This window comes from Cytobacillus sp. Hz8 (assembly GCF_042263505.1).
Classification (GTDB): Bacteria; Bacillota; Bacilli; order Bacillales; family Cytobacillaceae; genus Bacillus_BE.
The window spans coordinates 1-51,275 of the sequence record NZ_JBHKFI010000028.1 but is presented as its reverse complement, the minus strand read 5'-3'; the positions used below and the strand labels follow the sequence as shown (position 1 = coordinate 51,275).

Annotated in this window: 55 protein-coding genes; 6 read left to right on the top strand and 49 right to left on the bottom strand. The window is 37.1% G+C overall.

The genetic code is table 11. The features are described from left to right. Window positions 1-181 precede the first annotated feature (181 nt). The 14 genes from ACE38V_RS21990 to gpr all read right to left on the bottom strand — a co-directional run bounded on the left by ACE38V_RS21990 (window position 182) and on the right by gpr (window position 16,010). Window positions 182-625 (bottom strand): GatB/YqeY domain-containing protein, encoded by a 444-nt coding sequence (locus ACE38V_RS21990; RefSeq protein ID WP_375844759.1) that lies wholly within the window; start codon window positions 623-625, stop codon window positions 182-184. 16 nt (window positions 626-641) lie between these two features. After that, a complete protein-coding gene (gene rpsU, locus ACE38V_RS21985; RefSeq protein ID WP_295969481.1) occupies window positions 642-815 on the bottom strand; it encodes a 30S ribosomal protein S21 in 174 nt (57 codons plus the stop codon). Window positions 816-1,212: 397 nt separating this feature from the next. Then, the gene (gene mtaB / locus ACE38V_RS21980; protein ID WP_375844757.1) at window positions 1,213-2,571 is read right to left on the bottom strand and encodes a tRNA (N(6)-L-threonylcarbamoyladenosine(37)-C(2))-methylthiotransferase MtaB; all 1,359 of its coding nucleotides are present in this window, start codon (window positions 2,569-2,571) and stop codon (window positions 1,213-1,215) included. 7 nt (window positions 2,572-2,578) lie between these two features. Beyond that, window positions 2,579-3,325, bottom strand: a complete 747-nt coding sequence (locus tag ACE38V_RS21975; RefSeq protein WP_375844755.1) for a 16S rRNA (uracil(1498)-N(3))-methyltransferase — start codon at window positions 3,323-3,325, stop codon at window positions 2,579-2,581. 81 nt (window positions 3,326-3,406) lie between these two features. Then, window positions 3,407-4,345, bottom strand: a complete 939-nt coding sequence (gene prmA, locus ACE38V_RS21970; protein WP_375844753.1) for a 50S ribosomal protein L11 methyltransferase — start codon at window positions 4,343-4,345, stop codon at window positions 3,407-3,409. Window positions 4,346-4,364: 19 nt separating this feature from the next. Then, on the bottom strand, window positions 4,365-5,495 hold the full coding sequence (gene dnaJ / locus ACE38V_RS21965; RefSeq protein WP_375844751.1) for a molecular chaperone DnaJ: 1,131 nt from the start codon (window positions 5,493-5,495) through the stop codon (window positions 4,365-4,367). Window positions 5,496-5,699: 204 nt separating this feature from the next. Then, window positions 5,700-7,532, bottom strand: coding sequence for a molecular chaperone DnaK (dnaK, locus tag ACE38V_RS21960; protein ID WP_375844749.1), 1,833 nt, complete (start codon window positions 7,530-7,532; stop codon window positions 5,700-5,702). Window positions 7,533-7,565: 33 nt separating this feature from the next. Beyond that, window positions 7,566-8,183, bottom strand: a complete 618-nt coding sequence (gene grpE, locus ACE38V_RS21955; RefSeq protein ID WP_375844748.1) for a nucleotide exchange factor GrpE — start codon at window positions 8,181-8,183, stop codon at window positions 7,566-7,568. A gap of 127 nt (window positions 8,184-8,310) precedes the next feature. Then, window positions 8,311-9,342, bottom strand: coding sequence for a heat-inducible transcriptional repressor HrcA (gene hrcA / locus ACE38V_RS21950; RefSeq protein ID WP_375844746.1), 1,032 nt, complete (start codon window positions 9,340-9,342; stop codon window positions 8,311-8,313). A gap of 137 nt (window positions 9,343-9,479) precedes the next feature. Continuing rightward, window positions 9,480-10,613 (bottom strand): radical SAM family heme chaperone HemW, encoded by a 1,134-nt coding sequence (gene hemW / locus ACE38V_RS21945; RefSeq protein ID WP_375844744.1) that lies wholly within the window; start codon window positions 10,611-10,613, stop codon window positions 9,480-9,482. 92 nt (window positions 10,614-10,705) lie between these two features. Continuing rightward, entirely contained in the window at window positions 10,706-12,541 is a 1,836-nt protein-coding gene (gene lepA / locus ACE38V_RS21940) for a translation elongation factor 4 (RefSeq protein WP_375844742.1), read from the bottom strand. Window positions 12,542-13,197: 656 nt separating this feature from the next. Next, on the bottom strand, window positions 13,198-13,530 hold the full coding sequence (locus ACE38V_RS21935; protein ID WP_375844740.1) for a DUF3679 domain-containing protein: 333 nt from the start codon (window positions 13,528-13,530) through the stop codon (window positions 13,198-13,200). Window positions 13,531-13,568: 38 nt separating this feature from the next. Then, entirely contained in the window at window positions 13,569-14,774 is a 1,206-nt protein-coding gene (gene spoIIP, locus ACE38V_RS21930) for a stage II sporulation protein P (protein WP_375844738.1), read from the bottom strand. 111 nt (window positions 14,775-14,885) lie between these two features. Next, window positions 14,886-16,010, bottom strand: a complete 1,125-nt coding sequence (gpr, locus tag ACE38V_RS21925; RefSeq protein ID WP_375844736.1) for a GPR endopeptidase — start codon at window positions 16,008-16,010, stop codon at window positions 14,886-14,888. A 224-nt stretch (window positions 16,011-16,234) separates the two neighbouring features. Between gpr and rpsT the strand changes: the two genes are divergently transcribed. Then, window positions 16,235-16,501, top strand: a complete 267-nt coding sequence (gene rpsT, locus ACE38V_RS21920; protein ID WP_375844734.1) for a 30S ribosomal protein S20 — start codon at window positions 16,235-16,237, stop codon at window positions 16,499-16,501. Window positions 16,502-16,625: 124 nt separating this feature from the next. On the opposite strand, the gene holA is transcribed toward rpsT, so the two are convergent. Further along, complete coding sequence (gene holA, locus ACE38V_RS21915) at window positions 16,626-17,636, bottom strand: DNA polymerase III subunit delta (protein WP_375844732.1); 1,011 nt, start codon at window positions 17,634-17,636, stop codon at window positions 16,626-16,628. A gap of 355 nt (window positions 17,637-17,991) precedes the next feature. Here holA and ACE38V_RS21910 point away from each other — a divergent pair, with 355 nt between their 5' ends. Further along, entirely contained in the window at window positions 17,992-18,126 is a 135-nt protein-coding gene (locus ACE38V_RS21910) for a YqzM family protein (RefSeq protein WP_375844730.1), read from the top strand. 120 nt (window positions 18,127-18,246) lie between these two features. Here ACE38V_RS21910 and ACE38V_RS21905 read toward each other — a convergent pair whose 3' ends face one another. The 3 genes from ACE38V_RS21905 to ACE38V_RS21895 all read right to left on the bottom strand — a co-directional run bounded on the left by ACE38V_RS21905 (window position 18,247) and on the right by ACE38V_RS21895 (window position 21,944). After that, entirely contained in the window at window positions 18,247-20,574 is a 2,328-nt protein-coding gene (locus tag ACE38V_RS21905) for a DNA internalization-related competence protein ComEC/Rec2 (protein ID WP_375844728.1), read from the bottom strand. 108 nt (window positions 20,575-20,682) lie between these two features. Beyond that, on the bottom strand, window positions 20,683-21,195 hold the full coding sequence (locus tag ACE38V_RS21900) for a deaminase (RefSeq protein ID WP_375844726.1): 513 nt from the start codon (window positions 21,193-21,195) through the stop codon (window positions 20,683-20,685). A gap of 77 nt (window positions 21,196-21,272) precedes the next feature. Then, entirely contained in the window at window positions 21,273-21,944 is a 672-nt protein-coding gene (locus ACE38V_RS21895) for a helix-hairpin-helix domain-containing protein (RefSeq protein WP_375844724.1), read from the bottom strand. Window positions 21,945-22,013: 69 nt separating this feature from the next. Between ACE38V_RS21895 and comER the strand changes: the two genes are divergently transcribed. After that, window positions 22,014-22,838 (top strand): late competence protein ComER, encoded by an 825-nt coding sequence (gene comER, locus ACE38V_RS21890; RefSeq protein WP_375844722.1) that lies wholly within the window; start codon window positions 22,014-22,016, stop codon window positions 22,836-22,838. 88 nt (window positions 22,839-22,926) lie between these two features. Here the strand turns inward: comER and ACE38V_RS21885 are convergent, their stop codons facing one another. From ACE38V_RS21885 to ACE38V_RS21850, 8 genes are read right to left on the bottom strand one after another with little or no spacing between them, the layout of a single operon-like run. After that, complete coding sequence (locus ACE38V_RS21885; RefSeq protein WP_375844720.1) at window positions 22,927-23,667, bottom strand: class I SAM-dependent DNA methyltransferase; 741 nt, start codon at window positions 23,665-23,667, stop codon at window positions 22,927-22,929. After that, the gene (gene rsfS / locus ACE38V_RS21880; RefSeq protein ID WP_375844719.1) at window positions 23,664-24,020 is read right to left on the bottom strand and encodes a ribosome silencing factor; all 357 of its coding nucleotides are present in this window, start codon (window positions 24,018-24,020) and stop codon (window positions 23,664-23,666) included. The genes ACE38V_RS21885 and rsfS overlap by 4 nt, the downstream gene beginning before the upstream one ends. Before the next feature lie 5 nt (window positions 24,021-24,025). Further along, window positions 24,026-24,589 carry a bis(5'-nucleosyl)-tetraphosphatase (symmetrical) YqeK gene (gene yqeK / locus ACE38V_RS21875; RefSeq protein WP_375844717.1) on the bottom strand — a complete coding sequence of 188 codons (564 nt, stop codon included), beginning with the start codon at window positions 24,587-24,589 and terminating at the stop codon, window positions 24,026-24,028. Beyond that, window positions 24,579-25,166 (bottom strand): nicotinate-nucleotide adenylyltransferase, encoded by a 588-nt coding sequence (locus tag ACE38V_RS21870; RefSeq protein WP_375844715.1) that lies wholly within the window; start codon window positions 25,164-25,166, stop codon window positions 24,579-24,581. The genes yqeK and ACE38V_RS21870 overlap by 11 nt, the downstream gene beginning before the upstream one ends. Beyond that, complete coding sequence (yhbY, locus tag ACE38V_RS21865) at window positions 25,166-25,456, bottom strand: ribosome assembly RNA-binding protein YhbY (RefSeq protein WP_375844713.1); 291 nt, start codon at window positions 25,454-25,456, stop codon at window positions 25,166-25,168. Before yhbY ends, ACE38V_RS21870 begins: the two co-directional genes overlap by 1 nt. Continuing rightward, window positions 25,450-26,289 carry a shikimate dehydrogenase gene (gene aroE / locus ACE38V_RS21860; RefSeq protein ID WP_375844711.1) on the bottom strand — a complete coding sequence of 280 codons (840 nt, stop codon included), beginning with the start codon at window positions 26,287-26,289 and terminating at the stop codon, window positions 25,450-25,452. The genes yhbY and aroE overlap by 7 nt, the downstream gene beginning before the upstream one ends. Before the next feature lie 41 nt (window positions 26,290-26,330). After that, window positions 26,331-27,434, bottom strand: a complete 1,104-nt coding sequence (gene yqeH / locus ACE38V_RS21855) for a ribosome biogenesis GTPase YqeH (protein ID WP_375844710.1) — start codon at window positions 27,432-27,434, stop codon at window positions 26,331-26,333. 5 nt (window positions 27,435-27,439) lie between these two features. Further along, complete coding sequence (locus ACE38V_RS21850; RefSeq protein ID WP_375844709.1) at window positions 27,440-27,955, bottom strand: YqeG family HAD IIIA-type phosphatase; 516 nt, start codon at window positions 27,953-27,955, stop codon at window positions 27,440-27,442. A 473-nt stretch (window positions 27,956-28,428) separates the two neighbouring features. Here ACE38V_RS21850 and ACE38V_RS21845 point away from each other — a divergent pair, with 473 nt between their 5' ends. Beyond that, window positions 28,429-28,569, top strand: a complete 141-nt coding sequence (locus tag ACE38V_RS21845; protein WP_375844708.1) for a sporulation histidine kinase inhibitor Sda — start codon at window positions 28,429-28,431, stop codon at window positions 28,567-28,569. Here the strand turns inward: ACE38V_RS21845 and ACE38V_RS21840 are convergent. After that, on the bottom strand, window positions 28,566-29,372 hold the full coding sequence (locus tag ACE38V_RS21840; RefSeq protein ID WP_375844707.1) for a phosphatidylserine decarboxylase: 807 nt from the start codon (window positions 29,370-29,372) through the stop codon (window positions 28,566-28,568). The two genes, ACE38V_RS21845 and ACE38V_RS21840, sit on opposite strands and share 4 nt — an antisense overlap. 158 nt (window positions 29,373-29,530) lie before the next feature. Between ACE38V_RS21840 and pssA the strand changes: the two genes are divergently transcribed. Continuing rightward, on the top strand, window positions 29,531-30,070 hold the full coding sequence (pssA, locus tag ACE38V_RS21835; protein WP_375844705.1) for a CDP-diacylglycerol--serine O-phosphatidyltransferase: 540 nt from the start codon (window positions 29,531-29,533) through the stop codon (window positions 30,068-30,070). A gap of 152 nt (window positions 30,071-30,222) precedes the next feature. On the opposite strand, the gene sigK is transcribed toward pssA, so the two are convergent. The 10 genes from sigK to ACE38V_RS21785 form a co-directional block, all read right to left on the bottom strand. Further along, entirely contained in the window at window positions 30,223-30,939 is a 717-nt protein-coding gene (gene sigK, locus ACE38V_RS21830) for an RNA polymerase sporulation sigma factor SigK (RefSeq protein WP_375844703.1), read from the bottom strand. A gap of 125 nt (window positions 30,940-31,064) precedes the next feature. Next, on the bottom strand, window positions 31,065-31,526 hold the full coding sequence (locus ACE38V_RS21825; RefSeq protein WP_375844701.1) for a GNAT family N-acetyltransferase: 462 nt from the start codon (window positions 31,524-31,526) through the stop codon (window positions 31,065-31,067). A 544-nt stretch (window positions 31,527-32,070) separates the two neighbouring features. Next, window positions 32,071-32,211: a YrzI family small protein gene (locus ACE38V_RS21820; protein ID WP_375844700.1), complete on the bottom strand. Its 141-nt coding sequence runs from the start codon at window positions 32,209-32,211 to the stop codon at window positions 32,071-32,073. A gap of 149 nt (window positions 32,212-32,360) precedes the next feature. Next, on the bottom strand, window positions 32,361-32,483 hold the full coding sequence (locus ACE38V_RS21815) for a hypothetical protein (RefSeq protein ID WP_375844698.1): 123 nt from the start codon (window positions 32,481-32,483) through the stop codon (window positions 32,361-32,363). Between the two features lie 340 nt (window positions 32,484-32,823). Next, window positions 32,824-33,066, bottom strand: coding sequence for a YrhC family protein (locus ACE38V_RS21810; protein ID WP_375844696.1), 243 nt, complete (start codon window positions 33,064-33,066; stop codon window positions 32,824-32,826). 143 nt (window positions 33,067-33,209) lie between these two features. Next, window positions 33,210-34,346: a bifunctional cystathionine gamma-lyase/homocysteine desulfhydrase gene (locus ACE38V_RS21805; protein WP_375844694.1), complete on the bottom strand. Its 1,137-nt coding sequence runs from the start codon at window positions 34,344-34,346 to the stop codon at window positions 33,210-33,212. A 1-nt stretch (window position 34,347) separates the two neighbouring features. Next, the gene (cysK, locus tag ACE38V_RS21800; protein ID WP_375844693.1) at window positions 34,348-35,271 is read right to left on the bottom strand and encodes a cysteine synthase A; all 924 of its coding nucleotides are present in this window, start codon (window positions 35,269-35,271) and stop codon (window positions 34,348-34,350) included. A gap of 75 nt (window positions 35,272-35,346) precedes the next feature. Next, entirely contained in the window at window positions 35,347-36,054 is a 708-nt protein-coding gene (mtnN, locus tag ACE38V_RS21795; RefSeq protein WP_375844691.1) for a 5'-methylthioadenosine/S-adenosylhomocysteine nucleosidase, read from the bottom strand. 33 nt (window positions 36,055-36,087) lie between these two features. Next, window positions 36,088-36,726, bottom strand: coding sequence for a class I SAM-dependent methyltransferase (locus ACE38V_RS21790; RefSeq protein ID WP_375844689.1), 639 nt, complete (start codon window positions 36,724-36,726; stop codon window positions 36,088-36,090). Between the two features lie 136 nt (window positions 36,727-36,862). Further along, entirely contained in the window at window positions 36,863-37,693 is an 831-nt protein-coding gene (locus ACE38V_RS21785) for a uroporphyrinogen-III synthase (RefSeq protein ID WP_375844687.1), read from the bottom strand. Between the two features lie 97 nt (window positions 37,694-37,790). On the opposite strand from ACE38V_RS21785, the gene ACE38V_RS21780 reads away from it, so the two are divergent. Beyond that, window positions 37,791-38,021 carry a YrzA family protein gene (locus tag ACE38V_RS21780; protein WP_375844686.1) on the top strand — a complete coding sequence of 77 codons (231 nt, stop codon included), beginning with the start codon at window positions 37,791-37,793 and terminating at the stop codon, window positions 38,019-38,021. A gap of 405 nt (window positions 38,022-38,426) precedes the next feature. Here the strand turns inward: ACE38V_RS21780 and ACE38V_RS21775 are convergent, their stop codons facing one another. From ACE38V_RS21775 to alaS, 12 genes are all read right to left on the bottom strand, one after another. Further along, on the bottom strand, window positions 38,427-39,050 hold the full coding sequence (locus tag ACE38V_RS21775) for a YrrS family protein (protein ID WP_375844685.1): 624 nt from the start codon (window positions 39,048-39,050) through the stop codon (window positions 38,427-38,429). Between the two features lie 159 nt (window positions 39,051-39,209). Beyond that, window positions 39,210-40,979, bottom strand: coding sequence for a peptidoglycan D,D-transpeptidase FtsI family protein (locus ACE38V_RS21770; protein ID WP_375844684.1), 1,770 nt, complete (start codon window positions 40,977-40,979; stop codon window positions 39,210-39,212). A gap of 94 nt (window positions 40,980-41,073) precedes the next feature. After that, entirely contained in the window at window positions 41,074-41,547 is a 474-nt protein-coding gene (gene greA / locus ACE38V_RS21765) for a transcription elongation factor GreA (protein WP_375844683.1), read from the bottom strand. Window positions 41,548-41,691: 144 nt separating this feature from the next. Next, a complete protein-coding gene (gene udk, locus ACE38V_RS21760) occupies window positions 41,692-42,327 on the bottom strand; it encodes a uridine kinase (protein WP_375844681.1) in 636 nt (211 codons plus the stop codon). Between the two features lie 7 nt (window positions 42,328-42,334). Continuing rightward, window positions 42,335-43,606: a peptidase U32 family protein gene (locus ACE38V_RS21755; RefSeq protein WP_375844679.1), complete on the bottom strand. Its 1,272-nt coding sequence runs from the start codon at window positions 43,604-43,606 to the stop codon at window positions 42,335-42,337. Window positions 43,607-43,644: 38 nt separating this feature from the next. Next, complete coding sequence (locus ACE38V_RS21750) at window positions 43,645-44,574, bottom strand: peptidase U32 family protein (RefSeq protein ID WP_375844677.1); 930 nt, start codon at window positions 44,572-44,574, stop codon at window positions 43,645-43,647. A gap of 5 nt (window positions 44,575-44,579) precedes the next feature. Continuing rightward, window positions 44,580-45,218: an O-methyltransferase gene (locus ACE38V_RS21745; RefSeq protein WP_375844675.1), complete on the bottom strand. Its 639-nt coding sequence runs from the start codon at window positions 45,216-45,218 to the stop codon at window positions 44,580-44,582. 273 nt (window positions 45,219-45,491) lie between these two features. Beyond that, entirely contained in the window at window positions 45,492-46,634 is a 1,143-nt protein-coding gene (mltG, locus tag ACE38V_RS21740; protein ID WP_375844673.1) for an endolytic transglycosylase MltG, read from the bottom strand. Window positions 46,635-46,944: 310 nt separating this feature from the next. After that, window positions 46,945-47,232 (bottom strand): DUF1292 domain-containing protein, encoded by a 288-nt coding sequence (locus ACE38V_RS21735; RefSeq protein ID WP_375844672.1) that lies wholly within the window; start codon window positions 47,230-47,232, stop codon window positions 46,945-46,947. Between the two features lie 66 nt (window positions 47,233-47,298). Further along, complete coding sequence (gene ruvX / locus ACE38V_RS21730; protein WP_375844670.1) at window positions 47,299-47,715, bottom strand: Holliday junction resolvase RuvX; 417 nt, start codon at window positions 47,713-47,715, stop codon at window positions 47,299-47,301. Then, complete coding sequence (locus ACE38V_RS21725) at window positions 47,696-47,986, bottom strand: IreB family regulatory phosphoprotein (protein WP_075982400.1); 291 nt, start codon at window positions 47,984-47,986, stop codon at window positions 47,696-47,698. The genes ruvX and ACE38V_RS21725 overlap by 20 nt, the downstream gene beginning before the upstream one ends. A 117-nt stretch (window positions 47,987-48,103) precedes the next feature. Beyond that, a complete protein-coding gene (alaS, locus tag ACE38V_RS21720) occupies window positions 48,104-50,737 on the bottom strand; it encodes an alanine--tRNA ligase (protein WP_375844667.1) in 2,634 nt (877 codons plus the stop codon). Window positions 50,738-51,275 lie beyond the last annotated feature (538 nt).

Below are 51,275 nucleotides of genomic sequence, written 5' to 3'. Positions count from 1 at the left end.
TGTTTATACTTCATTTGAAGTCCTCCTTGGTCAAATTAAGGGTCCTGTCGACTGGACACCTCGTATCATACCAAGAGGGCTTTTTTTGTTCAAACCTCATTTTGCTTTAATACAGGAATGCTTTCTTTAAGTATAATGAAAAACCGTAAGCATTTCTGCTTACGGCCTGATAAAACATTAATTATGAAAGGTGTTGTTGTACAAGTTTATTAATAAGTGACCCATCTGCTTTCCCTTTTACTTTAGGCATGATAGCAGCCATCACTTTACCCATCTCAGCTTTACTTGAAGCATTTGTTTCAGCAATTGTTTGTTTGACAATATCTGAAATTTCTTCTTCTGTTAACTGTTTAGGCAAATAGAATTCAACATGCTGTAATTCAGTGCGAATTTTATCGGCAAGGTCCTCGCGTCCTGCCTTTTCAAATTCATGGAGGGAGTCCTTGCGTTGTTTTACTTCGCGAGAAAGGACAGTTAGCTCCTCATCTTCAGATAGGTCATGACCATTCTTGATCACTTCGTTTTGAATAGAAGCTTTAACCATCCGAATAACTGAGAGTTTTTCTTTTTCTTTGTTTTTCATCGCTTGTTTCATATCATTATTTAAACGCTCGAGAAGACTCAATTACATACACCCTCTCTTACCACTTACGTTTTCTAGCAGCTTCTGACTTTTTCTTGCGTCTTACACTAGGTTTTTCGTAGAATTCGCGCTTTCTAGCTTCTTGAATCGTACCTGATTTAGATACAGTACGTTTAAAGCGACGAAGAGCATCTTCAAGCGATTCGTTTTTACGAACGACGGTTTTAGACATTCTCTTTCCCTCCCTCCGAACACAACACACTAACACCGAACATGGAAAACCATGTACCTTCAAATTATAATATAACAGTGAAACAAGGTCAACTGTAATTCACCCGAGTATTTGGACTTTTATAAAGTATTAATATAATGAATTGTCTAACCATTTATATTTCGAATTCAAATCAAGCCATTTTTGTTGCCTCAAGGGAAAACCAATTACTGGACATACTTTTAAATCATCACTGCTTAATAATAGTCACTTGCAATCTTCATCAAAGTAAGATTGACACTAAATTGACCATTTTCCCTATTATGATAACCAAAAACCATTTTCATAACAAAAAAACTGTCAGGAATGTCTAACCACTTTCGTAAATTCAGATGCATTCTCGACAGTTATGGAAAAATTAAATGATCGCTTTCTCTTCTTCCACGTCAGCATGATCATCCATTACTCGAACAAATTGTCCTTCATTATGCGGGTAGCCTGCTTTTGTGATTTTCACACGAACAATTTTTCCAATCATATCCTCAGTGCCTTGGAATACAACTTTTAAATAATTATCCGTGTAGCCTTCATATAGACCACTTTTATCATCATTATTATGATGTTCTTCAGGAATGACTTCCAGAACTTCATCTTCAAACTGAGAAGCATATTCCTTCGCCAATTGATTAGAGAGTTCAATTAAACGGTGGACGCGTTCATTTTTGATCTCTTCATCAATTTGGTCTTCCATTCTTGCTGCTGGCGTACCCGTGCGCTTAGAATAAGGGAAAACATGAAGCTCTGAGAATTTATGTTCTTTAATAAAATTATAAGTTTCCATAAACTCTTCCTCTGTTTCACCAGGGAATCCAACAATCACATCAGAAGTAATCGCTAATCCCGGGAGAGCTTTTTTCAGAAGACTTAGACGCTCAGCAAAGAATTCCATTGTATATTTTCTCCTCATTCTCTTTAAGACAGAATTTGAGCCTGATTGAATTGGAATATGCAAATGCCTTACAATAATGTTGGACTGATTGATGACTTCAATCACTTCATCCGTAATTTGGCTTGCTTCAATCGATGAAATTCTTAGGCGTTTTAATCCTTTTACCTTTGCTTCGATATCTTTTAGAAGAGCGGCAAGATTATAATCCTTCATATCTTCGCCATATCCACCTGTATGAATTCCTGTTAGAACAATCTCTTTATAACCTGCATCCACTAAGCTTTGCGTTTGACGTATGACTTCTTCTGGATCTCTTGATCTCATTAGCCCTCTTGCCCAAGGGATAATACAGAAAGTACAGAAGTTATTACAGCCTTCTTGAATCTTTAATGAAGCACGCGTACGATCCGTAAAGGAAGGAACATCTAATTCTTCGTAAACTCGGTTTTTCATGATGTTTCCTACAGCATTAATGGGTTGACGTTCTTTTTTAAATTGCTCAACGTAATCAAGCATTTTCACTCTGTCCTGAGTACCGACGACAACATCAACCCCTGGAATTGCAAGAATTTCAGCTGGTGATGTTTGTGCATAGCATCCAGTCACACATACCACTGCGTCAGGATTTTTTCTTATCGCTCTGCGAATGACCTGACGACTCTTTTTATCACCTGTATTGGTAACCGTACATGTATTGATAATATAAACATCTGAAGTGGCTTCAAAATCTATACGATCATACCCTTGTTCCTTAAATAATTGCCAAATGGCCTCTGTTTCATAATGATTCACTTTACATCCTAATGTATGAAATGCAACTGTTGGCATATTTTACTCACCTCATTAATTCTAAATGGTACGAAATAGCTGAAAGAACATATAACGGAGCCGTTTCTGTTCTTAAAATTCTCGGTCCCAATCCACATGACTGGAATCCATTTTCTTTTAGTTGACTAACTTCTGTAGAAGTTAATCCTCCCTCTGGTCCAAATACAACAAGAAGGGATTGTCCCTCCTGCATTTGCTGAAAAACATTTGCAAGAACGGATGCCTCTCCGTGTTTCGCATCCTCTTCATAGGCAATCAATTTATAGTCATAACTTTTAGAAGCTTGAATCAGTAATGGAAAAGAAATAGGACTTTCAACTGTGGGAATACGGCTGCGATGCGATTGCTCTGCTGCTTCCTTTGCAATTTTTTGCCATCTCTCCACCTTTTTGGCCGATTTTTTATCATCCCATTTTACAATGGAGCGAGCTGCAGTAAAAGGGATAAACATACTTGCTCCAAGCTCTGTACCTTTTTGGATAACCATTTCCAGTTTATCCCCTTTAGGCAATCCGCTCGCAATGGTTACAGCTACTGGCAATTCAGATGTCTCCTCTACCCATTTTACAACGTTTGCTATTACGGTTTCATCGGTAATTTCTGCAATTGTACATATGGCCGTTTTTCCATCAAGTGTGGAGCACAGCAGCTGGTCATTTTCTTTAAAGCGCATCACCCTTGTGATATGGTGATAATCTTCACCCGAAATTTCAAACTGTTCTCCATGATACTCTTTCACAAAATATCGCTGCATATAGAGGCACCTCACTTCAGGCATCAAAGGTTTTTTTACCTAAAAAAGGGGGGAATCAATTGAAATCCCCCTTTTCAATCATTATATTCTTTTCGCTAATAATGCAACCCAGTCTTCCATTTGAATCGTTTCAACGATATCAAATCCTGCTTTAATGATTGCATCTTTCACTTCTTCCTTCTTTTTATGAATGATACCGGAAGCAATAAAATATCCACCGGGCTTGACAATTCTTGCCACATCATCTGTAAACCGAAGAATAACCTCCGCCAAAATATTAGCAACGACTACGTCAACCATTTCATCGATTCCATCTAATAGATTATTTTGCGATACTTTGACGGTCTCTTGAACTTTATTAAGCTTAATATTTAAGCGAGCAGAATGGACAGCAACCTCATCTAAATCCAAGGCACTCACCTTTTCAGCTCCCAATAGAGCAGCGGCAATACTTAAAACTCCAGAACCGGTTCCCACATCAATAACGAGATCACCCTTTTTTATCGTTCGTTCCAGAGCCTGTATGCACATGATAGTTGTTGGATGAGTTCCTGTTCCAAAAGCCATTCCTGGGTCTAATTCAATAATCAATTCATCACTATGAACCGGAGTATATTCTTCCCAAGTTGGAACAATGGTAAATTTCTCAGAAATTTTCACTGGATTATAATATTTTTTCCAGGCTGTTGCCCACTCTTCTTCATGTACTTCACTAAGGGTAACAATATTTCTTCCAATATCAATATTAAAAAGCGGCAAATTATTAATAGCCGTTTTGATCTCTTCCACCGTTTCACCGAGAAAACTATTTACTGGGAGATAAGCTTTTATCATCACCCCTTCATCAGGGTAGTCATCAGGATTTAGTTGGTAGATTTCGCCGAATTGATCTTCTCTTTCCTTTTGTAATTCTAACGGATCCTCAATTACCACTCCGCTTGCACCTGCTTCGTGTAAAATATTTGAAATAGGTTCAACTGCTTCATTTGTCGTATGAATTCCAATTTCAGACCATTTCATTTACTACCAACTCCATTCCTTATTCACCTTTAAAAGCTCTTTTTACTTTTGAAAAAAATCCTTCTTCATGTTCTCCTTGTGGTACACTCCCACTAATTTCAGCAAATTCTCGAAGTAATTGTTTTTGCGATTCATTCAATTTTGTTGGAGTCACAATTCTCACGATAATATGTTGATCTCCAACTCCATACCCGCGTACATTTGGAACACCTTTTCCTTTTAAACGGAATTTCGTTCCTGTTTGCGTACCTGCAGGAATTTTTAATTTCACTTTTCCATGAAGGGTAGGAACCTCTACTTCATCACCTAATGATGCTTGAACAAAGGTGATTGGCATTTCACAGTAAATATCATCTCCATCACGTTCAAAAAACTCGTGACTTCTTACGTGGAAGACGACATATAAGTCTCCAGATGGTCCACCATTAACTCCTGGTTCCCCTTGTCCTGCAACGCGTAATTGTTGACCATCATCGATACCTGCAGGAATTTTCACATGGATTTTCCGGCGTTTTTTCACTGTGCCGGTTCCACCACATGTAGAACATTTTTCTTTAATTTCTTTCCCAGTTCCATTACAATAATGACAAGTTCTGCGATTCACAATTTTCCCAAATGGCGTGTTTTGTTCAATATTGATTTGACCAGTTCCATTACAGTGCTTACATGTTTCAGGCTTTGTCCCAGGCTTAGCACCTGACCCGTTACACGTATCACATGTTTCCTCACGAGGAATCTCAATGTCCGTTTCTTTTCCAAAAACGGCATCTTCAAATGAAATCGTCATCGTATATTGTAAATCTGCCCCTTGTCTAGGTGCATTTGGATCACGTCTTCTAGAACCTCCACCAAAAAAGGTACTGAATATATCTTCAAAGCCGCCAAAACCGCCGAAATCTCCTTCGCCACCAAAACCACCAAATCCTTGGTTAGGATCAGTATGCCCGAATTGATCATACTGAGCCCTTTTTTGATCATCACTGAGGACTTCATATGCTTCTTTTACTTCTTTAAATTTTTCTTCAGCATCTGGCTCTTTATTAATATCTGGGTGATATTGCTTTGAAAGCTTTCGATAAGCTTTTTTTATTTCATCCTTTGAAGCTGTTTTACTAACTCCAAGGACTTCATAGTAATCCCTTTTACTCATGATTACTCACTCCCCGCTACATTCACATAAAGGTTATTGTAACAATACTTGCATGATCATGCAATAATAAGGTTCACACTACAAACGTGATTTTTCCCATCCATCTCATTTCTCTGGAACTTAAAGCCAATACAGATAAGAAAAAGCCAAGTCATACTTATGACCTGACTTTGACTTTCGATGATAAAAAATGAAGAATCTGGCTTATTTATCATCCTTAACTTCTTCATATTCTGCATCCACAACATTATCATCTTTTCCGCCATCTTGTTGTGCTTGGCCTTGACCCCCGGCTTGTGCTTGTTTTGCAGCTTCTTCATAAAGCTTGACTGATAAATTTTGAACGATTTCTTGTAATGCATCTTTTTTCGCACGAATTTCATCTAAATCATTCTTTTCAATCGCTGCTTTTAAAGCATCCTTCGCTTCATTTGCTTTTGAAACTTCCGTTTGATCGACTTTTCCTTCAAGGTCTTTCATTGTTTTCTCAGTTGTAAATACTAATTGATCAGCTTCATTGCGAAGTTCAACTTCTTCTTTGTGTTTCTTATCTGCTTCTGCATTTTCTTCTGCTTCTTTAACCATACGATCGATTTCATCGTCAGATAAACCAGTAGAAGATTTAATCGTAATTTGCTGTTCTTTGTTTGTACCTAAATCCTTCGCACGTACATTTACAATCCCGTTTTTATCGATATCAAATGATACTTCGATTTGCGGAATTCCTCTTGGTGCTGGTGGAATATCAGATAATTGGAAACGACCTAATGTTTTATTATCTGCTGCCATTGGGCGTTCTCCTTGTAATACATGAATGTCAACAGCTGTTTGGCTATCGGCAGCTGTAGAGAAAATTTGTGATTTTGATGTTGGAATCGTTGTATTACGATCGATTAATTTGGTAAATACTCCACCCATTGTTTCAATCCCTAATGATAATGGAGTAACGTCAAGTAATACAACATCCTTTACATCACCCGTAATAACTCCACCTTGAATAGCTGCACCCATAGCGACAACTTCATCAGGGTTAACACCTTTATGTGGTTCTTTACCTGTTTCCTTTTTAATGGCATCTTGGACTGCAGGAATACGAGTTGAACCACCAACAAGGATCACTTTATCAAGTTCTGATGCTTGAAGACCTGCATCTCTAAGAGCTTGACGAGTAGGTCCCATCGTTCTTTCCACTAAATGAGCAGTTAACTCATCAAATTTTGCTCTAGTTAATGTCATTTCTAAATGAAGCGGTCCAGCTTCCCCTGCTGTAATAAACGGTAAAGAAATTTGTGTTGAAGTGACACCAGATAAATCCTTTTTCGCTTTTTCAGCAGCATCTTTCAAACGTTGTAAAGCCATTTTATCTTTTGAAAGGTCGATGCCATTTTCTTTCTTGAATTGGTCGACTAAATAATCAATAATCACTTGGTCAAAATCGTCACCACCTAGACGATTATCCCCTGCAGTTGCTTTTACTTCGAATACTCCATCTCCAAGTTCAAGAATGGATACGTCAAATGTACCGCCACCAAGGTCGTAAACTAGGATGGTTTGATCTTCATGCATTTTATCTAAACCATAAGCAAGTGCTGCTGCTGTTGGTTCATTAATAATCCGTTCTACTTCAAGGCCCGCTATTTTCCCTGCATCTTTCGTTGCTTGACGTTCAGCGTCATTAAAATAAGCTGGTACAGTAATAACGGCTTTTGTAACAGTATCACCAAGATAATCTTCTGCATATGATTTCAAATATTGTAAAATAGCAGCAGAAATTTCTTGAGGTGAATATTCTTTGTCTTCAGCTGTCACTTTATGGTTTGTACCCATATGACGTTTGATTGAAATAATCGTATTTGGGTTCGTAATCGCTTGACGTTTAGCGACTTCACCGACTTGACGCTCACCATTTTTAAATGCGACAACAGAAGGAGTTGTACGGTTCCCTTCTGGATTTGGAATAACCTTTGGTTCACCGCCTTCTAAAACGGCAACACATGAGTTTGTAGTTCCTAAATCGATACCAATGATTTTGCTCAACTAAAAAACCTCCCCGATATTTATGTAAAATTTCTATTGACTTACTTTAACCATAGAAGGACGAATAACGCGATCCTTAAGAAGATAACCCTTTTGGAATTCTTCTACAACCATATTTGAAGCAAAATTGGAATCCTCAACCGTCATAACGGCTTGATGAATATTTGGGTCAAATTCCTTTCCTACAGCTTCAATTGGCTCTACGCCTTCTTTCTGTAATGTTTCCACTAAACTGCGATAGACCATTTCCATTCCTTGAAGCAATGATTTTGCTTGCTCATTATCTGCATTCATCGATAATGCTCTTTCAAAATTATCGATGGCCGGTAATAAATCACTGATTAAATTTTGTGCTCTATATTTTTGAGATGCTTCAAAATCTAATTTAGCGCGACGTCTTGAGTTGTCAAAATCAGCTTGCAGACGCAAATAGCGATTATCTGCATCCTCTATTTTCTTCTCTAATTGTTCAATTTTTTCGTTAGCTTCTTTTAATTGAGTCTCGATGGAGTTTTGATCACCACTTGCCTCTTGCTCCTTAGTAAGGAGTTCTTCATCAAATACTGCCTCCATGTTTTCTTCCTCATTTGGTTCTACTTGAGAAGAAGCTTGTTCTTTTTCTTCTGTTTGTGTTTGTTTATCTTCTGCCAACTAATTCACCTCCCTTAAAAATCAAGCATGGGGAAATATCCCTCTCATTATATACATTAGAACCTCATAAAACACAAGGGAAAAGGGATGGAATCGGTATATCCACCCTTAATCAATATTTCCACGATTATTTATTTTGATACAGTTTCGTCAGTAAGGACGAAAAATCATTACTAAAATATTGCAGCAAGCTAATGACCCTTGAATATTCCATTCGTGTTGGACCAAGGACAGCAATCGTGCCCAATTGTTCTGTGCCAATCGAATAAGTCGCCGTAATTAAGCTGCAATTATCCATCGCGGAATTATTATTTTCTTTTCCAATCTTTACATTGATTCCAATTGGATTCCTTCTTATCAGTTCGTAGAAGTCTTCCTCATGTTCAATCATATCCATAAGCGATTTAATTTTCTCAATATCATGAAACTCTGGTTGACTTAATATATTCGTTTTTCCACCGAAGAACATTTTTTCTTGTGTTGGAATCTTCAATGTCTCAATGAGCGTATAAATCATTGATTCATAATTCGTAATATGGTACCGCAAAAGAGTGGCTATTTCTTTATATATTTTACCATTTAAATCCACAAGTGGAACTCCAACCAAACGATCGTTAATAATATTAACCATTTTTTCGATATCACTTGCATCAATTGTTTCTGGCAAATTGAACATTCGATTTTCTACGTGTCCCGTATCCGTTACAATAATGGCAATCGCCGTTTCTTTATTTAATGGAACAATTTGCAATTTCTTTAGTTTATTTTCTTTCACAGCAGGACCCAAAACAATCGATGTATAGTTTGTCAGCTCTGATAAAATTTTTGCAGATCTTTGAACAATATTTTCCAATTCAAAAATCCTTTCAGCAAAAATAGAACGTATTGAGTAAATATCATGATGATTAAGCTTTTGTGGGTGAAGCAGATGATCAACATAAAAACGATATCCTTGTTCTGATGGAATTCTCCCCGATGATGTATGGGTCTTCTCTAGAAAACCAAGTTCTTCTAAGTCAGCCATATCATTGCGTATGGTTGCCGAACTAAAAGGAATTTCATCTTTTTTCGACAAACTTCTTGAACCCACAGGTTGTGCAGATCGTATGAAATCATCAACAATAACTTGGAATACCAGTAATTGACGGTCAGTTAGCATGTTAATCACCTCTGTTAGCACTCATTGTACCCGAGTGCTAATTCTACATATAAATTATCAAAAAAAGGGGCCGGGTGTCAATCATTTGATCTTATTTAAGCGACATCTTCTCCTTTTTTTCATTTTCAGCAGCTTCTTTATAAGAGGAATTCCTGAAAGACCTCATTCCCTAATAAACGTCCATTCTTAGTTAAAAAAATATGATTCTCACTAACATTAAGCAACTTTCGTAATTGTATTTGTTTAATCTTATCATCAAAGAGCGTTAGGGGATTTTCGGCAAATTTCTTCATAAAATGCTCCACACTTACCCCACGATTCTTTCTTAATCCTAAAAACATTTCTTCTTCCATTTGCTCTTTTTTTGTTACAAGATGCTCTTCAAGAATCGGAAGCTTTCCATCTTGAATTTCAGTCATATATTTTTTTAATGGCCCATGGTTCGATCTCCTGCTCCCTAAAACATAACTATGAGCTCCTGCACCAAAACCAAAATACGCTTCATTATTCCAATATGTTAAGTTATGTCTACTTTCATAGCCCGGTTTTGAAAAATTACTTATTTCATATTGTTTATACCCATGCTTCTCCATTTCTTCCATTAGAATTTCATACATAAGTGCTTCCATATCCTCACTTACAATAGGTAATTTCCCTTTTCGAAATAAATTATAAAAAACCGTCTTCGGCTCAATGATGAGGGAATAGCCTGAATAATGGACAATATCTAGAGTGAATGCTGTTTTCAAAGTTTGTTTAAAATCTTCAAGTGTTTGTCCGGGTAGGCTGTAAATTAAATCAATGCTTATATTTTTGAAACCGATCTTCTTGGCCATTTCAATAGAGTGAAATACGTCCTCTGCCCGATGCATCCTTCCTATTTTTTGTAAAAGTTTATCATTAAAGGACTGTACACCAAAGCTTAATCGGTTCACTCCTGCATCATGTAAAATTTGAAATTTTTCCTGGGAAAGATCCCCGGGATTCGCTTCAAAAGTAAACTCTGTTTGTCCATCAATGGGTAACCATTTTTGAATGATGGTCAAAAGCTTTTTCAACTGATTTTCGTTTAAAGCAGTCGGTGTACCTCCACCGACAAAAATGGACTTCATCGACATCACCGGAACTTGCTCCAATGTCAATTTTATTTCTTCCTCGAGAGCAGATAAATATTCATCCACCGGCTGACCCTTTAAATAAAATTTATTAAAATCGCAATAGTGGCAAATATGCTCACAAAACGGAATATGAATATAGGCAGCTTTTATCATTTTTTTCACAACCTTTTTAATAATAAAAAGAAGGTAGATGCTCCTTGATTTCAAACCAAGTGTATCTATCCTTCCTTAAAAAATGCAATGAATTACTTTTTCGAATTATTGTCGTCCATTTTTAATACAGCCATGAAAGCTTCCTGTGGCACTTCAACTGATCCAACTTGTTTCATGCGCTTTTTCCCTTCTTTTTGCTTCTCAAGAAGTTTTCTTTTCCGTGAAATATCGCCACCATAGCATTTCGCTAAGACATTTTTCCTCATTGCCTTAATGGTCGAGCGTGCGACAATTTTTTGACCAATTGCCGCTTGTACTGGTACCTCAAATTGCTGCCTTGGAATTAATTCCTTCAGCTTTTCAACAATGATCTTTCCACGTTCATAAGCAAAATCCTTATGGACAATAAAACTTAAGGCATCTACTTTTTCAACATTTAAGAGAATATCCATCTTCACAAGTTTCGATTCTTTATAGCCGATTAATTCATAATCAAAAGAAGCGTAGCCTTTCGTTGAAGATTTCAGTTGATCAAAGAAATCATAGACAATTTCCGAAAGAGGTACTTCGTAGACGATGCTTACGCGCGTTTCATCCAAATATTGCATATCGATAAAGATTCCGCGTTTAGCCTGACATAATTCCATAATCGCACCAACATAATCATTTGGCGCCATCATCGTTGCCTTAACGTAAGGTTCTTCAATTCGGGCAATCTTTTGCGGGTCAGGCATATCAGATGGATTATCAATCCTTACATCCGTTCCATCCGTCATAATCACATGATAAATAACACTTGGTGCCGTTGTGATTAAGTCAATTTTAAATTCACGTTCGATCCGCTCCTGAATGATTTCCATATGCAAAAGACCTAAGAAACCGCAGCGGAAGCCAAATCCAAGAGCTTGTGAAGTCTCTGGTTCAAATTGCAGCGCAGAATCGTTAAGTTCAAGCTTTTCTAAAGCATCTCTTAAATCATTAAATTTGGCGCTATCAATTGGGTATAATCCACAGTAAACCATTGGATTTAATTTTCGATAACCAGGTAGAGGTACCGTCGCGCCATTTTTTGCGCTTGTAATCGTATCACCCACACGAGTATCGCCAACATTTTTGATTGAAGCTGTTAAAAATCCAACATCACCGGCTGATAATTCCTCTGTTGCAACTTCTTTTGGAGTGTATACACCGACCTCCATGACCTCAAACTCTTTGCCCGTTGCCATCATCCGGATTTTATCTCCTGCTTTAACCGTTCCATCAACAACGCGTATATACGTGACAACTCCACGGTAGGCATCATATAAAGAGTCAAAGATTAAGGCTTTAAAAGGGGCTTCAGGGTCCCCTGAAGGCGCCGGTACCTTCTCAACAATCTGCTCTAAAATATCCTCTATGCCGATTCCGGCCTTTGCCGAAGCCAAAACAGCCTCAGATGCGTCAAGTCCAATTACATCTTCAATTTCTTGTCGAACTCGTTCTGGGTCTGCACTTGGCAAATCTATCTTATTAATGACAGGTAAAATTTCAAGGTCGTTATCCAATGCTAAATACACATTTGCTAAGGTTTGGGCCTCTATTCCTTGAGCAGCATCGACAACTAGAATTGCCCCTTCACATGCTGCTAAGCTTCTTGAAACCTCATAGGTAAAATCGACATGCCCTGGTGTGTCAATTAAATGAAATGTATAAACCTCTCCATCCTTTGCCTGATATTTTAGCTGGACAGAGTTTAATTTAATCGTAATTCCTCTTTCTCTTTCAAGATCCATGGAATCTAACAGCTGATCCTTCATTTCACGCGAAGTTAAGGCATTTGTTTTTTCTAAAATGCGATCGGCTAGTGTCGATTTCCCATGATCGATATGAGCGATGATGGAAAAATTACGGATTTTTGCTTGTCTGTTCAGTCTTTCTTCTCTGTTCATATCGTTCACTCCTACTATTTTCGCGCAACATACACTATTTCTGATTATATCAAGAGGAGTTTCAAGATTCAACGAAAACAAAATGAAAAGAGAGAACCTTCTAGATTCATTCCTTAGTAAGAAATATCGATTATCCAAGTTTAGGAAGAACATTTCATTTTTCCGAATTTTTTAAAGTGAAACTTCCATCAGTGGGGGTTTTCGACGCACAGGACGTGAAGTGTGCAGATGTTGTGATTGACGTCGTGCTTTTAGTCTGCCATTCATCCCCCACTGATGGTTAGTCACGCAGAGCCTGATTGATTTTTCTAAGGGATGAAGCCCAAAGAAAAATCTTATTTCACTTATCACGCTCAAGGGACGCCACGTCCTGTGGCTTCGCCTGACTAGGACCTTAATCCCTCGTCGGACCTTTACGGACAGTTGATCTCCCACTTATCTTCTTCGCATTCTCAGAATCTTGAAGTGGGAGTCAAAATGTCCGTTAAGAGTGGGATAAATGAGTCGTTCATCCCTCTCATGAACACCTTTTTTCAATTTATTACAACCACTGTTCCTCCTTATCTTAACGAACCTATCAACCATTTACGACTTTTGATACTTTAAAAAAAGGACGGTAGCCAGTTCCATCCCTGAATACCGTCCTTCCAATTGATTTAAATTTTCGATATGAAGATGATTAGTTTTTCCGTTAATGAAGAAAGCGTATCTGCTATTTTTTTCCCCGTCGCAGAAAACAGGTTATAAACCTTCATTTTTTCTAATTTCTCGCGTTTCTTTTCCAGATCGTGACTATCCACTTCCTTGCCTAACACGGAAACCGCTATGTCTCCTTTATCACCATTATCAACGGTTAAGGCACTTTTAAAATTAGAATCCTTGTACCCCTTCATATTATGGATTCCTTGATTCGCCTGCTGCATTCCAACTAGAACAGAAATAAACATTAAAGAAGCGATAAGGACGGATTTAAACATAAACATCTTCATTTTTATTCACCATACCTATTTGAAGAATTCTACAAACACTATTCTTTTGAGCCTTTTTCTTTATCAGGATTATTTACCTTTTCAGCTTGCCAATAATATTCACTTAAGGCATCTGCGATTGCATCTGCTGAACGATAGAGCTCTTCGAACGTATTATCCACTCCACCAAACTCGATTAAAATGGCTTTATTGGATAGCTGTTGATTATATTTACCATTGTAGCGCCATCCACCTTGTTTTAAGACTCCTCGGCTTAATCCCTTGTATTTCTTCTCAAGTATTTTGTGTAGCTCACCTGCAAAATCGGCATTTTTTTCATAATTTGGATTATTAGAACCAATAACAAAAGCAACCTTTGCATAGGATTTGCCCTTGATCTTAATAGTTGTCTGACTCTTTCTTCTTGCATCCCGATGAATATCAATTAAATAAGTCAAGTCGTGATTTTTTGAGAGTACAGCTTGGACAACTTTCCCCGATTCCTCATAGGACGCCGTAAAATCCTTGTGTTTCTGTTTCAGAATAGCTTGGACATCCGTTTTATCTAAGGTGGTTCCAATTCCACGATCCTCAAGATCTTCTTTAAGCCGATCCCCAATTTTGGTCACATTAATCTTCGAATGGTAGGCTAGATTCGGATCTGTAACACCCTTTAAATAAGGAAGATAAGACTCAGTATTATGGGAGAAATAAATATAAACGACCTTCTTCTTACCTGTTGATAGAGGTGGAATGGTTGATTTATTATTATCCTTATCATCCACGTCCTCTGTATTTTGTAATGTTGCTTCTTTTTCAGCTGTCAATATGTCTAATGGAGGTGAGGATTCAATCGGCATATTCGTATAATTAGTCCCCTCACCTGCAATCAGGATTTTTCCATCAAATTGATAAAATCCTGGCAATTCTCGGCCTAATAAGCTTCGAGGATCATCTAAATTCACATTGGTAGATAAAGCGAACATCATATTTGTAAGCTTTGGTGCCGAAGAATTTTCGGGTGCTGATTGCATTAAGGCGTGATTTTCCCATCCCAATAATTGATAAAGCATTCCACCTGTAATATTGCTGGCAACTGTATTAACCGATGATGACTTCAGCTGATATTCAGGTTTAAGGGCTGTTAACGCTCCGCTAATTGAAAATAAAAGAAAGATAAACAAAATAACCGCAAAACTGAATTTGATAATACTGGACCCTTGAATCGTAATCATTACTTGATTAGGCGGTCTATATGATTTCATCGTTCCACCCCACTTACTAGTCTAGTAAATCATATGACTTTACTAGAGAAGATAGAACTCGAATCTTCCATCTACTATCGATTTAGCAAATTAGACCTAACGGATATTATGCTATCTTGTATAATAACCAGCATTTTCTTGATTAATGGAATGATGCAGAGCTGCGTTTAATCCATTAGCAATTAAATTTGCCATATCTTCAATAAATACATCCACTTCTTTTGGCGTTACCATGAGATTATGGCCTAGTGGAGATAGGACCTCATAGATTAGCTTTCTCTTTTCTTCATCCGATAAAGTTCCAATCATTCCTAAAAAGGTTTTTCTTTGTTGTTCTTCAGGTAAATCATCATCCGTAAGCTTCTTCCTTTTGCCAAAGGACAATCCCGCTGGGGCAAGAGCTCTCGACGGTCGATTTCCTTCACGCATTTCTTTCCCAAAGTGCTTTAAGATGTAATCAATCGTATCGCTTGTTATTGAGACCGCATCGACAACGGTTGGAATCCCGATAGCAATGACAGGAATCCCAAGGGTTTTCTTGCTTAATTCTTTTCTTTTATTTCCAACCCCAGACCCTGGATGAATACCTGTATCAGAAATCTGAATCGTTGAATTTACCCGTTCAATCGATCGAGAAGCTAAAGCATCTATTGCAATGACAAAATCAGGCTTTGTTTTCTCCACGACTCCCATAATAATATCGCTCGTTTCGATTCCAGTTAAACCCATAACACCAGGAGCAATCGCACTGACCGGACGGAACCCCTTTTCAACGCTTTCAGGCTGCAACTGATATAGATGCCTTGTTACAAGGAGGTTTTCACAGACTTGAGGCCCAAGAGCGTCTGGGGTGACATTCCAATTTCCTAAACCCACTACTAGGCAAGACGCATCTTCACGGATCCCCAATCCTCTAAGAAAAAGAGAAAATTCTTCTGCAAAAACTTCTTCTACTTGTTTTTGCAGCTCCGTATCCTGTCCGCGAATGCCCACTACTTCTATCGTTAAATATTTTCCTGCTTTTTTGCCAATTTGTTCTTCTCCTACTTTTGTAATTTCTACTAAAGATATTTTCATATCATGATTTTCTTTTTCTTTAATCATGACTCCTTCGATTTGTGAAAGGTCTTCGCCTTCTTGAACAGAACGGGATCTCTCTGCTATCACCATCTCTCTTGCTTCAACAGCAAGGTCTGTACGGACAGAGTACTTACTTAAATCAATTGATTTATCCATTTAAATCCCCCAAATCATTATTGTTCTTTATTCGCATAACTTCTATTTTTCCCTTTTCCAATTTTTTCATTCATGCAAAAATGATTCTCTTCCTCGTAAATTAAAGGGATGGTATTGCAATAATGCTTGTGGTTTGATAGAATATCTCTTGTTCTTCATTTATGTAAATGAACGTGAAAGTCGAGTTATATAGTCTCGGGTGTTTTTTTAGGGAGGTGAATGGAATGCCAAACATTAAATCTGCTATCAAACGTGTAAAGACTAACGAAGATCGCAATGCTCAAAACATTACTGTAAAATCTGCAATGCGTACTGCTGTGAAAAAAGTTGATGCTGCTATCGTAAACAATGACGCTGCTGCTGCAAAAGAATCTTTCGCAGATGCTGCTAGTAAATTAGACAAAGCTGCTGCAAAAGGTCTTATCCATAAAAACGCTGCTGCTCGTAAAAAATCTCGTTTATCTAAGAAGTTAAACTCTTTAAACGCATAATTTTTGAATGAGGCTGATCCATTTATCGATCAGACCTCTTTTTATTTTCCAAAAATTCACCCGTTAACAAAATAAGGAACTGAAGCCAAGAGGTTTCAGTTCCTTATTTTTATACTCGTGAACCCTATAAATGAAAGAGGAATAATTCAATAGGCATTTCTTTATTTATTGCTCCTGTTTTCATTTGATAATCAGCATCTGCCAGCATATTTATGATTTTAATTAAGTCTTCATCTTTAAACATTTTTGCCTGACCGGCTGCCATCTTTATCCGAAACGGATGAACTTTTAGGAAACCAGCGATCTGTTGTTGCCCGTATCCTCTTCTGCTTAATTCCTTTACTTGATAGATCAGACGAAATTGGCCCGTTATAACGGCTAAAATTTTTATTGGCTCTTCTTTTTGCTTCAGTAAATCATAGTAAATTCGAAGTGCTTCATCTATTTTGCGTTGAACAACCTTTTCCACTAATGTAAAAATATTTTGCTCTAAGGATCGCGAAACCAATTTTTCTACTATTTCAGTATTTATTCGTTGATGTTCACCTGTATAAAGGGCTAATTTATCTAATTCACTCGTTAACATAAATAAATTCGTTCCTGCTAAAACAATCATAAGATCAATTGCATCATCATCAATTTCTACATGATTAAAACTAGCTCTTTGTTTTATCCACCCTTTCAACTCACGTTCATTGAGCTTTTTTGCTTCAAGAACTTGTCCTACTCTTTTTAATTCCTTGGTTAACTTTTTACGTTCATCTAATTTTTCATAAGGTGCATTTACGACAAGAATAGAAAAAGGAGAGGGTTCTTTTAGATAGGCTTCAAATTTGGACAGATTATGCTCCACTTTATCCTTCTTCTTTTCTGCGGTTAAAAAATAAGGATTATTCACAAAAATAAGCCTTTTCTCTCCTAAAAAAGGGAGAGTTTCAGCCTCTTCTAACACCTCTTCGATTGGCGTTTCTTCTAAATCATAGGAAGATAAATTAAAATCGGTTTCTTCGCCTTGAAACACTTCTTTAACCAATAATTGCCTTGTTTCATTTATTAGAAAAGCTTCAGTCCCATATAATAAGTAAATGGGAGAATATTGCTTACTTTTGATTTGCTTCCATATATCCAAAATCAATTGACTTTCGCCCCGTTCTTCAAGAAATATCCTATTCCTATATCCTAAAGAAGCTTGGACATTTTGACAAGGGCTAAAAACGCACTTCTAAAACCTAACGTCTTTTAGAATCATCATATCAATGGGAATTGGCCGCTATAGAGAAACACCAATTCCCAATTTATAATAAACGTTGCTAAATAAGACCTAGGATACCTATTTAACAACGGTGCACCTGTTTGTAGAAATTATTTTTGCCTGAAAATTGTAAACTATTTGTGACAACTCTTGTCATTACAGGAAAAGGGTTTGATAGAAGATATAGATTTTTTTCATTATTTCGCTTATACTATAATGGATATAGGGGGGGTAGACTGTGAACGAATTTGAACAAAATGTACAATGCAAACGAAATGATGCAACTGATGCTGGTGTTGGTTTTATTGTATCCTTTGGTTTCTTTGCGACATTATTTATTATTGCTACAGTCATTTTCTTGGTCGGCGCTTAAAACTATACATAATGACTTATAGTAGCGTTTCTCTTAGACTGCACGGTTACCGGCAGTCTTTTTCCTATTGCAAATTCTTCAAGGATGTTCACCTGAGGGATTGGTTATTCATGTATTATGTTATGGAATAATGGTTGAAAAGGTTCCATCTTCTTTTCCATGATAATGATAACTCACTGCCCCATTCAAATCCGTTCTAAAAATCAGGATATTTCTTTCACTTAGCCTATTCAAAACATCTGAATGGGGATGCCCGAAACGATTTTCTCTTCCAACCGAAATGATGGCGATTTTCGGATGATAGGAATTCAGCAGTAGTTCGGACGTTGATGTTTTACTCCCATGATGTCCAACCTTTAAAACATCTAAAGGAAGATGAGAATATCTTTGAATTAGCCCCGCTTCCCCTGATTCTTCAAGATCCCCTGTAAAAAGCCATGATAACCCTCCAAGCTTTGTATAGAGAACGATAGATCCATCATTTTTCTCCACATGCCCCGTCCCATTTGGTGATAATATAAAAAATGACGTATTGCTGCTTACCCACTGGTCTCCATCTTGAACCACTTTTATTGGAATTCCTCTTTTTTTGGCTTGTTCCACCAGACGATCTTCTAAAGGTGAATGCTCCCACGTTTTTGGCAAAACGAGCTCGCGGACCTTTATTTCCTTCATCAGCGAAAACGATCCCCCCATATGATCCATATCACCATGTGTTAGTATTAATTTATCAATCGATGCAATCCCTTTGCTTTTTAAAAATGGAACTAATGTATCACTTCCTACTTCATAAGAAGATTTTCTCTTTTTCCATTCCTCTATTGAAAAAGTCATAGTTCCACCTGTATCAATTAAATATGTCCCCTTATGGTACGGTAATTGAATTAAGATACTATCCCCTTGACCAATATCAATAAACGTTATAGCCCCTTGTGCTGAAATCAGCGGACTTGCCCCATCTAAAATAAAAACCAGACTTGGAATTAAAAGAGCATTTAAAAAGTTTTTCCCACCTCTCCTCCGTTCCCACAAAACAAAAAAGAGGAGGGTACCAAAGATATAGAGGAATAGTTGAAATATAGAAGGCCTTCCGAGAACGATTGTTGCAAATGGAATTTGACCTAATTTAATAGTCAAGGTATTGGTTAAAATGATAAGGTAATTAAACATGATGATAGCAGGAATTAGTAAGTTATGAAGGAAAAGATGAAAAATAAAGAGAAGCATCGCAATAGGAGATAACACAGCAGAAAACAATGGAACAAATAGTAAATTTGCGAATAAGGAGATAATCGAAATTTCATAAAAATTGTAAAGAATAATAGGTGCAGCTGCTAATTGAGAAATGAGGGAGACCATAAGCAAGAGGATCAAAGGCTGACGAACAAATTTTAAGATCCAAACTGAGGAAAGAATGAGGGCAAACGTAACACAAAAGGAAAGCTGAAACCCAACATCAAAAATAACAGCTGGAGACCAAAATACATAAAAAAGAAAGGCCATACTAATAAGATCCAAAATATTGAGAACTCGATACTGCCACTTGCTCAATAAAAGAATCATAAACATCATCATACAAGCCCGATTTACTGAAGGTGAAGCTCCTGTTAAAATCATATAAATCGGCAAACAAATCAACAACCAATTCGTCATCGACTCTCGCGTTACTCCTAAACGAATGCCTAAATAAAAGATAATCCCCACTAGCATGCTTACATTCAATCCGGAAATTGCTAATAGATGAGTAATACCTAAATCCTGATAAACATCTATTAATTGTTGATCAAGAAAATTCCGATTCCCGAATATAAGTGCTGTTGCAAGTGTGGATGTTTCTTTTGGAAAATTCTCTTCTAAATACTGGACACCATAATATCGAATTCTTTTTAAAGTGGTGAGGGGATTGTTGTGACTTTTTTTGCATGAATTTAACTCAATTTGATTAATTTCCAATATCCACTGAATCTTTTTCGCTTTTAAATAATTTAAATAAGAGAAGGCATTTTCATTTGAGGGTGGAGAAGGTTTTTCGAGAGTTCCAACAACGGTACATTCCATACCGGGGACGAAATATTCTTTGAGGATTTGCTGCTCCCTTTCTGAAGGAATATAATAGCTGATGGCTAATTTGTCTTTATGATTTTGATCCTTAGCAAAAGTGGAAAGCTTATTGCCATCAATTTTCAGTTCATCAAAAACTAGGTGAAATCGACTTTCCTTGCCATTCAAGTCGGTATAGTTCATTGCCTTGTGTTCCACGTGAGCACGAAAGGAAAAAATCAGAAAGATACCAAGAACTAATAAAATAGCTCTGCCCGAAAAGGACTTAAAAACAGCCAAAAATAGGATAAGCAGGAGCAACAGCCCTAATGACCAAAGAAAATGAGAAAATTCACCGAAAATGGCGAGTAAACTAACAAAAACAAAATAAATGATTGTACCTTTCATAATCCCTCCCATAAAAGTAGATTTTCTTTACAAAAGCGAAAATGCAAAACCATATCTTCTATTCTTTTCAAACTATAAACAACTGGACTGCCAATTGGAAGCCCAGCGCTATTTTGTTTTCATTGGTGTAAAATTCCATTTCAACAATCCCTTTGAAGGATTCTCCTCTTCAATATAATTTTCTATTTGGACCTCTAATTTAACAGCCTCAACATGGCTAATCTCTAACAAATGATAGCAATATTCATGATTCTTATAATCCTCCGCATAATAAATCTTTGTTATTCCTGCTTGAAGGATTTTTTTCATACAATGAATACATGGAAAATGCGTCACATAGATCACACTTCCCTTTGTTGAAATGCCTTGTAAAGCACACTGCAAAATGGCATTTTCCTCTGAATGAAGGCAGCGTAAGCAATGATTATCCTCAACATAACAACCGGCTTCCAGACAATGCTCCTCGCCGCTAATGCCTCCATTATAGCCTGTGCTAATAATCCGATTATCTTTTACTAATACACTTCCTACCTTTAAGCGATTACAAGTGCTTCTCATTCTGATTAGATGAGCATTTAACATAAAATATTGATCCCAAGTTAATCTTTGCTCTTCACTCATGTCTACACATCCCTTTTCATGTCCATTTCTTATAAGTTTAATATTGATGGAAATCAATCGTCAATTGAAAAGTTCAGTTAATTAACGGAAATGCTTTCCTGTAATTTTTCAAATGTTTTATCTCCAATTCCACTAATCGACTTTAAGTCCTCTATTGCCTTGAATGATCCATTCGTTTCACGATATTCGATAATAGCGGCTGCTTTAGAAGGTCCAATTCCCGGTAACGTTTGCAGTTCCGTTTCATCTGCAGAATTAAGATTAACTTTTTTATTTTCTTCTCCATTTTGCATTTCATTAGCCCCATTTGCCATTGCCATATCCTTTGGCACCTCACCTACTTCAGGAATATACACAACCATTTCATCTTTTACTCTCTCCGCAAAATTTATATTCTTTTCATCTGCTTTTCCCTTTAATCCTCCAGCCTTATTAATAATATCCTTTACCCTTTCACCATCTTTTGCTTCATAAACTCCGGGTTTATTCACAGCTCCTTTTACATCAACAATAATTTCCATTTTTTCTGTTTGCTTTTGAACGGTTTGTTTGGTTTCTTGTTTTTCAAGTGTGTCAGACGTTAAAGATTGTTGCAAATCATTCCATTCCGTTTCTTTATTTGTTTCCTTTTGATTCAAGGAAACAAATGGAATAGAGAAACAAATAGCCGCCAGGATCAGAAGAGAAAAGATCAGGCTCAATTTTTTATGGGCTTTTATCCATTCAAACATAATGACACCAACTTTCATAGGTATAATTCTTTTTCATAACTCATATGGTTATATGAACTATCTTGCTTGTGAAGGAGGGAAGTAACAATGAAAACGGGAATCATCGGTACAGGTAATATGGGGAGAATATTGATAGAAGCCTTATTGGAAAGCAAAGCTGTTTCCCCTTCTTCCATGGCCATCTCAAATCGAACGCTTAATAAAGCAATTCAAATTATTGACATGTATGAAGGATTATCGATTTATCCAACGGCATTTGAGGTAGCGAGAAATAGTGACTTGGTTATTATCTGTGTGAAGCCTTTAGATGTTTTCCAGGTCATTCAGGATATAAAACCAGCGGTAACAAAAAATAGCTGTGTGGTTTCCATTACAAGTCCCATCAACGTGGATCAATTAGAACATGTATTACCCTGTTCTGTCGCAAGGATTATCCCTAGTATTACAAACAGGGCTCTATCAGGAGTCTCCCTTTTTACTTTTGGGAAAAAATGCACGTTAACATGGAAAAGAAGTCTCTTAGAGTTATTTTCATTCATTTCATCACCTGTAGAAATTGAAGAAGAGGTTACAAGAGTTGCTTCTGACATTGTTAGTTGTGGGCCTGCATTTTTCAGTTATTTAACAAGACGGTTTATCGAGGGGGCAGTATCTGAAACCAAGATTAATGAAGAGACGGCCATAAAGCTCGCTAGTGAAATGTTGATTGGGTTGGGACAATTATTAAATAGAGAATTTTATACATTACCGGCATTAGAAGAAAAGGTTTGTGTAAAAGGCGGGATTACTGGGGAAGGAATCAAAGTACTAGAAAAAGAGCTAGGTCCTGTGTTTGAACATCTTTTTCATGCTACACATGAAAAATTTGCCGAAGATGTAGCCGATTTAAAAAAACAATACACCTTACATTAATTCTCTATTACCCCAATGTTTTCCTCCATCAAATATAAAAAAATGTTAAAAGAGCTTCCCGCAAATTAGGAAAGCTCTTTTCAAATTACTATTTGCTTGTTATAAACAATACTCTTTCACAATCATCATTTGAAAATGATTGCTTGAAATCATATAATATTTCGTTCACTTGGAATCCGGAATTTTCAAGCCATTCTATGTATTGTTCAATTGGATATGTCCTTTGAAAATGAAGCTCGTCATAACGATCATACTTACCGGATTCATCTTGAACGAAAAAGGTTAGCTCATGTTCAACACTTAAGGGATATTCACCCTCAAAGCATTGCCAAATATAGCTAATATCATCACCATTGTAGGCATAAGTTTGATTTATGAACAAATGTTGCATTTTATAGACAGAGTGCACATCAAAGATAAAAAGACCTTTATCCTCTAAGTGATGATAAACATGCCTAAAGGTATTTTTAATCTCGGTTTCTGTCTGTAAATAGTTCAATGAATCACAAAAAATTCCGATGATATCAAATTCAGTCATTAATTCAAGTTCGGCCATATTCTGTTCAAAAAAAGATAGTTGTAATCCACTTTCTTGTGCTTTTGCCTGAGCAACAGAGAGCATATCATCAGAAAGATCGACACAAGTGACTTCATATCCACTTTTAGCCAAGCAAATGGAGAGCTCACCTGTACCACAAGCTAAGTCCAATAATCGCTTTCCCTCTATACCGTGTTTTTCAACCTGTTGTTGGATTACCTTCACCCATTGTTCATAGGGGACATCTCTCATTAAATCATCATAGAGATAGGCAAACTTTTCGTAGCTCATTGTTTTAGCTCACTTTGCACATTCTCGATTGGTGCATCTCCCCAAAGACGTTCAAGATTATAATATAGGCGATCATCACGATGGAAGACATGAGCAATAACATCTCCCAGATCAACTAAAACCCATTTAGCCTCATCGAAGCCTTCCATTCTTTTTACTTCAAATCCATTTTCCTCAACTTTTTCTTTCATTTCTCTCGCAATTGCTTGAACTTGCTTATCAGAGTTTCCATGACAAATAATAAAATAATCCGCAATTAATGATAAGCCTTTCATATTTAAAACAACAATATCTTCTGCTCTTTTATCATCAGCGGCTTTTACGGCTGTTAATAATAGTTCACGTTCATTCATTCAGGTTAAAACCTCCTCATAACTAAATCATTATACGTAATAAATGTATCTGGATAGATAGGTTGATTTTTTTTCATCAAAAAAATCATGGTATTTTTTATCGATTGAATAAAAGCTTGATCTAATTCTTCCTTAGCAAGCTCCCGCACTTCATCAACCCCGGGAAAATACCTTCCAGGCTCGATATAATCAGCCAGATAAATCACTTTTTCTATAAGGGTCATGTGCTTGCGTCCCGAGGTATGGTAACGAATCGCATTTAATACTTCCTCATCTTTGATACCAACCTCTTTTGCCACTAAATAAGCACCCACTGGAGCATGCCATAGCTCACTATTATATTCAAGAAGATCTTTTGGCATATTCTCTTGAATGATAATTTCTTTCATTTCCTCTTTTGGGCGAAATTTTGCATAATCATGAAAAATCGCAGCTAATTCCGCTTTTTTTTCATCTACTCCATATTTTTGCGCAAGCAGAATTGATGTTTCCATTACCCCTATTGTATGCTGATATCGGTGATCTGTTAATTGCTCTTTGACAAGCTTTAAAGCTGTTTCACGATTCATACAATTGATTCTCCTCCATATATTTTCTCACTGAATCCGGAACTAAATACCGAATCGTTTTTCCATCCTTCATTCTCTTTCTAATAAGACTCGACGATATGGAAATACTAGGTATTTCTACAGATTGAATAGCGTACGGAGTTTGAACTCGATAGCTTGGTCGATTTACCCCTACGAATTGAACGATGTCAACCAATTCTTCAATTCGATGCCACTTTGGTAAATATTCAACCATATCTCCACCGATAATAAAATAAAATTTAGCAGTTGGATATTTCTCTTTTAATAAAATCATGGAATCATACGTATAAGAACGTCCTGCACGTTCAAATTCAATTGTTTCAATTTTAAAATTAGGATGTCCTGCAATCGCTAAATTTAGCATTGCAAGACGATTTTCATTCGATACATTCCGAGCTTTCTCTTTATGAGGAGGATCTTGATTAGGCATGAACCATATTTCATCAAGTTCAAGGGAGCATAGGACCTCATTTGCCATAATTAGATGTCCTAGATGAGGAGGATCGAATGTTCCGCCTAAAATGCCAATCTTCAATTTGATCCCTCCTTCAAACATTAAGGTAATTGAATTTGTTTATTTTCACGTGATTCCTTGTATAGAACAATCGTATGACCAATAATCTGCACTAGCTCCGCCTTTGTTCCATTTACAAGCTTCATAGCTACGGTATCCTTATCTTCATCACAATTTTGTAGGATGCTAATTTTTAGAAGCTCTCTTGCCTCTAAAGCATCGCTGATTTGCTTAATCATATTTTCATTTACTCCACCTTTACCCACTTGAAAAATTGGGTCTAGGTGATGCGCTTTCGAGCGTAAAAATCTTTTTTGTTTTCCTGTTAGCATTGTATTCCTCCTAATTGAGTAAGAACTGTGTTTTTCATGCGGTCTGTATCGGGAAAAATTCCCGTCCACTTTTCAAAAGCAAGTGCCCCCTGGAAAACGAACATATCCAATCCATTTTGGATCTTGGCCCCCTTTTCCTTTGCCTGATGCAATATTTTGGTTGTTAATGGATTATAAATGATATCACTAACAAAGGCATTAGAACAAAGATTTTGCAGGGAGATTGGACTCCTATCCATATAAGGTGACATTCCAATTGATGTTGTTTGAATGACTAGGTCATATTGACTTAGATCTGCTTCCGCCTCTTTTAAAGGGACTGCATTGGATTGAACTGCATATGGACATTCTTCTATTAGCTGTTCTGCTTTTTCAACTGTCCGATTCGTAATATCGATGTGTTCAACCCCAGACTGAGCCATGGTAAAATAAATCCCACGTGCAGCCCCACCAGCACCAATCAATAAAACAGATAGGTCCTTTTGAATATCATACACGGATGAGAGACCTTTCAAATATCCGCTCCCATCTGTATTATAGCCAATAAATTTACCGTCACGATTCACAACGGTATTTACCGCACCAATTTCTCTCGCTAATGGATCGATTTCATCTAAAAAGGGAATAATTTTCATTTTATGTGGAACGGTAACATTAAAACCTGCAATCCCAATTGCTTTAAAGCCATTTATTGCTGCCTTTAAATTTTCCGTTTCCACCTTAAATGCATGATAATGAGCATCCACTCCATAAAATTGGAATAAATGATTATGCATGATGGGAGACATAGAATGAGCAATTGGATCTCCGATAACCGCATAAAGGTCTTTCATAACCTTCTCCTCTTTTCTCTTTTTCCATCTTTCTATATCGATTAAATTAAAGATTTACGAATCATCGCATTAACACCTTTAGGCACATAAACAGAAACGTTGGCTCCCGGTTGATTACAAGTAATCCAACCAAGGCCTGAAAAAACAATATCCGTTTTTGCTTCCTTAATTGTAAAATCATGCTTGACCAATTCTGGAAAGCTCTCCAGCTGACTTTCACGCGGAGGCGTCAGCATTTCACCCACATGTTTACGATAGAGCTCTGAAGCATTTTCCGTTTTGGTTCGGTGGATGCTGATTTCATTTGAGAAATAACAGGTAAACGAAGTTCTTCCTCCCGAAATGTAATCAAATCTCGCTAAGCCTCCGAAAAATAATGTTTGCTGCTCATTTAATTGGAACACTTTGGGCTTAATCTCTTTTTTTGGTGTAATGACTTTTAAATCGCGATTATCGACAAAATGAGCCATTTGATGGTGGTTTATGATTCCGGGTGTATCCACTAATACTTTGCCGTCAGATAACGGGATCTCAATAATATCTAATGTCGTCCCTGGAAAATGAGAGGTAGTTATTACATCCCCTTCCCCTGTTACTTCTTTTAAAATACGATTTATAAATGTGGATTTTCCAACATTCGTACAACCCACAACAAAAACATCTTTACCTTCGCGATAATCTTCGATCGCCTGTGCCACATCGCTAATAAAATGACCCTTTTCTGCACTTACTAGAAAAACATCTTCAGGAATTAAGCCAAGCTTTTTCGCTTCCTGCTTCATCCAATTAATTACTTTATGCGATTTAACTGATTTTGGCAATAAATCAACCTTATTTCCCACTAATAGAACCTTATTATGGCCGACAAAACGATGGAGTCCAGGAAGCCAGCTACCATTGAAATCAAAGATATCAACAATCTTCACAATCAGCGCGTCTCTAGAACCGATTTCATTTAATATTTTTAAGAAATCATCATCGGTTAAATCAACATCTTGGACTTCATTATAATGCCTTAATCGAAAACATCTTTGGCAAATAATTGTTTCCTTTTGAAGGGAAGACTTTGGAGCATAGCCGATTTTTTCAGGATCCTCTGTTTGAATCGTTACTCCACAGCCAATACATGTAAGTTGTTCATTCACTTCGTTTATTCCTCCCATTGAAGCATTCCTTTCTTGCGAAACCAATTTAAAATAATCCGCTCAATTTTTCGATTTATTCTTGTTGCAAATCCATCGGTTTGGGCAACAGGAACAACTAAAATGGTATGGAAGCCGCTCCTATTCCCTCCTAAGACATCCGTTAATAATTGATCTCCAATCACAACCGTTTCTTCTTTCTTTATACCCATTTGTTTTATCGCTCTATGAAAAGCGAGACCTAAAGGCTTTCGCGCTTGAAAAATAGAGGAAATCCCTAGAGGCTCAGAAAAGGTTTGTACACGTTCTTTATTATTATTTGACACAATCGTAATCAAAATTTGGTGCTGTTTCATCTCTTCAAACCATTGAACTAATTTAGGGGTAGCAGTCGGGCGATCCCATTCAACTAATGTATTATCTAAATCAGTAATAATTCCTCTAATCCCTTTTCTTTTCAGTTCTTCAGGCTTAATATCAAAAATACTTTTGACATGCTGGTTTGGTAAAAATTGCTTTAACAATTCATCACACCTCGTTAAAATTCCTTGTTGTTCGCTTATCACCCTTTTTTCGAATTGATAAAAAGGCAAGTTTTATTTATCGCTATCCATCATAACGAATATTTTATCCTCTTTCAAACAGTAGGGGAATTGTTTCCCGATATTTCTTGCAAGAAAAAAGACAAAATATCTTGAATTTTACTCATTTCGGACAAAAATTCCTTTTCACACATAAATATTCTGAAAACTTTTCGACAAAGTTCTTCTTAAGTTTTAATTGTGGATAACTTTATTCACATTATCCCTACCGCCCTTACTCTATTTCCTTTAATTATAAACAACTTACTCACAGCTTATCCACTTTCTTCTGTGGATAACAGAACGGTTGTTCTAAAACTTTATATTTGTTAAAGTAGGAGAACAACAAGAAATTTACATTATATGTATTCCTCTACTCTTGTAGAACTGTTATTAAAATATGGAGGTGAATTCTCATGCGCAGGTTATCTGACGAATTATTAATCGAATCTTACTTTAAGGCAAGAGAATTAAATTTAAGTCCCGATTTTATTCGCCTTATTGAAACAGAAATTCACCGACGTTCCTTGTCTCACAAATTAAAAGTTTCCTCTTAAGCCTTTTTATAAGGCTTTCTTTTTTTATGAGCAATCCTGCCAATTGCCTCCCCAACTCTTATATTTTGCGGAGTTATTTGACAAGTAGGATAAAAGAGATTTTTCTCAAACAGAAGAATAACGGTCGAGCCAAATGAAAAAAAGGCCACCTCTTCACCTTTATTTAAATGTTCTCCCACATGAACCAATTCAATAGAATTTACAAACATGGCACCCACCTTGACCAGCAGCACTTTTCCAGCTGGATGATCAATTTCTGTTATGACCCGATAATTTTTCGATAAAGGGCTTTTGCCATATTTCAACCCCCACTGATTCACAGGGTATGATTTTTCTCCAATCGTCCATTGATTCACGATATTTCCAGAGATTGGACTGTGAATCCGATGATAATGACTGGGACTTAAATAAAGAATCATATAGACCCCTTGACTCAAATTCTTTAAGACTTCATCATTTCCAACCATCTCCGAAATCGAATATTGTTTTCCTTTTACCGTGATAGTATGCTCTTTGGAAATGACACCTACTTCCTCAATGATGCCATCCACAGGACTTACCACTGTTAAAGGGTCAAGATTAATCGGTCGCATACCATCCTTTAATTTACGGGTGAAAAAATCATGTAATGACACATATTCATCTAATGGTTTTTCCATCTCTTTAAGATTAATTTGATATATCCGTGAAAATGAAGGAATTAAGATCTTACTCATTTTGGATGTAGCAAAGCTCCTTAATACATGCGATGACCATTTTCTATTCGTTAATTCAATGAGAAGGCGATATAAAAGTTGAATCAATGAAATGGACCTCCACCTAAAAAATATACTACTGTCTGACTGTCATAAAATCATTTGAAATAAATATGATAAAATAAGTAAGCAAAGGGTTTTTCTTCTATATTTACAAAAGTGTGATATACATATGTATCTCTCCGAATAATAAAGGAGTGAAGATATTGTTTTTATTCGATGTATTTGATCAAACCATCAAAAAGCTTAAAACACAAACAGCTAATATCCTAACATTAGCAAACCTTGGACTAGGCGGTATTTCTATCATCGTTGGAATGAATGGAAACTTGCAATTAAGCTTACTCCTTATTTTTGTTGCTGCCTTAGCAGATCGCTTTGATGGAATGGCAGCAAGAAAATTCAATATCACCTCGGATTTAGGCAAACAATTAGATTCCATGAGTGATATTATATCATTCGGAGTTGCTCCTGCACTATTAGTTTATCAAGGAATTTTAAATGAATTTGGTGCTCCTGGAATCTTTTTTACAATTTTCTACATCGGTTGCGGTGCCTTTCGCTTAGCTCGCTTTAATATTACAGAGCAAACACGCTATTATACAGGACTTCCAATCACTGCAGCTGGTTGTCTAGCCACGATAAGCTACCTGGGAATTCCTTATTTTCCACCGCAAACCTTTCTTTTTATTATAATCATTCTTTCTTTCTTAATGGTTAGCACTTTTACACTAAAAAAAATATAATAAAGAAAGGAAGCTGTCTCTAGTTAACAGCTTCCTTTTTTTAATGAAAATAAATAGTTTCATCATCCCTCTTTTGGATATTCCAAGTTCTACAAAATCATGGACTTCCAAAAGGTTCATTTTAAAAAGCAGCCAAAGCATGTTGGCTGCTCTTAATTGTTTTTTCGCTTTTCCTTCTCCGCACGATAAAATTCATGGAACATTTTCATTAAGGCTCTTTTTTCAATTCTGGAAACATAACTTCTGGAAATCCCCAACTCTTTTGCAATTTCCCGCTGTGTTTTTTCCTTATTTAAATCAAGTCCAAAACGGCCAACAATGACTTCCTTCTCCCTTTCATCTAAAACATCTATATATTCTTTCACTTTTTCCAATTCCATATTTAACTGGATCGTATCGATGACATCCTCGGATTCCGATTTTAATACATCGATTAAAGAGATTTCGTTTCCTTCCTTATCTTGACCGATGGGATCATGAAGGGATACATCTTTTTTTGTTTTCTTTAAGGCCCGCAAATGCATGAGGATCTCGTTTTCTATGCACCTCGCAGCATATGTTGCTAGCTTTGTGCCTTTCCCCTCAGAAAAGCTTTCAATGGCTTTAATTAGACCAATTGTGCCAATTGAAATTAGATCCTCCGCCTCTTCTCCCGTATTTTCAAATTTTTTAACAATATGCGCAACAAGCCGTAAATTGTGTTCAATCAGCATATTGCGTGCATGGGCATCACCCTCTGCCATCAAGCGCAAATATTTTCTTTCATCTGAAGCGGATAGTGGTTGAGGAAAAGCATTATTTTTTACATATGAAACGAGGAATACAATTTCCTTAACTAAATAGCTCAGCGCTGTTAAAATTCCAGACATTTTCCCACCCCCGTTTAAAGGACTTTCACTTATACCTAATACCTATGAAAAAAATGGGATGCTATTGTCTGTCCTATTAATATTATTTCTTAATAAATATTAGTAAAATTTGCCAAATATTTATTCTATACATGCTTCTCTAAAATCCATAATGGCTTTTCATTAAATTCAACTAGTTTGATTTTTTTAAAATGATGTTTTTCCCAAAAATGAAGACCTTTCTTGTTATCTTGAAAACACCCAAGCCTTATGATTGAAACCCCTCTTTCAATCATCATACCTTCATAAATTTTATATGCTTGGCTAGCAAGGCCCTTTCCCTCATATTTTTGATGAAAAATGAAAAGTCCCAACCAAGGCATATGATCTTTAGGATTTTCCATTACAAAATCCACGATTCCAGCATATTCCCCATTCAATTGAATTAAATACCGTTCTTTTTCAAAGGGGTGTGATTGAAATTCCTTTCGAAGATCATCTGCTGTTAACTGAGTCTTATTGTCGGAAAGAAGATTAAAGGCTGGTTGCGAATTAAGAATTTCTAATTCGATTGATACGTATTCGAGAGAGCTTTTGATCCATTCCATTTTTCCGCTCCTATCCATTTATTCTTGAAAAAAAAGGTGTCAGGGGATAATAAACCTGAGAATCAATAGATAAATTCTCGAACGAAATGGTTTATGGATACCCTAGACACCTGGCTTTATTCACATATTTTGAATTGCTTTTGAAGTAAAAAATAAAATTCTTAATTTGTGAGTTTTCTCTACTCAACACTCACTTCTGCAGCAATAATACAACCGATAGAACCACAGATTAATAATCCAATCACCATTGCAAACATTTTTTCCACCCCTCCTGAAAACTCCCCATTTATATTATGAATTTACCATATATATAAGGATTACATTAGAAAGGGGTGTGAACATTTTGTTAATTTATTTTTGATTGACCTTTTTCTTTTTTCGTAAAATATCCGTTAATATCAATACACTCAAATACATGTAGACTTCCCCTTTTTTTCAGAAATAAGTTAGGTGGTATCTTTCTCCACCCAAAAAAATGCGAACCGACGTTGAATCATATACATCATTTTCATTCCACCTTTCTTATCTCATATTAGCCTGATTATTAATAATACCTTTGAATCGAGTATTGACGATCCTTATGCTCTTGGTATAATCTTTCAGCATTTTCATTTTTAAATACATCTTCTGCTGATATTGAGCGCTTCTTTATAGTAATCGTAAAAAATAAGATATTTAATGTCATCCATAATCACCTCCTCTTAGTATTTGTTTGCTGCATATCCGCTGTAAGAGACACAAAAAGCCGCAAGGGAAATTCCATGCGGCAAAAAGGACACAAAAAGACCGCAGGACATATTCACCCTGCGGCCTGGATATGCAAAATAAATAAAACTAAGCCATCCATTCCCTAGCGGTCGAATATGTGGAATTAAAATATAAAGTTGTCTTGCCATTTAAATAATTAAAAACGGTATAGACTCCCTGATCCTTTAACATTCTTTTAATTCTTAACATTTTATTCGACCTCCTTTTTTGAGAATTCAGTGACTACATTGGTAATTATATCCACAATTCTTTTAAATGTAAACCTTTTTTTGCCTATTTTCTAAATTTTATAGATAAAGAAAACTCGCCGATTGGCGAGCCCCTAAGGGCGAAGACAGAGGCGTAGTTCACCGAAAAAAGAAAAGCGCTTTTTTCGGCTGCGAAGCGTCTCTCGGAAGCCTCCCATGTGCGCTTATACTAAATTCCTAAAATTGGCCACGGCGCCCGAGTTTCTTCTTTGCTGCCAATTTATGCTTTCTTTACGTACAAAAAAATAACGTCCTACATGCGAACGTTATTTCTTCATTATTTATTCTTGCTCTTCCTCCAATTCTTGGAGCTTGAGTCGGGACCTCTTTGAAAAGTAAAAAAGAAGGATGGAGCCAAGCAATAAAACAGCAGATGTAGCCATCATAATATATTGTTCTCCCTCTGTTTTATTAGAGGGAAGCACTACTCCTAAGTAAAAGAAGGAACCTAAGGCTAGGAATATGACAGCAAATCGCTTAAAATCAATCATATTTTCATAAAGCTTTTTTGCACGCTTATTCATCCACTTTATCCTCCTCTTTAAATCTATCAACCTGCCTTTAATTTAACATGTTTTAAGATCTTACGGAGGGGGTAATTCCTAGCAAAAATGGAAAGAGCCGGCTTCCTTTAAAAACTGAAGGAATACGGCTCATCGGTCAATCATTATTTCGTCAATGCATTCTTCAAATCTTCAATTAAATCATCTACATCTTCTAGACCAACAGAAATTCGAACAAGTCCATCTGTAATCCCAAGTTCTTCGCGTCGATCTTTCGGAATGGAGGCATGGGTCATTTTGGCTGGCACAGAAATTAAGCTTTCCACTGCCCCAAGACTTTCTGCTAAAGTAAAATATTTAACATGATTTAATAATTTATCAGCGTTTTCCTCACTTCCCACATCAAAGGACACCATACCGCCAAAACCAGAAGTTTGTTTTTTCGCGATATCATGATTTGGATGTGTTTCAAGTCCAGGATAATAGACCTTTTTAACAGCAGGATGATTATTTAAGAAGTTTACAATCGCTTTTGTGTTTGCTTCATGTTCTTCCATTCGTACGCCTAGTGTTTTAATCCCTCTGATTAAAAGCCATGAATCCTGAGGACCAAGCACGCCGCCAGTTGAATTTTGCACGAAATGAAGGTCACTAGCTAGTTGCTCGCTATTCACAACGACAACACCAGCTACAACATCACTGTGTCCCCCTAAATACTTAGTAGCACTGTGAAGAACAATATCAGTGCCTAATTCAAGCGGGTGCTGCCAGTATGGAGTAGAAAACGTATTATCAACTATGGTTAATAGCTGATGGCTTTTCGCAAGCTTAGCCACCTCTTTAATATCCGTAATTTTTAATAATGGGTTTGTTGGAGTTTCAATGTAAATCGCTTTCGTATTTGGCTTTATTTCTTTTTCAATATTATCTAAATTACTCGTATCCACAAAGGTAAATTCAAGGCCAAATCGACTTAAAACCTTTGTCATGACACGGAATGTACCACCATAAACATCATCTGTTAAAAGGACATGATCTCCGCTATTGAACAGCATAATAACAGCCGTTATCGCAGCCATCCCAGAACTAAAGGCAAAACCTGCCTTACCGCCTTCTAAATCCTTCATCAATTCTTCTAGAGCATGTCTTGTTGGATTCCCGGTTCGTGAATATTCAAAGCCTTTATGGCCCCCAATTCCTTCTTGCTTATACGTACTAACCTGATAGACAGGGACCGAAACAGCCCCAGTAAGTGGATCTCCAGGTATTCCACCATGAATTAATTTTGTTTTCGTTTTCATCTTAAATCCCTCCTTCAAATATTTTCTTACTTAAGTATCTCTCGCTGCCATCTGGAAAAATCACGACAATATTTGTTCCTGGCTTCGCTGTTTCTGCTTCTTTTAAAGCCGCATAAAAGGCGGCTCCCGAAGAACTACCGACTAATAATCCTTCTTTTGCTGCCAATTCTTTTACTAGACGAAAAGCGTCATCATCTGAGACCGTATGGATTGCATCAAAATAGGTTGGATCCATAAATTCAGGTAAGAATTCCATGCCAATTCCTTCTGTTTTATGAGGGCCCGATTCTCCCCCGTTTAAAATGGAGCCTACCGGTTCAACAATTACGGTTTTAATTTCCTCTTTTTTCTCTTTCAGGTAACGAGCGCTTCCCATAAATGTTCCACCTGACCCAGCTCCTGCGACAAAAACATCAATTTGTCCATCCAGTTGACGCCAAATTTCCGGTGCTAAAGTTTTATAATACGTTGCCGGGTTTGCTTTATTGGAAAATTGCTGTGGACAAAAGGAGTTAGGAATTTGCTTAACCAATTCCTTTGCCTTACTTATCGCACCTGTCATACCTTCCTCAGTTGGCGTATGGACGATCTCCGCACCAAGTGCCTTCATTAAGGCCTGCTTTTCTGTACTAAATTTTTCTGGAACACAGAGAATAACCTTTACATGTCGATGAATAGCTGCTAATGCAAGACCAATTCCCGTATTCCCGGCAGTAGGTTCAATCACTGTTCCACTCGGCTTTAATTCCCCAGACTGGAAAGCAGCATCTAATAATTCTATCCCCAGTCGGTCCTTTACACTCCCACCAGGATTCAGAAATTCTAATTTGGCAAACACTTTAACCTTTTCAGGCAATGAGAAGTGGGTTATTTCCACAATCGGTGTTTGACCGATTAATTCATGCACATTTTTATATACTTGCATAATTTGATGTACCACCCATCAATATATTTCTTAAAAACTTGTGCCTCACTATAATTAAAAGTAATTCATGAAGACTTATTGCTTATTGATTTTTATCGCATCTACAATTTTCATCACAAGCGTCGCAGAATGCAGAGCCGCCTTATCTAAAAACTGATCAAAGGATACATTCGATTCTTTTCCTGCAATATCTGATAAAGCACGAATAATCACAAATGGAGTGCCAAATTGATAGGCCACTTGCGCAATCGCTGCTGCTTCCATTTCCACAGCCTGCAACTCTTGAAATTTACCCCTGACAAATTCAACGCGTGCAGGATCATTCATAAAGGAATCCCCCGTTGCAATTAATCCTTTAGCCACTTTAATATCCTCGATTTCTTTTGCACATTCCAAAGCTATGTCGACGAGCTTTGCATCAGCTGTAAATGCCGGAGGAAGTTGAGGAACTTGACCATATTCATATCCAAAAATCGTAACATCGACATCATGGTGTCGAACCTCAGAAGAAACGACAATATCGCCCACATTTAAGTTGGAATTATAACCTCCGGCAGAACCTGTATTGACTACGATATCCGGTTTGAATTTTTCTAAAAGAATGGTAGTGGACATGGCCGCATTCACTTTTCCAATACCTGAACGCAATAAGATCACAGCCATTCCATTCATGGACCCCCTGGTAAATTCACAGCCTGCTATCGTTTCTTGTGTCTTATTTTCTATTTTGTCCCGAAGTAAGGTTACTTCTTCCTCCATTGCACCAATGATTGCGATTTTCATTCCTTTACCTCTTTCTTTCAATTATTTACGAAATTAGCTTTCCTTTACACATTCCATAATCCAAACAAAATTATTGCATTGATTGAATGTAACAGAGAAACCCTTGCTCGTCGCGATTTTTTCTAATATAGGAATCGTTGTGTAATATTCCCGTTGCAAATCTTCAGCGAGATTAAGAAAGCCTTTATTCAATGCATCTTGAATCGCCTCTTTATAGGCTTCTTCAGATTCATACATTGTATCCGCGAAAACTATTTTACCACCTGGTGCTAAAAATTGACCATAGGTGTGAAAGGCTTCAGCCTTTTCTTCATCGGTTAAATGATGAAAAGCATAGGTGCTCACTATTGTATTGTAGGGATAGATCGGAAATTTCAGGAAATCCCCGTCAATAATATCTGCTTTATGTTTTAATTTCTCCGCGGCAATCTTTCTCATTGCTGGTGAAGGCTCCACTCCTGTCACCTTTAAACCTCTTCCCATCAGCTTTGCTGTCAGATTACCTGTACCAGTTCCAAACTCTAGGACATGACCTAATGATCGAGAGGCCACCTCGTCTAAGATTCTTTCATAATGCAAAAAAACATCCTTATATTCTGGGTCTTGCCCCGTAACACTTTCATCATAAGAATCCGCCCAATTCTCGAATAACTCAATAAACTCTTTTCCCATGTATGACACTCTCCGATGATTATACTTTATAATTCCTATAAGTATACTACGAATTAAAATAAAAGACGTTTTTACTTTAACATAGCCGTAAATTTTTTTCAATAAAAGAAATTTACAGTTCACGCATTTTCAGATTTTATTCATGTTGAAATGGTCTTCTTTCAGACTGGTAATGATGAGACAGTTCGATAATCATTGCACCCATTCTTTCATTTTGGGGGACTAGATATTCCTCAATTCCTTCCTCACTTAAAGCTTCCGCCGTTACTTTTCCGACTGCAACAGCTAAGGCTTGGCTTTTAAAAGCCTCCATCAATTCCTCATATTGACCTGTTTCCTTTGCAAATGAAAATAATGAACGGACTTGAATCGCTGTCGTAAAACAGATAGCGTCAATTTCATTCTGTTTCAACTCTGTGCATAACTTCTGAACGGTATCTCTTTGCGGGGGAATGTGGCGATATGGCAGAAGCTGCATCACTTCGGCACCCCTTTTCTCTAAAAAAGAAATCAATGCTGGCGCCTTTTCTCCATGTAACTGAACCATTACTTTTTTGCGATGAAAATCAACCGATTCTAGCTTTCGGATTAGGCCCCGATTAGTCCCGTCATCATCTACTATACTTGGAGTAAGGCCGATTTTTTTTAATGCCGCAAATGTTTTATATCCCCTTGAAGCTACATTAGCTTGATGAATACACGCTAAAAATTCCTCGCCAACACCCATTTTTTCACTCATATCAATCAAAGTAGTTAAACCGATTCCTGTTGTAAAAATCGTCCAATCTGCCCCAAAGTTAATAAAATGGTGGATATCCGATTCCAATTCCTGTTCTGCTAAGAAAACCGTTCCCTGTAGTGGACGAAGAACGGGAACTCCACCCTGCTTTTCAATCAAAATGCTCATTTCTTCCGTTTTGCGCGATCCTGCAATCACGATTTTCCTTCCATCAAGACCCTTATTCATTTCTTCTCCCCATTCCTAACTTTTTCCACCATTATACTATGTTTTTATTAGAAAGTTAGTTGCTGAATCAAACAGAAAAGAATTAAAATAAATAAATATGATAATAAAAGGAGAGAGTCCGTTGAATTTCCAATTAGAGATGATTGAGGATAAAATTGAACTTTTTGAAGCACTTGATCTTAAATCCTTAGAAAAAAAGATTAATGATCAGATTGAAATAAATAAAGCCATCCTCCTAGGAGTCCATTCAGTTTCTCATCAAATGCATGTTGACGAGAAGGGAAGAACTCTTTATAGCGCAGTTGTTCATTTTAAAGCAAAAAAATAAAGTGAAACTTCCATCAGTGGGGGTTTTCGACGCACAGGACGTGCTAGTGCAGACGTTGCGACAGGACGTCGCGCTTTTAGTCTGCCGTTCATCCCCCACTGATGGTTAGTCACGCAAAGCCTGATTGATTTTTCTAAGGGCTGAAGCCCAAAGAAAAATCTTATTTCACTTATCACGCTCATAACACCACGTCCTGTGGCTTCGCCTGACTAGGACCTTAATCCCTCGTCGGACCTTTACGGACAGTTGATCTCCCACTTATCTTCTTCGTATTCTCAGAATCTTGAAGTGGGAGTCAAAATGTCCGTTAAGAGTGGGATAAACAAAAAACCTTCGTACTAGATTGCATTTATCTAGCACGAAGGTTATAATTCGATCCCTATGGATTGTGAAAAAGATTCAAATTTAGTTAACAGATTCTACCTTGGTAGGTTTCCAGCCAGCGCCATCAACCCATTCAATATAAACTTTATATTTTTTTTGCTGTGTCTTATCTAATACCGTACCAACCGATTTATTTGGTCCATTATTTCCTAAAAACAATACAGTCATACTGCCTTCATCGACATTTGTTGCATAAGAGAGGGCCTTCAGCATTTCCTTCCAGTCTTGTGAATTCGTATCATAGACTGCTGTGTGCTCTCCCGTTTGTGTTGTGCCAACAGGCTGCCAATCGGGGTTAACGGTCGTTTTTTCTGAATTTTCCTCGGTTCCGTTTGCAGAATTTCCTGTTTGCTTTGAATCGTTATTTTCAATATCAGAAGGAACATCTGACGTGGTTTCTTCACTATTTGATGAGGTTTCTACTGAATCATTCTTTTCTTCCTTTTGTTCCTTATTCACATCTTGCTTTTGTTCTACTTTATTTTCCTTTTGACTTTCATTTTTCGAATTACCTCCTAAAAAAATGTTATAGGAGATCACAATGATCAGTATGAGAACAATGGCAATTAAACCATTTAAAATCAAATTTGTTTTTCTTCTCTTGGACCTTTGTTCAGAACGTGATGAGCGAAATTCATCATTCAAAGGTACTCCCTCCCTTTCATGAGTCAGCGACGGATTTTATCATATCTTCTATCAAACCATATTCTATCACGACTTTTCATGAACATGAATCAATATGTTAAAAAACATCAATGAAAAATAGTATATCAAATCACGGTTAAGAATCAAGTGGAAAAAGGATTATTGTTTTGATGGATGATCTTCATCATATATTTCCTTGACTGCACTTGCAAACAATGGATTGACAGCCCCTTCATCTTCATAAACACCTAAATTTACCGTCACTAAAGCATACTTTGGATTTTTATAGGGAAAGTATCCAGCAAACCATTTGTTATGAAGTTGTTTTCCCTTTATATAATGATCTGTTTCTGCCGTCCCTGATTTTCCAGCAACCTCATATGGAAGTTCCTGGAACCATCTCCCTGTTCCATTCTGATTAGTCACAACACCTCTTAGGAGCTTTTGCAGCTTCATCGCGGTAACAGGAGAAATCCTATCACCATCAAGCGCTTCCTTATCAAAATCAAGTAATGTCGAACCATTTTTATATTGGATTGCAGAAGCGACTCGAACGCTTTCTTTCTTTCCCCCTTTAGCAATGGTCGACATCATGTTTGCAACTGCAAGCGGCGTTGCCCTTACTTCATGCTGGCCAATTCCTGATAAAGCCACATAATTATCATCCTTTTTTTCCTCTTCATTCAAAAAGACCCTTCCCGCTTCTTCATCCTGAAATTGTTGAAAATGATCCAAATGATAAATGGTATCTTCCCATCCTACCGTCCCCGTTAAAGAAAGCTTTTCTGCATACTGGCTCAACAAATCCGGATTAATGTCTTTTAGCTCCTTCGCAAGAGTACCAAATGTATTATTACAACTCACCCCAAAACTATCACTGAAATTTAGCATGCCATGATGATAGACGAGATCTGGTTCTCCATTTATTTTTTTATTACAATCAAACATTCGACTGGAATCATCTAATTGATGATCGATTGCCGCGGCTGCGACAACCGTTTTAAAAACTGAACCCATTATCTGTTGCGTGAGCATCATATTTTTGATCCCGCTTGTTTTTTCATTAAAAGGATCCTTTTGATTTATACTTGGACGTGATACTATTGCAAGAACACTATTTGTTTTAATATCTAAAAGAACTAATCCCCCATTTTTAATACCTTGTTCATCTACTAATTTTTCCATCGATTGTTGTAAATGATGATTAATGGTAGTTTTCACATTCACCGGATAGAAGGGATTTGCCGGCTCGACGTATTTCACATTGATGCCAAATAATGGCCCTCCTTTTGCATCGACATGATAAACAAGCTTTGATTCTCCTTCTGGCAAAAGAAACTCGTCAAAGCTTTTTTCAAGTCCCGAAAGACCTACTAAAGTTTGCGAAGACAATTGTTTATCAGGATAACGTTTCTTCAAAAGAGTGGCATTTTCTCCTGTAATCCCTATTAGTTGTTCTGCGAGTGAGCCTGAAGCATTATATTTTTTCTCAACAGCAAACACTCCTGGAATCTTGAGATCATTAATTTCTTTCATTTGAGCATCTGTTAATCTAAGCGGTTGCGGTTTTCCATAAGCAAACGGTTCTTTCGCTTGATTAACTGCTGCACTTAACTTATTTTCGGTTATCCCGATAATATTTGCAACCTTCGTACGATCCCAATCCATATTTTTCAAAAATGGAAATAGGATTAACACAGGTACATTTTTTGATGTTAATGGTTCACCCGAACGATCAATAATTTCCCCCCTTCCATTATCAATAACCATCTCTTGTGATCGCTGTTTAACACTTTCCTCCAATAGGTTAACATCATGACTGGTAAAGCTCTCAGTAGAAATCAATTGCACTTCAATCAATCTGCCAATCAAAAGGCCAATCATTGTGATAAATATTCCACCAATAATAACCGCTCTTTTCCTCCACATAAAAAAACACCTCGTCAAAAGTGTTGACGAGGAATATTATTTTCAAACTATTAAGTTAAATCAAACGGTAATTATTTTTGTACAATCATCAAATTTATTTTACAGAAATAATTTTGACGTTCATTTCTCCACCAGGTGTTTGGACTACCACTTCGTCGCCAACTCTTTTACCCATTAAGCTCTTAGCGATTGGTGAATCATTAGAGATTTTTCCCTCAAACGGATCAGCCTCTGCGCTACCTACGATTGTATAGGTTTCTTCCTCTCCGCCAGGAAGTTCAATAAATGTTACGGATCGTCCAAGTGATACTGTGTCACCGCTTGCATCTTCATGAATGATTTTGGCATTACGAATCATATTTTCAATTGTTGTAATTCGACCTTCAACAAAGGCTTGTTCTTCTTTTGCAGAATCATACTCTGAGTTCTCTGATAAGTCCCCAAAACTACGAGCAATCTTTATCCGTTCCACTACTTCTTTTCTTTTAACGGTTTTAAGATATTCAAATTCTTGCTCTAATTTTTCCTTACCAGCTAATGTCATTGGAAATTCTTTCTCTTGTGACAATTGTCTTCACTCCTAACTCACAACCTACTTTTCCATGATTGTGTCTCTAAATTATGTAATGGCATTCAAAATGAATAAATGCAGAGGAGCGCGTCTAAATAGACGCGCATATTTTAATCTTTTTATATTTTCTATGCTATTGTTTCATAAAAATGATTTTTGTTCAAGGATTGTTTGTATCTTCGTTACCATTAAATCAATTGCAACATGGTTATGTCCACCTTCAGGAATGATAATATCGGCGTATCTCTTGGTAGGCTCGATAAATTGATTATGCATCGGACGAACTACATTTACATATTGTTCGATAACTGAATCCATGGATCTGCCTCTTTCCTTAATGTCACGAGTCAATCGACGAATGATACGAAGATCCGCATCCGTATCAACAAATAATTTAATATCCATGAGATTGCGTAAACCTTCATCCTCAAGCACCAATATCCCTTCTAAGATAATGACATCCTTTGGCTCCACTTCAATAACTTTATCTGAACGAGTGTGAATGGAATAATCATAGACCGGCTTTTGGATCTTTTCATAATTTAACAGCCTCTTTAAATGATCAATTAAAAGATCTGTATCAAAAGCAAGTGGATGATCATAGTTGGTTTTCAATCTTTCTTCAAAAGGCAGATGAGATTGATCCTTATAATAATAATCTTGCTCAAGCATTAAAATGGAGTGACCATGAAAGCGTTCATAAATGGCCTTAGTTACACTTGTCTTCCCTGAACCGGAACCCCCGGCTACTCCAATAACAATCGGCTTAGGTTTCATGATTCAATTATAGCTCCTTCCGCATCATGTTGTTAGGGTAAACCGGTTTTTCCAATTTAAATTGAACGATTTGCATTGGATGACGCGCTGCATCGAGTTCATTTCCGTCTTCATCCCAGATTTTATCAATAACGGCAGCGAAGTTCTCGATTTCTGGACCAAAGAATTCCACTTCCTGACCTGGTTTAAAATGGTTTCTTTGTTGCAAAGTAACCATTTTGGTTTCGAGATTGTAGTCCAAAACAAGACCGGCAAAATCAAAAGTAGTCTTTTTGCTATGATTGCCAAACATTTGCTCTTTATACCCTGGAACACCTTCAAAAAATGAAGGTGCTGTATCGCGATTCGCACATTTATCTAGCTCATCTAACCATTCTTGTTTAATAACAAAATGATCAGGGTCTGCACAATAAGCATCGATGACTTTGCGATAAACACTCACAACGGTTGCAATATAGTGAATTGATTTCATTCTTCCTTCAATTTTCAAGCTGTCAATTCCTATTTCAATCATACGGGGGATGGACTCAATCAATTTTAAATCTTTCGGACTCATGGCAAATGGCTCATCATTTTCACTGAAAAGAGGATTTTCCTGATTGCCTTCTAACTGGTATAAATCATAATCCCAACGGCAGCTTTGGCAGCAGCCTCCGCGATTCGAATCACGAGCTGTCATATGATTACTTAACGTACAACGTCCAGAATAAGCAATACACATCGCACCATGAATGAAGGTTTCAATTTCAATATCGACCTTTTCTTTCATCTCGCGAATTTCATCTGCGCTTGTTTCACGGGCCAAAACAACGCGTTCTAAGCCCTCTTCCTTCCAAAACTGCACAGCCTTCCAGTTGGATAAAGATTGTTGTGTACTTAAATGCACTTCGATTTCCGGGGCAAGGCGTTTGCAGGTTTCAATAATTAATGGGTCCGCTACGATGACCCCATGAATTCCTGCTTGCTTTAATCCTAAAATATATTCCTCAAGCCCATCAATATTTTCATTATGAGCATAAATATTAGTTGTCACATAAATCTTAGCACCGTACTCTTTGGCGAATTCTACGCCCTCTTTCATTTCTTCAAATGTAAAATTATCCGCGTTAGATCGAAGACCGTATTCCTGGCCTCCGATAAAAACTGCATCAGCACCATAATGAACCGCAATTTTCAACTTTTCTAAGTTTCCTGCAGGTGCAAGCAACTCAGGCTTTTTCACAATGATGCGTTTGCCATCAACTACTTGTGAAATCGGCTCTCTAGCTAACGTAGTCATCTTTTTACCTCCTTAAGTTTTATCCATTTAACACAAGTTTAATACACCGTTTCCTTAAAGAAAAACCCTGTATCGAGCGGGCGATTTTCTGGTTGAATTTCTTCAATTTTTTCTAAAAGCTCGTCCTTTTCATCCTCATATTGATCAGGATTTTCAACACATAGATCAATCGCTTTACGGTATAGCTTCGTCACCGCAATCATATAATCGGGTGTTTTTAATAATCCATCAATCTTGAAGGAATCGATTCCTGCCTCAACCAATTCCAGCAGCTCATCAATCATACAAATATCATTTGGACTCATAATATGTGTTCCATTGATATCTTCAAAAATCGGATATTTATTTCCGCGCTCTTTATCATAAAGGAACATATCCTTTTCTAATTTTCGATTCCCGATTTCCATGACTTTCCCTTGATATTCAAAATAATTACCAAGAAGTGAACGCTTTGATTGAAACATCGTTGTCATCCCATGGATTTGAACTTCCATTTCCACTTCTGCATGCTCTTTCATTTCAATGCAGGCGTCCATACTAATTTCTCGTGCTAATACGGCACGTTTGGACCCTTTTCTTCCCCAATAATTACATGTATACCAATTCGTACCTGTAGTCTCTGTACTCCAGTGGAGCTTCATATTTGGTGCCGTTTCACGGGCAACCATTAAGACGGCAGGATCACCAAAAATAATCGCATCTGCGTTTGCATCCTGAAGGAAGCGAATGTAATCCGCCAAATGTTCCACCATTTCATTATGAAAAATGGCATTCATTTCCACATATACTTTTTTCCCTTTTGAATGAGCAATTTCAATTGCTTCCTTAACATCCGTACGTGAAAATTCACCTGCTAAACGCAATCCATATCTTTGTTCTCCAATAACAAAAGCGTCCGCCCCAGCATCAATAAGTGGAGCAATATCAGCTACGGATGTTGGAGTGACCAAAATTTCAGGTTTTCCCATTATGTTCACCTCTTCTTACTAATTGCAATTCCATCTCCGACTGGCAAAATCACAGTTACATACTCAGGATGATCCATCAGCCAAAGATTAAAACTCTGTATTTTTTTCACTAAGTTTCTCGTTCTTTTATTTTCAATCGTACTTTCTGCTACTAATCCTTTAAATAATACATTATCCGTCATGATTATTCCCTGTTCAGTTAAAAAAGGAGAATAGAATTCAAAGAATTTCTTGTACTGTCCCTTGGCAGCGTCAATAAAAATACAATCATATGGTCCATACTCTTGTATCTCCTCCACCACCTCTAAAGCATCACCTTTAATCAAAACAATCTGTGACGTAACATCGGCTTCCGTAAAAAACTGCTCCGCAACTTCATAACGTTCCCGATCTCTTTCAATGGTCACAACGGTTGTTTTAGGAACAGCCTCAACCATTCGGATAGCAGAATATCCAATTGCCGTTCCTACCTCCAAAATCTTCTTTGGTTGATGGATTCTAAGCAATTGAAGCATGACTTCGATACCGGTTAATTCCATGATAGGAACATGATGAACCTCTGCATATTGTTCCATTCGACCTAAAAGCTCTGATCTTTCTGGAATCAATTGTTCCATATAATTATGCAGCTTTTCATTGAACAAGCTGCCTCACCTCTATCCTTACATACTAATTAATCATTGAATTTTAGTCGATAAACTTAGTGATAAATGAAATTTGGATTAATTTTTTAGACATGAAAAAATAGCGTTCACAGGGTGTTAGTACATAAAAAGCTCATTTATGCACGAGAAAGGCTAAAACATTCAACTAGCCCGCCAAAACTGTGTTTTACGCTATCACTAAATCCATTTAAACACTTTTTCTATTTTACCATAAAAATATGAGGAAAGCTAATCCTGCTTTCCCCAATTTCTTCATGATGGATCATTTTTTGTTATATGCTCTGCCTTTTTTTCATTATGCTCTTCCAATGATTTTGAAAAAAGGACATCTCCATCTGCAGTAGCTAAGAAATATAAATAATCCGTTTTTGCAGGATTAATCGCAGCCTCGATAGACATAACCCCAGCGTTCGCAATCGGTCCCGGCGTTAATCCTTTATTATTATAAGTATTATAAGGATCCGCAATTTCTAAATCTTTATAGACTACTCTTTCTTTATGTCTACCTTGTGCATAAAGGACTGTTGGATCCGTTTGCAGAGGCATATTTTTCTTCATGCGGTTATAAAAAACACTCGAGATTTGATTACGATCTACCTTCTCCGTCGCCTCTTCCTCAATTAAGGAAGCCATTGTTAACACTTGATGAGGGGTAAGCTTCTTTGCTTCCATCGCTTCCCTTTGTTCACTTAATACCTCATTTGTTTTATCAAGCATATAAGTGACAATTTCATCTAAGGTTGGATTCTTTTTATAGAATGGATAGGTCGCCGGAAATAAATAACCCTCTAGTGGATATTTAATATTTTTATCTAAAATTTCATTTGTTAAGAGATTAGGATATTTATCCATCAATGATTTTATATATTTTTTATCATTTAATTGCTTAAAAATATCATCGGGATTTCGATTGGTTTTCTCTGCAATAATATCAGCAATTTGCTCCAGCTGCTTACCTTCAGGAATCGTAATCTTGAATACAACCTTTTCCATTAATTTTCCCGTCTTCAAACGATCAATAATTTGTGGAAGAGTCATGGAAGGCTTTAATTTATATTCTCCCGCCATAAATCCTGATTCATTTCTAAATTTTACATAATATTTAAAAACATGAGCATTTTTAATAATTCCTTTATCCTCTAGGATTTGGGCAATTCCTGATGTACTCGATCCAATTGGAACCTCAACGGATATTTCCTTCTTATTATCTCGGTCTAGCGGCTTTAATGCCGAATGAATATAAAAATATCCTCCAATAACCACAGCTACTATAAGCACAAAAAGTGAAAGAGCGACAATAGAAACAATTTTCCTCACTACTCTTGCTTCCCCTTGTTTTTCAAGCAGCTTTTGCCGGATATATTCTTTTTTTTCATTTTTGTTTTCTAACGACAAATATTTCCCCTCCGATCTCCAATGCGATACACGATTCTCCATATTTCTCGAATCATTATACTATATTTTTCTGTTTACGTCGCAAGAAAATACAAAAAAAGTCAAAGGGGCTAATAATAAAATGGATGGTTCTTTTTAAAAACCTTCTGCTTATTGGAGTTAATTATTTGGAGGCTCATTGGGACTGTTTGAGCGAATTCCATAGCAGTCGAATCCGAATCAGAAGCACTATTATAGAATGAAATCTATTTGAAAACAGTAATAAAAAAAGACTGACCAATTATGGCCAGCCTTCTTCATGATGAATTTCTTAATCTTCATCCTGCTCTTCTAAAAATGTATTAAGCATTTCTTCAATTAGATCCCATTCTTCTTCTGTCTCGATTGGCATTAATTCACCATCATTATTATCTTCGCTTGGAATAAATGCAGATGCATGAATCTCAATATCCTCTTCATCGTCCTCATCTGCTCCAATTGGATAATACAAAACGTAGGATTTGCCAAACTCTTCTGAGTCAAATGTGAATAGAACTTCGCATAATTGCTCGTTTCCTTCTTCATCTACTACTGTAATATTATTTTCTCCGTGATTCATTCTAGTCACCTCATTATGCTTTTTTCAAAAATTCCTTAGCCCAAAGGGGCATGTCCTCTTTAAGACTTACTTGATACTGTCTAAATAGCCCTGCAAGATAAGCACCGCTGCCATTTTATCAATTACTTTTTTTCTTTTTTTACGGCTGACATCTGCTTCTAAAAGGACACGTTCAGCTGCCATTGTTGTTAATCGTTCATCCCAAAGGACAGTTGGTAAGCCGAATAGTCTTTCTAGTTCACTCGCATAGAACTTGCTTGCTTCCCCTCTTGGACCAATCGTTCCATTCATATTTTTGGGCAAACCAACGACTACTTTTGTTACTTGATACTCCTTCAACAGTTCCCCAATTTGCTCAAAACCATATTGATTTTCTTCTTCATTAATCTTTATGGTTTCCAAGCCTTGGGCTGTCCAACCAAGCTCATCACTTAGAGCAATACCGACTGTTTTCGAGCCGACATCAAGACCCATTATCCGCATTCATCTTTTCCTCACGTTGTTTTTTCAAATAGGATTTCACAAGCTCTTCAATGATTTCATCTCGTTCAAGCTTACGAATAATATTACGGGCATCGCGATGACGAGGGATATAAGCTGGATCACCTGATAGGAGGTAACCAACTATTTGATTAATAGGATTATACCCTTTTTCCTGCAGAGCCTCATAAACTTGAAAAAGCACTTCATTCACATCATGCTCAATTGGCTCTTCAGGAAAATTAAATCTCATCGTTTTATCAAATGAGCTCATTTTATGCACCCCGCTTTATTGAACCCGACAATCACTCCACATATTCATCGAATGAAGAATGATGTCGAATAATAGCCTGCTTGTAATACCTTCATTTTACACTACTTTTTCCCAATATCAAATGGATTTAACCCATTCTTCAACAAATTGAAGAGCGCTATCTAATTTTTGGGCGTCCTTTCCACCCGCTTGAGCCATATCTGGACGTCCGCCACCGCCACCACCACAGCGAGTTGCCACTTCTTTAATAAGTTTGCCAGCATGGAATCCTTTTTCGATTAAATCCTTCGTTACACCTGCGATTAAATTCACTTTGCCTTCGTGTGCACTTCCTAGGACAATAACAACTGAGCCTAATTGCTGCTTTAATTCATCAGCCATATTTCTTAAATTATTCATATCTGTTGCTTGAACTTTTGCAGATAATACGGTTACCCCATTGACTTCTTTCGCCTTATTTACGAGACTTCCAGCTTCAATATTGCCCAATTTCGTCGTTAATGATTCATTTTCACGTTGAAGTTCTTTCATTTCAGCTAGTAAATTTTCAATTCTTGTCACAATATCCTTTGGATTTGTTTTTAATTTGCCAGCGGTTTCTTTTAATAATCCAATTTGGTCATTCATTAATTTATAAGCGGATTCTCCGGTAACAGCTTCTATTCTTCTTGTTCCGGCCCCAATCCCACTTTCTGATATAATTTTAAATAACCCAATGACTGATGTATTTGGTACATGGCAACCCCCACAGAGCTCAAGGCTATAATTTCCTACTTGAACGACGCGAACAATATCTCCATATTTTTCACCAAACAGAGCCATGGCTCCCATCGCTTTTGCTTCATTAATATCCTTTAACGTGATAAACACATCCAGGCTGCGCCAAATTTGTTCATTGACAATCGTTTCAATTCTCTCTAATTCCTCTTGTGTTATTTGGCCAAAATGAGAGAAGTCAAAGCGAAGGCGTTCTGCTTCCACCAATGAACCAGCTTGGTTAACATGCACGCCAAGCACATCCTTTAATGCTTGTTGTAATAAGTGGGTTGCGGTATGATTTTTGATAATTTGACTGCGGTTATGGTCATCAATTTTTGCCGTAACTTTAGCATTTGTTAAGAGCTTACCTTTTCGAACGATTGCACGATGTAAATGCTGACCGTTTGGAGCTTTTTGTACATCCTTCACTTCAATTAAGATGCCATCTGCCTCTAATACCCCAGAATCAGCAATTTGGCCGCCACTTTCAGCATAGAATGGCGTTACATCAAGAATGAATTGAATTTCATCTCCCGCTTCTGCCTCTTGAACAATTTGACCATTCTCAAGCAGCACGGTAACAGTTGAATCAGTTACTAGCTTTTCATAGCCAACAAATTGACTTTCGATTTTGATTTCACCAAGCACGCCGCTTTGAACTTGCATAGAGTCCACTTCTTGTCTCGCTGCACGCGCACGCTCACGCTGAAGTTCCATTTCCTGCTCGAAACCTTGGTGATCAATACCCATCCCTTCTTCTTCAGCATACTCCTCTGTTAATTCAACAGGGAAACCATAGGTATCATATAAACGGAAAATATCAGCTCCTGATAAGACCTTGCCGCCTTTTTCCTTCTCGTTCTTAATCATGGAAGCAAGAATGGCTAATCCTTCATGTAAAGTTTCATGGAAACGTTCTTCTTCATTCTTAATTACCTTTTGGATAAATTCTCCGTTTCCTTTTACTTCTGGATAGAAATCAGCCATGATCTCCCCAACCACAGGGACAAGCTCATACATAAATGGACGATTGATTTGAATTTGTTTGGCATAGCGAACAGCACGACGAAGCAAACGGCGTAAAACATAACCACGCCCTTCGTTTGAAGGAAGAGCTCCATCTCCAACAGCAAAGGAAACGGTTCTAATATGGTCTGCAATGACTTTAAAGGCAACATCCAATTCATCACTTGAACCATATTTCACACCCGAAATTTCCTCTGTTGCCCGAATAATCGGCATAAATAAATCCGTATCAAAGTTTGTTGGAACGTTCTGACATACAGAAGCCATCCGTTCTAATCCCATTCCCGTATCAATATTCTTCTTAGGAAGTGGTGTGTAGGTTCCATCAGGATTATGATTAAATTCTGAGAACACTAAATTCCATACTTCAAGATAGCGGTCATTTTCACCACCAGGGTATAATTCCGGGTCATTTTCGTCATTTCCATATTCAGGTCCCCGATCATAAAAAATCTCTGTATTTGGTCCGGATGGCCCTTCACCAATATCCCAGAAGTTCCCTTCTAAACGAATAATTCGCGCTTCAGGAATCCCTATTTTTTTATGCCATAAGGCAAACGCTTCTTCATCCTCTGGATGAATCGTAACGGAAAGCAACTCGGGATCAAAACCAATCCATTTTGGATCCGTCAAAAATTCCCAAGCCCACTCTACAGCTTCTTCTTTAAAATAATTTCCAATGGAAAAGTTTCCTAACATCTCGAAGAATGTATGATGACGCGCGGTTTTCCCAACATTTTCGATATCATTGGTACGAATTGATTTTTGTGCGTTCGTAATCCGAGGATTTTCTGGAATAACACGCCCATCAAAGTATTTCTTTAGCGTTGCCACACCACTATTAATCCAAAGTAAGGAAGGATCATCATGAGGAACTAGTGAAGCACTTGGTTCAATGGCATGTCCTTTCTCTTTAAAGAAATCCAAAAACATTCGACGGATCTCAGATCCAGTTAATTTTTTCATGCAAAACACAGCCTCCTATTTATTTCAAATCTTTTTGACAATATAAAAAGCCCTCATCCCCAAAAAACAGGGACGAGAGCTAACTCGCGGTACCACCCTGATTATGGATACGACTTCATCGTAAAAGTAACCTCTACGAACAAGTCTTAAAATACTATCCATCTCTCAATTAACCTTAACGCGGCTAGACGGCAGATTTTAACTGCACTCCGGATTAGCTTTCTGTTATCCTTCATCTAGAATTTCTTTCAGCCTCGGAAATCCCTCTCTTATGTGCTAAGCACTCAGATGGACTATAACATAATTGACCCTTCACCATTTTTACACTTTTATACTCTATCTACGAATTATAGCGATAGAAAAATACGTTTGTCAACGTTGTTTAACGAAAAAGCAACATACCTATAAAAATATTTATCCCACTCTTAACGGACATTTTGACTCCCACTTCAAGATTCTGAGAATACGAAGAAGATAAGTGGGAGATCAACTGTCCGTAAAGGTCCGACGAGGGATTAAGGTCCTAGTCAGGCGAAGC

Coding starts and splice junctions, on each gene's coding strand:
- ACE38V_RS21805 (WP_375844694.1), bottom strand. CDS start 34,346: ATGAAAACGAAAACAAAATTAATTCATGGTGGAATACCTGGAGATCCA.
- ACE38V_RS21900 (WP_375844726.1), bottom strand. CDS start 21,195: ATGAGTGAAGAGCAAAGATTAACTTGGGATCAATATTTTATGTTAAAT.
- hemW (WP_375844744.1), bottom strand. CDS start 10,613: ATGATAAAAGCTGCCTATATTCATATTCCGTTTTGTGAGCATATTTGC.
- yhbY (WP_375844713.1), bottom strand. CDS start 25,456: ATGCTAACAGGAAAACAAAAAAGATTTTTACGCTCGAAAGCGCATCAC.
- ACE38V_RS21735 (WP_375844672.1), bottom strand. CDS start 47,232: ATGAATCACGGAGAAAATAATATTACAGTAGTAGATGAAGAAGGAAAC.
- ACE38V_RS21815 (WP_375844698.1), bottom strand. CDS start 32,483: ATGTTAAGAATTAAAAGAATGTTAAAGGATCAGGGAGTCTATACCGTT.
- ruvX (WP_375844670.1), bottom strand. CDS start 47,715: ATGCGGATAATGGGTCTTGATGTCGGCTCGAAAACAGTCGGTATTGCT.
- ACE38V_RS21820 (WP_375844700.1), bottom strand. CDS start 32,211: ATGACATTAAATATCTTATTTTTTACGATTACTATAAAGAAGCGCTCA.
- cysK (WP_375844693.1), bottom strand. CDS start 35,271: ATGCAAGTATATAAAAATGTGCATGAATTAATCGGTCAAACACCGATT.
- ACE38V_RS21750 (WP_375844677.1), bottom strand. CDS start 44,574: ATGGGAAAACCTGAAATTTTGGTCACTCCAACATCCGTAGCTGATATT.
- gpr (WP_375844736.1), bottom strand. CDS start 16,010: ATGGATAAATCAATTGATTTAAGTAAGTACTCTGTCCGTACAGACCTT.
- ACE38V_RS21785 (WP_375844687.1), bottom strand. CDS start 37,693: ATGAATAAGGGTCTTGATGGAAGGAAAATCGTGATTGCAGGATCGCGC.
- dnaJ (WP_375844751.1), bottom strand. CDS start 5,495: ATGAGTAAAAGGGATTACTATGAAGTCCTTGGAGTTAGTAAAACAGCT.
- udk (WP_375844681.1), bottom strand. CDS start 42,327: ATGAAACCTAAGCCGATTGTTATTGGAGTAGCCGGGGGTTCCGGTTCA.
- yqeK (WP_375844717.1), bottom strand. CDS start 24,589: ATGAATCGTGAAACAGCTTTAAAGCTTGTCAAAGAGCAATTAACAGAT.
- ACE38V_RS21755 (WP_375844679.1), bottom strand. CDS start 43,606: ATGACTACGTTAGCTAGAGAGCCGATTTCACAAGTAGTTGATGGCAAA.
- ACE38V_RS21895 (WP_375844724.1), bottom strand. CDS start 21,944: ATGAAAGTTGGTGTCATTATGTTTGAATGGATAAAAGCCCATAAAAAA.
- ACE38V_RS21905 (WP_375844728.1), bottom strand. CDS start 20,574: ATGAAAGGTACAATCATTTATTTTGTTTTTGTTAGTTTACTCGCCATT.
- alaS (WP_375844667.1), bottom strand. CDS start 50,737: ATGAAAAAATTAACTGGATCTGAGATCCGTCGAATGTTTTTGGATTTC.
- ACE38V_RS21790 (WP_375844689.1), bottom strand. CDS start 36,726: ATGGGAAAAGAGTTTATTGAGTTATTCGAGAATTGGGCGGATTCTTAT.
- ACE38V_RS21885 (WP_375844720.1), bottom strand. CDS start 23,667: ATGAGCTACGAAAAGTTTGCCTATCTCTATGATGATTTAATGAGAGAT.
- ACE38V_RS21725 (WP_075982400.1), bottom strand. CDS start 47,986: ATGAGCTCATTTGATAAAACGATGAGATTTAATTTTCCTGAAGAGCCA.
- ACE38V_RS21935 (WP_375844740.1), bottom strand. CDS start 13,530: ATGAAGATGTTTATGTTTAAATCCGTCCTTATCGCTTCTTTAATGTTT.
- ACE38V_RS21845 (WP_375844708.1), top strand. CDS start 28,429: ATGCGCAGGTTATCTGACGAATTATTAATCGAATCTTACTTTAAGGCA.
- ACE38V_RS21810 (WP_375844696.1), bottom strand. CDS start 33,066: ATGAATAAGCGTGCAAAAAAGCTTTATGAAAATATGATTGATTTTAAG.
- prmA (WP_375844753.1), bottom strand. CDS start 4,345: ATGAAATGGTCTGAAATTGGAATTCATACGACAAATGAAGCAGTTGAA.
- aroE (WP_375844711.1), bottom strand. CDS start 26,289: ATGAAAGACCTTTATGCGGTTATCGGAGATCCAATTGCTCATTCTATG.
- lepA (WP_375844742.1), bottom strand. CDS start 12,541: ATGAACAGAGAAGAAAGACTGAACAGACAAGCAAAAATCCGTAATTTT.
- rpsU (WP_295969481.1), bottom strand. CDS start 815: ATGTCTAAAACCGTCGTTCGTAAAAACGAATCGCTTGAAGATGCTCTT.
- ACE38V_RS21870 (WP_375844715.1), bottom strand. CDS start 25,166: ATGTTTGAAGGAGGGATCAAATTGAAGATTGGCATTTTAGGCGGAACA.
- comER (WP_375844722.1), top strand. CDS start 22,014: ATGAAAACGGGAATCATCGGTACAGGTAATATGGGGAGAATATTGATA.
- mtaB (WP_375844757.1), bottom strand. CDS start 2,571: ATGCCAACAGTTGCATTTCATACATTAGGATGTAAAGTGAATCATTAT.
- rsfS (WP_375844719.1), bottom strand. CDS start 24,020: ATGAATGAACGTGAACTATTATTAACAGCCGTAAAAGCCGCTGATGAT.
- sigK (WP_375844703.1), bottom strand. CDS start 30,939: ATGTCTGGAATTTTAACAGCGCTGAGCTATTTAGTTAAGGAAATTGTA.
- rpsT (WP_375844734.1), top strand. CDS start 16,235: ATGCCAAACATTAAATCTGCTATCAAACGTGTAAAGACTAACGAAGAT.
- hrcA (WP_375844746.1), bottom strand. CDS start 9,342: ATGCTAACTGACCGTCAATTACTGGTATTCCAAGTTATTGTTGATGAT.
- spoIIP (WP_375844738.1), bottom strand. CDS start 14,774: ATGAAATCATATAGACCGCCTAATCAAGTAATGATTACGATTCAAGGG.
- ACE38V_RS21770 (WP_375844684.1), bottom strand. CDS start 40,979: ATGTGGAGGAAAAGAGCGGTTATTATTGGTGGAATATTTATCACAATG.
- ACE38V_RS21825 (WP_375844701.1), bottom strand. CDS start 31,526: ATGGAATGGATCAAAAGCTCTCTCGAATACGTATCAATCGAATTAGAA.
- mtnN (WP_375844691.1), bottom strand. CDS start 36,054: ATGAAAATCGCAATCATTGGTGCAATGGAGGAAGAAGTAACCTTACTT.
- ACE38V_RS21975 (WP_375844755.1), bottom strand. CDS start 3,325: ATGCAGCGATATTTTGTGAAAGAGTATCATGGAGAACAGTTTGAAATT.
- ACE38V_RS21780 (WP_375844686.1), top strand. CDS start 37,791: ATGATAATAAAAGGAGAGAGTCCGTTGAATTTCCAATTAGAGATGATT.